General features: G+C 60.3%; 45 protein-coding genes (1 of these 45 running past the window's edge). 26 read left to right on the plus strand and 19 right to left on the minus strand.

Annotation, left to right across the window (positions count from 1 at the left end; genetic code table 11):
- Positions 1 to 40 precede the first annotated feature (40 nt).
- On the plus strand, positions 41 to 223 hold the full coding sequence (locus HU754_RS19830) for a hypothetical protein (RefSeq protein WP_095050832.1): 183 nt from the start codon (positions 41 to 43) through the stop codon (positions 221 to 223).
- On the opposite strand, the gene HU754_RS19835 is transcribed toward HU754_RS19830, so the two are convergent.
- Positions 220 to 1,281 (minus strand): AI-2E family transporter, encoded by a 1,062-nt coding sequence (locus HU754_RS19835; RefSeq protein WP_093434002.1) that lies wholly within the window; start codon positions 1,279 to 1,281, stop codon positions 220 to 222. The genes HU754_RS19830 and HU754_RS19835 overlap by 4 nt on opposite strands.
- 154 nt (positions 1,282 to 1,435) lie before the next feature.
- Between HU754_RS19835 and trhP the strand changes: the two genes are divergently transcribed.
- A complete protein-coding gene (trhP, locus tag HU754_RS19840) occupies positions 1,436 to 2,767 on the plus strand; it encodes a prephenate-dependent tRNA uridine(34) hydroxylase TrhP (RefSeq protein ID WP_186624144.1) in 1,332 nt (443 codons plus the stop codon).
- Positions 2,768 to 3,101: 334 nt separating this feature from the next.
- Here the strand turns inward: trhP and HU754_RS19845 are convergent, their stop codons facing one another.
- Together HU754_RS19845 and HU754_RS19850 are read right to left on the minus strand one after the other, a co-directional pair.
- On the minus strand, positions 3,102 to 3,335 hold the full coding sequence (locus HU754_RS19845; protein WP_099756701.1) for a hypothetical protein: 234 nt from the start codon (positions 3,333 to 3,335) through the stop codon (positions 3,102 to 3,104).
- A 92-nt stretch (positions 3,336 to 3,427) separates the two neighbouring features.
- Positions 3,428 to 4,141, minus strand: a complete 714-nt coding sequence (locus HU754_RS19850; protein WP_093433993.1) for a FadR/GntR family transcriptional regulator — start codon at positions 4,139 to 4,141, stop codon at positions 3,428 to 3,430.
- A 346-nt stretch (positions 4,142 to 4,487) separates the two neighbouring features.
- On the opposite strand from HU754_RS19850, the gene HU754_RS19855 reads away from it, so the two are divergent.
- Both HU754_RS19855 and gudD read left to right on the plus strand, forming a co-directional pair.
- On the plus strand, positions 4,488 to 5,834 hold the full coding sequence (locus HU754_RS19855) for an MFS transporter (protein ID WP_186624143.1): 1,347 nt from the start codon (positions 4,488 to 4,490) through the stop codon (positions 5,832 to 5,834).
- A gap of 39 nt (positions 5,835 to 5,873) precedes the next feature.
- Positions 5,874 to 7,217: a glucarate dehydratase gene (gene gudD / locus HU754_RS19860; protein WP_186624142.1), complete on the plus strand. Its 1,344-nt coding sequence runs from the start codon at positions 5,874 to 5,876 to the stop codon at positions 7,215 to 7,217.
- Between the two features lie 131 nt (positions 7,218 to 7,348).
- Here the strand turns inward: gudD and HU754_RS19865 are convergent, their stop codons facing one another.
- A complete protein-coding gene (locus HU754_RS19865) occupies positions 7,349 to 8,221 on the minus strand; it encodes a LysR family transcriptional regulator (RefSeq protein ID WP_186624141.1) in 873 nt (290 codons plus the stop codon).
- Positions 8,222 to 8,381: 160 nt separating this feature from the next.
- On the opposite strand from HU754_RS19865, the gene ampC reads away from it, so the two are divergent.
- Complete coding sequence (gene ampC, locus HU754_RS19870) at positions 8,382 to 9,548, plus strand: class C beta-lactamase (protein WP_186624140.1); 1,167 nt, start codon at positions 8,382 to 8,384, stop codon at positions 9,546 to 9,548.
- 63 nt (positions 9,549 to 9,611) lie between these two features.
- On the opposite strand, the gene HU754_RS19875 is transcribed toward ampC, so the two are convergent.
- Together HU754_RS19875 and HU754_RS19880 are read right to left on the minus strand one after the other, a co-directional pair.
- Positions 9,612 to 9,878 (minus strand): hypothetical protein, encoded by a 267-nt coding sequence (locus HU754_RS19875; RefSeq protein ID WP_186624139.1) that lies wholly within the window; start codon positions 9,876 to 9,878, stop codon positions 9,612 to 9,614.
- Positions 9,879 to 9,894: 16 nt separating this feature from the next.
- A complete protein-coding gene (locus tag HU754_RS19880; protein ID WP_437182472.1) occupies positions 9,895 to 10,185 on the minus strand; it encodes a DUF6124 family protein in 291 nt (96 codons plus the stop codon).
- A gap of 513 nt (positions 10,186 to 10,698) precedes the next feature.
- Here HU754_RS19880 and HU754_RS19885 point away from each other — a divergent pair.
- Entirely contained in the window at positions 10,699 to 11,832 is a 1,134-nt protein-coding gene (locus HU754_RS19885) for an AAA family ATPase (RefSeq protein ID WP_186624137.1), read from the plus strand.
- 155 nt (positions 11,833 to 11,987) lie between these two features.
- Here HU754_RS19885 and HU754_RS19890 read toward each other — a convergent pair whose 3' ends face one another.
- Positions 11,988 to 12,551: a DUF4174 domain-containing protein gene (locus HU754_RS19890; RefSeq protein WP_099756709.1), complete on the minus strand. Its 564-nt coding sequence runs from the start codon at positions 12,549 to 12,551 to the stop codon at positions 11,988 to 11,990.
- Positions 12,552 to 12,759: 208 nt separating this feature from the next.
- Between HU754_RS19890 and HU754_RS19895 the strand changes: the two genes are divergently transcribed.
- Positions 12,760 to 13,224, plus strand: coding sequence for a GNAT family N-acetyltransferase (locus HU754_RS19895; RefSeq protein ID WP_116256021.1), 465 nt, complete (start codon positions 12,760 to 12,762; stop codon positions 13,222 to 13,224).
- A gap of 111 nt (positions 13,225 to 13,335) precedes the next feature.
- On the opposite strand, the gene HU754_RS19900 is transcribed toward HU754_RS19895, so the two are convergent.
- From HU754_RS19900 to HU754_RS19910, 3 genes are all read right to left on the minus strand, one after another.
- Positions 13,336 to 14,121, minus strand: a complete 786-nt coding sequence (locus tag HU754_RS19900) for a sulfite exporter TauE/SafE family protein (protein ID WP_034154648.1) — start codon at positions 14,119 to 14,121, stop codon at positions 13,336 to 13,338.
- A gap of 228 nt (positions 14,122 to 14,349) precedes the next feature.
- Entirely contained in the window at positions 14,350 to 15,564 is a 1,215-nt protein-coding gene (locus HU754_RS19905) for an MFS transporter (protein WP_186624136.1), read from the minus strand.
- A gap of 196 nt (positions 15,565 to 15,760) precedes the next feature.
- Complete coding sequence (locus tag HU754_RS19910; RefSeq protein ID WP_186624135.1) at positions 15,761 to 16,510, minus strand: hypothetical protein; 750 nt, start codon at positions 16,508 to 16,510, stop codon at positions 15,761 to 15,763.
- 278 nt (positions 16,511 to 16,788) lie between these two features.
- On the opposite strand from HU754_RS19910, the gene HU754_RS19915 reads away from it, so the two are divergent.
- The 3 genes from HU754_RS19915 to HU754_RS19925 all read left to right on the plus strand — a co-directional run bounded on the left by HU754_RS19915 (position 16,789) and on the right by HU754_RS19925 (position 19,439).
- Positions 16,789 to 17,937: an aldose epimerase family protein gene (locus tag HU754_RS19915; protein ID WP_186624134.1), complete on the plus strand. Its 1,149-nt coding sequence runs from the start codon at positions 16,789 to 16,791 to the stop codon at positions 17,935 to 17,937.
- Between the two features lie 184 nt (positions 17,938 to 18,121).
- Positions 18,122 to 18,943, plus strand: coding sequence for an aldo/keto reductase (locus HU754_RS19920; protein ID WP_186624133.1), 822 nt, complete (start codon positions 18,122 to 18,124; stop codon positions 18,941 to 18,943).
- A gap of 25 nt (positions 18,944 to 18,968) precedes the next feature.
- Entirely contained in the window at positions 18,969 to 19,439 is a 471-nt protein-coding gene (locus HU754_RS19925) for a DUF1810 domain-containing protein (RefSeq protein ID WP_186624132.1), read from the plus strand.
- Here the strand turns inward: HU754_RS19925 and HU754_RS19930 are convergent.
- Positions 19,404 to 21,764, minus strand: a complete 2,361-nt coding sequence (locus tag HU754_RS19930; protein WP_186624131.1) for a DNA polymerase II — start codon at positions 21,762 to 21,764, stop codon at positions 19,404 to 19,406. The genes HU754_RS19925 and HU754_RS19930 overlap by 36 nt on opposite strands.
- A 198-nt stretch (positions 21,765 to 21,962) precedes the next feature.
- Here HU754_RS19930 and HU754_RS19935 point away from each other — a divergent pair, with 198 nt between their 5' ends.
- A complete protein-coding gene (locus HU754_RS19935; protein ID WP_008084932.1) occupies positions 21,963 to 22,403 on the plus strand; it encodes a CBS domain-containing protein in 441 nt (146 codons plus the stop codon).
- 131 nt (positions 22,404 to 22,534) lie between these two features.
- Here the strand turns inward: HU754_RS19935 and HU754_RS19940 are convergent, their stop codons facing one another.
- Positions 22,535 to 23,158, minus strand: a complete 624-nt coding sequence (locus HU754_RS19940) for a glutathione S-transferase (protein WP_186624130.1) — start codon at positions 23,156 to 23,158, stop codon at positions 22,535 to 22,537.
- A gap of 1,113 nt (positions 23,159 to 24,271) precedes the next feature.
- Between HU754_RS19940 and HU754_RS19945 the strand changes: the two genes are divergently transcribed.
- From HU754_RS19945 to HU754_RS20000, 12 genes are all read left to right on the plus strand, one after another.
- Positions 24,272 to 25,096: an energy transducer TonB gene (locus HU754_RS19945; RefSeq protein ID WP_186624129.1), complete on the plus strand. Its 825-nt coding sequence runs from the start codon at positions 24,272 to 24,274 to the stop codon at positions 25,094 to 25,096.
- Between the two features lie 67 nt (positions 25,097 to 25,163).
- Positions 25,164 to 25,850: a MotA/TolQ/ExbB proton channel family protein gene (locus HU754_RS19950; protein ID WP_371748312.1), complete on the plus strand. Its 687-nt coding sequence runs from the start codon at positions 25,164 to 25,166 to the stop codon at positions 25,848 to 25,850.
- On the plus strand, positions 25,850 to 26,251 hold the full coding sequence (locus HU754_RS19955; RefSeq protein ID WP_093433931.1) for an ExbD/TolR family protein: 402 nt from the start codon (positions 25,850 to 25,852) through the stop codon (positions 26,249 to 26,251). The genes HU754_RS19950 and HU754_RS19955 overlap by 1 nt, the downstream gene beginning before the upstream one ends.
- A gap of 208 nt (positions 26,252 to 26,459) precedes the next feature.
- On the plus strand, positions 26,460 to 29,171 hold the full coding sequence (locus HU754_RS19960) for a TonB-dependent receptor (protein WP_186624128.1): 2,712 nt from the start codon (positions 26,460 to 26,462) through the stop codon (positions 29,169 to 29,171).
- A 153-nt stretch (positions 29,172 to 29,324) separates the two neighbouring features.
- On the plus strand, positions 29,325 to 31,190 hold the full coding sequence (locus HU754_RS19965; RefSeq protein ID WP_186624127.1) for an extracellular solute-binding protein: 1,866 nt from the start codon (positions 29,325 to 29,327) through the stop codon (positions 31,188 to 31,190).
- A 1-nt stretch (position 31,191) separates the two neighbouring features.
- A complete protein-coding gene (locus HU754_RS19970; RefSeq protein WP_116256012.1) occupies positions 31,192 to 32,256 on the plus strand; it encodes a microcin C ABC transporter permease YejB in 1,065 nt (354 codons plus the stop codon).
- The gene (locus HU754_RS19975) at positions 32,256 to 33,278 is read left to right on the plus strand and encodes an ABC transporter permease (RefSeq protein ID WP_186624126.1); all 1,023 of its coding nucleotides are present in this window, start codon (positions 32,256 to 32,258) and stop codon (positions 33,276 to 33,278) included. The genes HU754_RS19970 and HU754_RS19975 overlap by 1 nt, the downstream gene beginning before the upstream one ends.
- A gap of 1 nt (position 33,279) precedes the next feature.
- Positions 33,280 to 34,914: an ABC transporter ATP-binding protein gene (locus HU754_RS19980; RefSeq protein WP_186624125.1), complete on the plus strand. Its 1,635-nt coding sequence runs from the start codon at positions 33,280 to 33,282 to the stop codon at positions 34,912 to 34,914.
- A gap of 169 nt (positions 34,915 to 35,083) precedes the next feature.
- Positions 35,084 to 35,605, plus strand: coding sequence for a DUF3455 domain-containing protein (locus HU754_RS19985; RefSeq protein WP_093433916.1), 522 nt, complete (start codon positions 35,084 to 35,086; stop codon positions 35,603 to 35,605).
- A gap of 162 nt (positions 35,606 to 35,767) precedes the next feature.
- The gene (locus tag HU754_RS19990) at positions 35,768 to 36,301 is read left to right on the plus strand and encodes a sigma-70 family RNA polymerase sigma factor (protein ID WP_186624124.1); all 534 of its coding nucleotides are present in this window, start codon (positions 35,768 to 35,770) and stop codon (positions 36,299 to 36,301) included.
- Positions 36,298 to 36,990, plus strand: a complete 693-nt coding sequence (locus tag HU754_RS19995) for an anti-sigma factor (RefSeq protein WP_099756725.1) — start codon at positions 36,298 to 36,300, stop codon at positions 36,988 to 36,990. The genes HU754_RS19990 and HU754_RS19995 overlap by 4 nt, the downstream gene beginning before the upstream one ends.
- Before the next feature lie 132 nt (positions 36,991 to 37,122).
- Positions 37,123 to 37,563 (plus strand): phage infection protein, encoded by a 441-nt coding sequence (locus HU754_RS20000; RefSeq protein ID WP_186624123.1) that lies wholly within the window; start codon positions 37,123 to 37,125, stop codon positions 37,561 to 37,563.
- A 70-nt stretch (positions 37,564 to 37,633) separates the two neighbouring features.
- Here HU754_RS20000 and HU754_RS20005 read toward each other — a convergent pair whose 3' ends face one another.
- Positions 37,634 to 38,725, minus strand: a complete 1,092-nt coding sequence (locus HU754_RS20005; RefSeq protein WP_186624122.1) for a DUF1615 domain-containing protein — start codon at positions 38,723 to 38,725, stop codon at positions 37,634 to 37,636.
- A 221-nt stretch (positions 38,726 to 38,946) separates the two neighbouring features.
- Between HU754_RS20005 and HU754_RS20010 the strand changes: the two genes are divergently transcribed.
- Both HU754_RS20010 and HU754_RS20015 read left to right on the plus strand, forming a co-directional pair.
- Complete coding sequence (locus tag HU754_RS20010; RefSeq protein WP_186624121.1) at positions 38,947 to 41,151, plus strand: TonB-dependent receptor; 2,205 nt, start codon at positions 38,947 to 38,949, stop codon at positions 41,149 to 41,151.
- A 382-nt stretch (positions 41,152 to 41,533) separates the two neighbouring features.
- Complete coding sequence (locus tag HU754_RS20015) at positions 41,534 to 43,069, plus strand: FAD-dependent oxidoreductase (RefSeq protein WP_186624120.1); 1,536 nt, start codon at positions 41,534 to 41,536, stop codon at positions 43,067 to 43,069.
- A gap of 125 nt (positions 43,070 to 43,194) precedes the next feature.
- Here HU754_RS20015 and hemB read toward each other — a convergent pair whose 3' ends face one another.
- From hemB to HU754_RS20030, 3 genes are all read right to left on the minus strand, one after another.
- Positions 43,195 to 44,169: a porphobilinogen synthase gene (gene hemB / locus HU754_RS20020; RefSeq protein WP_034154617.1), complete on the minus strand. Its 975-nt coding sequence runs from the start codon at positions 44,167 to 44,169 to the stop codon at positions 43,195 to 43,197.
- Between the two features lie 250 nt (positions 44,170 to 44,419).
- Positions 44,420 to 45,118 (minus strand): glutathione binding-like protein, encoded by a 699-nt coding sequence (locus HU754_RS20025; RefSeq protein WP_186624119.1) that lies wholly within the window; start codon positions 45,116 to 45,118, stop codon positions 44,420 to 44,422.
- Between the two features lie 84 nt (positions 45,119 to 45,202).
- Positions 45,203 to 46,609: a hypothetical protein gene (locus HU754_RS20030; RefSeq protein ID WP_189661508.1), complete on the minus strand. Its 1,407-nt coding sequence runs from the start codon at positions 46,607 to 46,609 to the stop codon at positions 45,203 to 45,205.
- A gap of 403 nt (positions 46,610 to 47,012) precedes the next feature.
- Between HU754_RS20030 and HU754_RS20035 the strand changes: the two genes are divergently transcribed.
- On the plus strand, positions 47,013 to 47,687 hold the full coding sequence (locus HU754_RS20035) for a histidine phosphatase family protein (RefSeq protein WP_186624118.1): 675 nt from the start codon (positions 47,013 to 47,015) through the stop codon (positions 47,685 to 47,687).
- Between the two features lie 119 nt (positions 47,688 to 47,806).
- On the opposite strand, the gene mnmH is transcribed toward HU754_RS20035, so the two are convergent.
- From mnmH to HU754_RS20050, 3 genes are all read right to left on the minus strand, one after another.
- Positions 47,807 to 48,910, minus strand: coding sequence for a tRNA 2-selenouridine(34) synthase MnmH (gene mnmH / locus HU754_RS20040; RefSeq protein WP_186624117.1), 1,104 nt, complete (start codon positions 48,908 to 48,910; stop codon positions 47,807 to 47,809).
- Positions 48,910 to 49,944 (minus strand): selenide, water dikinase SelD, encoded by a 1,035-nt coding sequence (gene selD, locus HU754_RS20045; RefSeq protein WP_007918229.1) that lies wholly within the window; start codon positions 49,942 to 49,944, stop codon positions 48,910 to 48,912. Before selD ends, mnmH begins: the two co-directional genes overlap by 1 nt.
- 231 nt (positions 49,945 to 50,175) lie before the next feature.
- Positions 50,176 to 57,671: the 3' portion of an autotransporter-associated beta strand repeat-containing protein gene (locus tag HU754_RS20050; RefSeq protein WP_186624116.1), read on the minus strand. It continues 3,031 nt past the right edge of the window; the window shows 7,496 of its 10,527 coding nt (coding positions 3,032-10,527); the start codon falls outside the window, past its right edge; its stop codon occupies positions 50,176 to 50,178.

The raw sequence follows: 57,671 nt of genomic DNA on the forward strand, positions 1-57,671 counted from the left end.
ATCTTTAAGGTAGCTCCATTGATAGATGGAGGTACTCGTCATGGCTCAGGTTCAAATCATGTCCGTTATCGGCAGCGCCGTCCCCGCTTCGCTCAGGGCCACGGGCTTGCTTGCCTGCTGGTATCTGATGCGTGACGGCGAAGCGATCAGCGGCCCGCTGACTTCCTTGCCCGCTGCGCAGGCACTGTCGCAGAAGATCGTCAGCGCGCCGTTTCACGCTTAAGGCAGTTGCACTTTGGGCTTGGTCTCGGCGAACAGCGCCCAGCTCGACATGAACAATGCCGCGATCAGCGGGCCGATCACAAAGCCGTTGAGACCGAAGACTGCCAGGCCGCCAAGGGTCGAGATCAGAATCATGTAATCGGGCATTTTGGTGTCCTTGCCCACCAGAATCGGCCGCAGCACGTTGTCCACCAAACCGATCACGAAGACCCCGAACAAGCCCAGCACCACGCCTTGCCAGATCATCCCGCTGAGCAGGAAATACACCGCCACCGGCGCCCAGACAATCCCCGCACCGACCGCTGGCAGCAACGACAAAAACCCCATCAACACCGCCCACAGCAGCGCGCTGGGGATGTCGAGAAACCAGAAAATCGCCCCGCCCAATGCGCCCTGCGTCACCGCGACTACCAGATTGCCCTTCACCGTCGCCCGTACCACGCGGTTGAACTTCAACTGCAAGCGCCGCTTGTGGCCTTCCTCCAGTGGCACAGCGGTGCGCACCTTGCGCGCCAACTCGGCGCCGTCACGCAGAAAGAAAAACAGCAGATACAGCATGATGAAAAAACTCACCACGAATTCGAATGTGCCCTGGCCAAAACTGAACGCCTGACTGGCCAGCACCTGGCTGCCCTGCATCGCCGATTTGACGATTTTCTCGCGCAAGCCGTTTAGCTCGCCCATGCCAAACCGGTCGAGCAAGTGCTGAAAGTACGGCGGCAGGCTGTGCTTGAATTGCGCCAGATACGCAGCGATGTCCAGCTCGCCGCTTTCGATGTTCTTGTAGACCGCTGCGCCTTCCTGCACCAACAGCACACTGAGGATGATCACCGGCAGAATCGCGATCACCAGGCAGACCGACAAGGTACACAGGGACGTCAGGTTGCGCTGCCAGCCGAATTTCGCCTGCAGCCGGCGTTGCATCGGCGCAAACACAATGCCGAGAATTACCGCCCAGAACACCGCACCGTAGAACGGCAAGAGGATCCAGATAAACGCCACCGTGACCAGCAATAGCAGCACGGTGAGGGATTTGAATTGAAGGCTTTTTTCGTTCATGTCCGATCCATGTCAGTCAGGCGTCATGCACGCCCCGATGCTTAGTCAACCGCGACCTGCACGAGTGCCATCTTTATTCATGGAGCATAGATCCAGATCAACAAAACCTCGCCGCATCTGACTTACCCTGCCGCGCTTTGCGACCAACACCGCCATGACCTCAATCCTCGCCGCCCCCGAACTGCTCGCCCCCGCTGGCACCCTGAAAAACATGCGTTACGCCTTCGCTTACGGCGCCGATGCGGTCTACGCCGGCCAGCCGCGTTACAGCCTGCGGGTGCGCAACAACGAGTTCGATCACGCCAATCTGGCACTGGGTATTCGTGAAGCGCAGGCGCAAGGCAAACGCTTTTACGTGGTGGTCAACATCGCGCCGCACAACGCCAAGTTGAAGACCTTCCTCAAGGATCTGGCACCAGTCATCGACATGGCCCCCGACGCGCTGATCATGTCCGATCCGGGACTGATCATGCTCGTGCGGCGACATTTCCCGCAGATGCCGATTCACCTGTCAGTGCAGGCCAACACGGTGAACTGGGCGAGCGTCGAATTCTGGCAGCAGATGGGTTTGAGCCGGATCATCCTGTCGCGAGAATTGTCGCTAGAGGAAATCGGCGAAATCCGTGAGCAGGTGCCGGGCATGGAACTGGAAGTGTTCGTCCACGGCGCGCTGTGCATGGCCTATTCCGGGCGCTGTCTGTTGTCGGGTTACATGAATAAGCGCGATGCCAATCAGGGCACCTGCACCAATGCTTGTCGCTGGAAATACTCAGCGCAAGAAGCCACCGAAAACCAGCTCGGCGAGATCGTCCAGACCTTCCAGCCAGAGCCAACGCTGGGGCTGGGCACGCCCACCGATCAGGTGTTCCTGCTGCAGGAAGCCAATCGCCCCGATGAATTGATGCCAGCATTCGAGGACGAACACGGCACCTACATCATGAACGCCAAGGACCTGCGCGCAGTGCAGCATGTCGAGCGCCTGACGCGCATGGGCGTGCATTCCCTGAAAATCGAAGGCCGGACCAAATCGCACTTCTATTGCGCGCGCACCACCCAGGTGTATCGCCGCGCGATTGATGATGCGGTGGCCGGGCGTGAATTTGACCGTAGCCTGATGACCGATCTGGAATCACTCGCACAGCGTGGCTACACCGAAGGATTTCTGCGTCGGCATGTGCATGACGAGTACCAGAATTATCAGCACGGCAGCTCGGTGTCGGAGCGTCAGCAGTTCGTTGGCGAGTTGACCGGCGAGCGGCGTGGGCGGTTGGCAGAGGTCAAGGTGAAGAACCGCTTTGCCTTGGGTGATCATCTGGAGTTGATGACGCCGAAGGGCAATTTCCATTTTGATCTGCATGAGTTGCAGAACGCTAAAGAAGAAGCGATCGAGGTGGCACCGGGGGATGGACACACGGTGTATCTGCCGATTCCGGATGCGGTGGATTTGCGGTTTGGGTTGTTGATGCGGGATCTGCGTGATGCCTGAGAAGGCCCTCACCCTAGCCCTCTCCCAGAGGGAGAGGGGACCGATTGGGGGAAATTGGAGAAATCCGCCGACCTGAAATTACGCCGGTGAATCCACAATCGACTCTTCTGATCAAGAAAACTGGACTTGGCCGAGTCCATAATCGACTAGGTTGTTCAGGTCGATATATAACGCAAGACATCTCGGTCGGCCCCCTCTCCCTCCGGGAGAGGGCTGGGGTGAGGGAAGCTTACGAAAACAGACTCTTCCCGCAACATCGCCAGGCTCGCTCCCACATTGGGACGCGCTTCCCTGCTCGCGAAGGGGACGGTAAATCCAGCACAACAACCAGGATTCAGCGCCGATCATCGGAAAGAGGCGTCGGCTCATCCGCCGGCGGCACATCCTCATCTTCCGCCGCCGGGTCCTTCCAGTCTTCGGGCCGATCGGCATCGCTCAGCGGGTCGCGCCCCGGTGGCATCCCCATTGGAGAATCATGATCAGCCAGTGTCGGTTCATCGGTACCGGGCAGCGGCCGGGTTGGATCGGTGGGCAGCACGCCACCCTGAAACAGCAAATCGTTAGCCATGACGCACCTCACTCAGGAGGTCCGGAATACCCGGGCCGTACAACTTGGAATCAGCCCTGTGCACGGCGTGCTACCGAACAGACCAACGGCCATCAGCCCCGCGCGGAAAACCGGTCGCGGCTGTTGGTCAGATGCAGCCACATGGCCGCGCGCGCGGCGTCCGCATCCTGACGCTTGATCGCATTCAGAATCGCCTCATGTTCCAGATGGGCCAGTTGCCCGAGCTTGCTCAGATCCGCCGCGCCACGTTCAGCAGCATTGAGGCGATGACGCGGAATCATCGCGCTGCCCAGATGCTGCATGATCTCGCTGAAGCAAACATTGCCGGTGGCCTCGGCGATCAGCAGATGAAAACGCCGATCCGCTTCGACGCAACTGTCGTTGTTGTCGAGCAGCCGCTGATAGTCATCCAGCGCCTGACGCATCTGCAGCACTTGCGCCTCCGTGCGCCGCTGCGCCGCCAGCGCCGCCGCTTGGGTTTCCAGGCCCAGACGCAGTTCGAGAATGCTGCGCACACCGAGCGCCGTGTCGACATTCAGGCGTAAGCCCTGCTCCGCAACACGCTCGATGACAAAGGTGCCGATGCCGTGGCGCGTCTCCACCAGCCCGGAAGCCTGCAACTTTGAAATCGCCTCGCGCACCACCGTGCGGCTGACCCCGTGTTCCTGAACGATGGAATTCTCTGACGGCAGCTTGTCGCCGGGCGATAGCTGACCGAGCAGGATGCTTTGCGTGAGCTTCTCCACCAGGTCATGGGCGAGGTTGTGCGCACGTTTACGGGCGGGAGCGTCGAGGTCTTCTTGCATGATCGGTTCCGGTGATCGGGGGCTTGTGGATCGTAGCATCCTGCGGGGATGACGAAATTGAGTCTAGCGGCTCAACTTGTATGACAACACTCAAATAAACGGAAATACCTTCAAACACTCCTGACAAACAGAAGCGTGTCCCCCTGGGGGTGACGCGATGCTCTACGCCTTAAAAAACCCAGCAAACATTGATCACTAACGCAAAAAAGCATAAAAAACCGGCATCCCAGAGAAAAATAATCGGCCAACCCTACTTGTCGGACAAAATTTCTCAGTTGTATGATGTCTAGCAACAACGCAGCACCTGCCCTACCCCGCATAAAAATAATCAGTGGGAGAAAACCAAGTGAAAACCTCCGTCTCCGGGATGAATGAGGGCGTCGATTCGACACTCGCGTCGGCCATCTCGAAAGTGAAACGCCACGTCCTGCCGCTCTTCGTGATCATGTTCATCGTCAATTACATTGACCGGGTGAACATCGGTTTCGTCCGCACTCACATGGAACATGACCTCGGTATTGGTGCCGCCGCTTATGGCTTCGGCGCCGGTCTGTTCTTCATCGGTTACGCGCTGTTCGAAGTCCCCTCCAACATGCTGCTGCAGAAAGTCGGCGCACGCATCTGGCTGACCCGCATCATGTTCACCTGGGGCCTGGTCGCCGCCGGCATGGCCTTCATCCAGAACGAAACCCACTTCTATGTGTTGCGCTTTTTGCTCGGCGTGGCCGAGGCCGGGTTCTTTCCCGGGGTGATCTACTACTTCACCCGCTGGTTGCCCGGCGCCGAACGCGGCAAGGCGATTGCGATCTTCCTCAGCGGCTCCGCCGTGGCCTCGTTGATCTCCGGCCCGTTGTCCGGTCTGCTCCTGCAAATCAACGGGCTGGGCATGCACGGCTGGCAATGGATGTACTTCATTGAAGGGATGTTTTCCGTGTGCCTGTGCGTGTTCGTCTGGTTCTGGCTCGACGCCAAACCCCACGACGCGAAATGGCTGACCCGCGCCGAACAGGACGCCCTGGTCAACGCCATCGACGCTGAACAGAAGGCCCGCGAAGCCGCGACGCCGATCCGGCCATCCATGGGCAAACTGCTCAAGGACCGACAGATCATCCTGTTCTGCCTGATCTACTTCTTCATCCAGTTGACCATTTACGCGGCGACCTTCTGGCTGCCGAGCATCATCAAGAAAATGGGCGAGATGAGCGACTTCCAGGTCGGTCTGTTCAACTCGATTCCGTGGTTGCTGTCGATCATCGGCATGTACGCCTTCGCCTCGTTCTCGGCCAAGTGGAAACACCAGCAGGCGTGGGTCGCCACCGCCCTGTTGATCGCCGCTGCGGGGATGTTCATGTCGACCACCGGCGGGCCGATCTTTGCTTTCGTTGCGATCTGCTTTGCCGCGCTGGGGTTCAAATCCGCCTCATCGCTGTTCTGGCCGATTCCGCAGGCGTACCTGGATGCGCGCATCGCCGCAGCGGTGATCGCACTGATCAACTCGGTGGGCAACCTTGGCGGCTTCGTCGCGCCAACTACGTTCGGCCTGCTCGAAGAACACACCGGCTCGATTCAGGGCGGCCTCTATGGGCTGGCCGCGACCTCGATCATCGCCGCGATCATCGTCTTCTTCGCGCGCACCACACCGAAACCTGCTGCCGACATCGCCGTGGTCGAGACCGCGCCGAAACACGCCTGACGTCCATTGTTAAAGATTGCGTATTAAAAGGATAAGAACATGACCGCACACGACACCGCCAAAGCCCCGATCATCACCGACATGCAAGTCATCCCGGTGGCCGGTCACGACGGCATGCTGCTCAATCTGAGCGGCGCCCACGGGCCGTTTTTCACCCGCAATATCGTCATCCTCAAAGACAACGCCGGCCACACCGGCGTCGGTGAAGTACCCGGTGGCGAGCGTATTCGCCAGACCCTGGAAGACGCGCGCAGCCTGGTGGTCGGCAGCCCGATCGGCACGTATCAGAAGATCCTAAATCAAGTGCGCCAGACCTTCGCCGACCGCGATGCTGGCGGTCGTGGTCTGCAGACGTTTGACCTGCGCATCACCATTCACGCCGTGACGGGCCTCGAAGCCGCGCTGCTCGACCTGCTCGGTCAGCATCTGAATGTACCGGTGGCGGCATTGCTCGGCGAAGGTCAGCAACGCGATGAAGTGAAGATGCTCGGTTATCTGTTTTACGTCGGTGATCAGCGCGAAACCGACCTCGCCTACCGCAGCGAACCGGACGCCGACAACGACTGGTTCCGCGTGCGTCACGAGAAGGCCATGACCGCCGAAGCCGTGGTGCGCCTCGCCGAAGCGGCCCACACGAAATACGGTTTCAAGGACTTCAAACTCAAGGGCGGCGTGCTCAGTGGCGATGCCGAAATCGAAGCGGTCACAGCGCTGGCCGAACGCTTTCCTGATGCGCGCATCACCCTCGATCCGAACGGCGCGTGGTCACTGAAAGAAGCCATTCGCCTGTGCCGCGATCAGCATCAGGTGCTCGCCTACGCCGAAGACCCGTGCGGCGCGGAAAACGGTTATTCCGGTCGAGAGGTGATGGCCGAGTTTCGTCGTGCCACGGGGCTGAAAACCGCCACCAACATGATCGCCACTGACTGGCGTGAGATGGGTCATGCGATCCAGTTGCAGTCGGTGGACATTCCGCTGGCCGACCCGCATTTCTGGACCATGCAAGGTTCGGTGCGCGTGGCGCAGATGTGCCATGAATGGGGGCTGACCTGGGGCTCGCATTCCAACAACCACTTCGATATCTCGCTGGCGATGTTCACCCATGTCGCTGCCGCCGCACCGGGCGAGATCACCGCGATCGACACCCACTGGATCTGGCAGGACGGCCAGCGGTTGACCAAGGCGCCGCTGCAAATCGTCGATGGTCTGGTGCAGGTGCCGAAAAAACCGGGGCTGGGTGTCGAGCTGGACATGGACCAGGTGGCCAAGGCTCATGAGCTATATAAAGGCATGGGCCTCGGCGCGCGGGATGACAGCGTGGCGATGCAGTTTCTGATTCCGGGGTGGAAGTTCGATAACAAGCGGCCGTGTCTGGTGCGCTGACACGCGCTCTTGAACCCACCACCATCCCCTGTGGGAGCGAGCCTGCTCGCGAATGCGGTGTAACAGCCAACATTTTTGTCGACTGAAGCACCGCTTTCGCGAGCAGGCTCGCTCCCACAAGGGGTTTTGTTCTAATCAGTGTTTTGCAGCAGCCAGGTTTTGAACGCCATCATCGCCGCTGTTTCAGGGCGCGATTGCAACCGCGTCAACCAGTAACTCCCCGTCGTAATCTCAATCGCAAACGGCTGACAAATCGCCTCCGCCGCCAGTTGCCGGGCGAACATCATTGGTGGCGCCAACGCCACACCACTGCCCTGCAACGCCGCCTCCATCATCGCCAGCGACGAATCGAACACGATGCTCTGCGGCGGAGCAGCCTGGGTCGCCAAACCGGCAGCCTGAAACCACTCCGGCCATTCATCGGTGCGATAGGAACGCAGCAGCGTTTGTTGCAGCAAATCCCCCGGCGATTGCAATTGCCGAGCGATCTCCGGCACGCACAACACCGACAGCGGCGCATCGAGCAAACGCGTCGCCTCAATGCCATGCCACGCCCCGGCACCGAAGCGAATGGCGTAATCCAAACCCTCAGCGGCGACATCCACGCGATTGTTGTTGGTCGACAGCCGCAAATCTATGAGCGGATGTTTCGTCCGGAAGTCCGCCAGCCTCGGCAACAACCAACCCACGGCGAACGTACCCACCGCGCCAACGGTCAACATTTCGCGGTACTGTCCGCCAGCGAGGCGTTCCAGAATCTGCGCGATGTGATCGAACGAGGTGCTCAGCACCGGCAGCAAGGTTTCACCCTCACTGGTCAGCATCAGCCCACGGGGCAGGCGTTTGAACAGGGTGACGTTGAGTTGCGCCTCGAGGCTTTTCACCTGATGGCTGACAGCCGCTTGCGTGACGCACAGCTCCACGGCCGCGCGAGTGAAACTCAAATGACGCGCGGACGCTTCAAAGGCACGCAGCGCGTTGAGCGGCAATTGCGGTCGAATCATGCCCAGTCCCAAATTTTTCTAATGGCTCGTGCGAGTTTTCATCGTTTGTAGATTAGGGTCGCGCTGAATAAATTGGCGGCGCTGATCAGTCGCCAAACACAGAAATCGCCCGCAGTGTAGCGGGATACCGTCATCAACACTCATGGAGAGTGGTTCATTCATGTCATCCATTCAATCGAGCAAAGTCATTTCCTGCGCCGCTTTCGGTCTGCTCTTCGGCACCAGTGCCTGCTTCGCCGCCGTGCCCGACAATGCGCAACTGTCAGCGCTGGTCAACGCAGCGGTGACGCCGGTGATGCAGCAACAGAACGTTCCCGGCCTGACCGTAGCACTGACCATCAACGGCAAGGCGCATTACTTTAACTACGGCGTCGCCAGTAAAGACACCGGGCAGAAAGTCAGCGAAAACACCCTGTTCGAAATCGGCTCGGTGAGCAAAACCTTCACCGCCACCCTCGCCGGTTACGCCCTGGCGACGGGCAAACTCGATCTGTCGACCAAGGCCAGTCAGCTCTGGCCTGAGCTGAAAGGCAGCGCCTTCGATAACATCAGCGTGCTGCAACTGGGCACCTACAGCGCCGGCGGTTTGCCGCTGCAATTCCCGGACAGTGCGGATTCGTCTGACAAGATGCTCGGCTATTTCCAACAGTGGAAACCGGTTTATCCGGCAGGCAGTCATCGCCAGTATTCAAATCCAAGCCTTGGATTGTTCGGTTATCTGGCGGCGAAGAGCCTCGGCCAGCCGTTTGATCAGGCGATGACCCAAACCCTGCTGCCTAAACTCGGTTTGCAGCACACCTACCTCAGCGTGCCGGCCGCGCAAATGGACCTGTATGCGCAGGGCTATGACAAGAACGGCAAACCGGTGCGCGTCACGCCCGGTGCGCTGGATTCGCAGGCCTACGGGGTGAAAACCAGCGCGGTGGACATGCTGCGTTACGTGCAGGCCAACCTGAAACCTGAAGCGCTGGAAGCCTCCCTGCAAAAAACCATAACCAACACCCACACCGGGTACTACACCGTCGGCGATATGACTCAAGGTTTGGGTTGGGAGATGTACCGTTACCCGATCGGTCTCGAGCGTTTGCTCGCCGGCAACTCGACGGAAATGGCCATGGAGGCGCACAAGGTGCAGTGGCTGAACCCGCCGCAACCGCAGCCGCATGACGTGCTGATCAACAAGACCGGCTCTACCGGTGGTTTCGGGACTTACGTGGCGTTTGTACCGAGCAAGGATGTTGGCATCGTGATCATGGCCAACAAGAACTTCCCGATTCCTGAGCGGGTGAAGATCGCCCACAAAATCCTCAGTGCTGTCGCCGATTAAAAGTTTCGCGTCAGGCAATAAAAATGGGCGACCTTTCGAGGTCGCCCTTTTTCGTTTCAGCCTTTAAAACTGTGCCTGCAACTTCCAGCCGATGACATCCATCAAGTCGCAACTGTCACGTAACGGAATCGCTATCACCCGGGCGAAATCCTGTAGCAGTAATGCGTCGTGGCCCTTGCCGTCTCCCAGCGCCAAGGTCTCCATTAATTGCGTCACACAGCGCAAACGGTAAGCCGCTGTGCCGTGCAGCACATCCACCGGTGCTTCGCTGTCGATCAACAGACTGGGAATCTTGCAGTCGATCCCGGTAATCGGAATGTATCGCGCCATGTTTGAACCTCCCTGTTCAATGTTGCGTCGCCGCCGGTGGATCGAGATTGTCCAGCGCACGGTTGACCAGCAACTCGCCGAGTACGGCCAACTGCTGAATCGACAAGGCGAGGCTACGCGGCGAACCTTGCAGTTCAGCGGCCAGGTCGGTGGTCAGGACGTTCAATGAAGCGAGGGTTTCGCAAGCGTGGCAGAGCAGTGTGGGGGCATCGATATCGGGGAGGATGGTGAAGAGGTGGCTGATGGGATCGGGGTGACGGGGGTTGCGTAAGCGGGGGTTGTTGGCGTCGAAGGACCCAGAATCCATGGGGGATTCGGGAGGGTTTGGCGTTGGTTTTTTCATGTATGAAGTACCGTAGTGAATTGTAGGAAAAACTACCTTTCTCACTTCCACATGAGGGTGGCAGCTGTACGCAGGTGTGGAAGACCAGGCCAATCCACCAAAACCCGGCGCACTCGAAAGTGCCCCTGCGCACAGCCGCCAAAAACGCGGCGATGTTGACATAAATAACGTCGACATGCGCTTTTGAGACATTGATGGATGTAACCGACAACCGGACTTCCACGTCCGACCACTGTGTTTTGCAGCGGCCAAAGAAGACTATCCCTCCTCTCCCAACCCCACCAGTTCACCACCGCCGCCGCGACTTGCAGGAAAAATCCACGGGGGTTGAAGGGGGTTTGCGTCAGACATTTCCGCCGGCACATGCTGCAACGACTTTGTATTAGCGAATGAATTTGTTGTATCTACACTGCATCGAGTCAATCTCTGGACGAGGATGGCGTCGGGCAAAGAAACAGTCATTTGAAGGGCGCAGTGATGGAAATCAAAAGTTTGAAACTTGCGGATGTCGGACACTTTGGCGACATGGATATTCAGTTTGCCCCTACCCCGACACACCGTTCGAACATCACGGTGCTGGTGGGAAACAACGGCAGCGGAAAAACCACCATTCTCAAATCCCTGAATATTTGTCTGAGCTGGCTGATCGCAAAAATTCGCTCCAATAAAGGCAATGGCAAATACCTTGTCGATGAAGATATTCGCAACGGCGCCTCAGGAGCCGTCCTTTCGATTGGCATCACCGACGTTTCACACCCTCGCGCAGCTGAGAGTGATGCGGGTTCCGAAAACGAATTGTTCGTATGGGGCGCTGCCCGAAGTCGCCAAGAAGGTGCTGTTTCGGGCCGTGGATATTTAAACGAAGTCAGACTGCTTGCAGACCACTACCGCACTCAACTCACCGCCGACGATAGTGCCTCACTCCCGCTGATCGCTTATTACCCGGCCGAACGTTGCGTTTTAGAAGTCCCGCTGAAAATCAGCGGCAAACAAGCCTTCGATCAACTCGACGGCTACGACACCAATTTTCATGGGGGTGCCGATTTTGGTAGTTTTTTCGAATGGTTTCGTGAACGCGAGGACAGCGAAAACGAAGACGGGATTTCCGATACCGCACTGGCCGAAATCGCGGAAAAATTCGGTACTGACAGCGACGCCTGGAAAACGCTGGCCAATGTGAAAGCCTCCACTCGCGATCGCCAATTGACTGCCGTTCGTTCGGCCCTCACCGCATTCATGCCGGATTTCACTAACCTGCGCGTGCAACGCAAACCCCATCTGCATATGGCAATCGACAAGCATGGCGCGACATTCAATGTTACTCAGCTCTCGCTTGGCGAAAAGTCGATGATTGCGTTGGTGGGTGACATGGCCAGGCGTCTGGCGATGATGAATCCATCGATGGACAACCCGCTGCACGGTGGCGGCATTGTTCTGATCGACGATGTGGAATTGCGCATGGATCCGCAATGGCAGCTCGGTCTGATTGCACAGTTAAGTACGACCTTTCCCAATTGCCAGTTCGTGTTGACCACGCATTCTCCATTGGTCGTAGGTGATACCAAAGGTGTGCTGGTTTACCTGCTTGATGAGGGCGATAGCCGTGGGTAGACAGGTTGCAGTGAGGGCTTCGGTGTCCGCAAATATGTAGGAGTGAGCCTGCTCGCGATAGCGGTGTATCAGTCAACGCTGATGGTGACTGATACACCGCTATCGCGAGCAGGCTCACTCCTACAGGGGACGCGTTTTATTCAGTGACAGCGCGATCAATCATCCGGCATTTCCGGCGGCTTGCTCGGTTTCGCAGGCTTGGTCGGCTTCGCGTTCTTCGCGCCTTTGGCAGGTTCCGGCGTAGCAGCGACCGGCGCCTGAGCCGCAGCGGCCGCTTCCTTCTCAGCCATCGGCATGGCATCGATGGTGTCAAAGATCTTCTTCAAATCCACCGACTTCGCTTCATCCCCCGAAGCTGAAAGCTTGGTCTCGCCGTCCTTGCCCACCAGGAACACTTTCGGATACGCCCCGGCACCGAGCTTCAGCGAGCGCAGCAGCGCCATGGTGTCTTGCTGGCCCATGTCCTTGCCGTCGAGCTGGCCGGACATGTTGAGGATGGTGTAGACCTTGATGTTGCGGTCGGCTACGCCTTTTTTGTTCGCGGGGTCTTCCAGCGACTTTTTCAGGGCTACCCACACGGGGTCGACCGTGCTTTGTGCGATCACGATCAGCGGTCGGGCGCGGCCCATATCTCCGGCAATGGGCGAATCGTTGTCAGCGGCGAACAAGGGGCCGGCAATCGCCAGCAAGAGTGTCAGGGTCAATGACCTGATGAGCATGCGCATCTCCTTTTGATATCCACGCTCTAATGATTGCGCATCGTGGCGATTGTTCCGGGACAACCCGGCAAATATCTTCCGCCTAGTCAGAAGCTTAGGACAGGCGCGACATTGCGCAACATATCCGAGGTGATCGCAACGCGGATTTGATTACCTTTTATGACCGCATTAGGGTGGTAGTTCTGCCCATGAAATGGAGTTCACCCGCATGCACATCGATTACCTGTGCGATCACCCCGAATTGATCGAAGAACTGGCCACGCTCAACTTCAAGGAGTGGGGCGAGTTTCGCCCCGGGCAAACCGTCGAGGACCGTATCGAACACATGCGCGAATCCTGCGGCAAAGGCGCAGTGCCTAGCGTGGTGGTAGCGCTTGAGGGTTCACGTTTGCTGGGCGGCGCGCTGCTGATCGAAAGCGATCTGAAGCTGCGACCGAACCTGACGCCATGGCTGGCCGGGGTTTACGTGAAGGCTGAGGAACGCGGTCGCGGGATTGCTTCGCAACTGGTCAATCGAGTGGTTGCAGAAGCGGCGGCGCTGGGTGTGCCTGAGTTGTATCTGTACACCGACACGTCGCAGTCGCTATATGCGCGGCTGGGTTGGGAAGTGGTTGAAGAACTGGTGTACGACGATTTGCCGGTGACGGTGATGAAATACGCCATCCGCCGGTAAGAACCCCCGTAGGAGCTGCCGCAGGCTGCGATCTTTTGATCTTTAAAAACAACATCAAGAGATCGCAGCCTGCGGCAACTCCTACATGAGACCGTATTTGGCGGGGCCAGATCAGAACGCCAGTTTGTAGCCGATCAGCACCAGCATCGTCGCCAGGCACGGGCGCAGCACTTCATCGGAGATGCGTCCGGTCAGGTGACTGCCGAGCCAGATGCCCGGCAACGAGCCGACCAACAAGAAGCCCAGCACCCCCCAATCCATATTGCCCATGCTGGCGTGGCCGAGGCCTGCAACCAGGGTCAGCGGCACGGCGTGGGCGATTTCTGTGCCGACCAGACGGCGGGTCGGCAGTAGCGGATAGAGGATGAACAGCGCAACGGTGCCCAGGGCGCCCGCGCCGATCGAGGTCAGGGCGACCATGGTGCCGAGGATCAGACCAGTGATCACGGTCATCACGTTCAACCGCGAACCGCTCGGGTTGTAGTTGCCGCCAGCGCGTTTGTGGGCGAAGTCGAGCAAGCGTTTCTTGAAGAAGATCGCCAGCGCCGTGGCGAACAGGACGAAGCCCAGCGCCTGTTTGATGATGGCGTTCATCGCGTCCGGCGCGGTGTGCAGAGTGCTGAGGAACCACAAGGTCATGGCCACCGCCGGCACACTGCCGAGGGTCAGCCAACCAGTAATGGCCCAGTCGATGTTCTTGTTTTTGCGATGGACGAGTACGCCACTGGATTTGGTAATGGCGGCGTACAGCAGGTCAGTGCCCACCGCCGTTGCCGGGTTGATGCCGAACCACAGCAGGATCGGCGTCATCAACGAACCACCGCCGACACCAGTCATGCCGACAATAAAACCCACCACCAGCCCGGCAATCACCAGGCCGAAATTTGCCAATTCCATTAAACCGTCCAGAAAAACGACAGGAAAATCTGGCCCGCAGCATAGCGATTTTTCTTATAACCACATATATCGATGCGGTCTATCGTTATGCCATATCGAACTCACCATCGCTTTACTGTAGGAGTGAGCCTGCTCGCGATAGTGGTTTATCTGTAACGAGTTCAGTGACTGAAACACCGCTATCGCGAGCAGGCTCACTCCTACAAGGGGATCTCGGTGTGCCGCAGATTAGTGCACCCGCCGTCCCGGTTTGAAGCTGTGGTGTTTGTTGACCCACACCGTGGCCAGCGCGATCAGCGACAAAATCAGCAACGCCCACGGAAACGACATCGCCCCGGCCCGATCGAGCAACAAGCCACCAAACAACCCGCCCCCGGCGATCGCCACGTTCCAAGAGGTTGTGAGCATCGCCTGCACCACGTCGACGTGATCACCGGCCGAGTCCGCCGCCGAGGTCAGCAGCAACGTGGCCGAGCCACCAAACGACAGGCCCCACACCGCCATGCAGGCATAAATGATCAGCGGTGACGGCGCTGCCACTGCCAACACCAGCGCGGTCAGCGCAAACACCGCGAGGCTGATCAACGTCAGCCAGCGCAGCCAGCGATCCACCAGCAGACCAATGATCCAGATCCCGCCCAGCGAACACAGGCCAAACACCAACAACACCAGATCAACCCTGTCAGCTAGTCCGGCCTGCATCAGAAACGGTGCAATGTAGGTGTAGAGAATGTTGTGCCCGAGCATCCACGTCAGCACCACGAACAACACCGGTCGCACACCCGGCAGGCGCATCGATTCGAGCAGCGGCAGACGCTCGTCACTGGCCTGCCCCGGACGATCCGGCACCGCGATCACGATCCACGCGGCCAGCACCAGAGCCAGCGCCGACATGATCCCGAACGACGCACGCCAGCCGATCAGATTGCCCAGCCACGTCCCCGCCGGCGTGCCCAGTGACAGCGCCACCGGGGTGCCAAGCATGGCAATCGCCAGTGCTCGACCCTGTTGATGCACCGGCACAATGCCGCGCGCATACCCGGCCATGATCCCCCACGACAGCCCCGCCGCCATCCCGGCGAGGAAGCGCGAGGCGAGGGTCAAACCGTAATGGCTGGAAAACGTGGTGACGGTGTTGAACAACAGAAACCCGCCGACCGTCATCAATAAAACCCGGCGCCGAGGCCAGCCGCGCGTGGCGACGGTCAGCGGGATCGCGGCGACGATCGAGCCGAGCGCATACAGCGTCACCAGTTGCCCGGCGAACACTTCGCTGACGTTGAGCCCGGCACCGATTTGCGGCAGCAGTCCGGCAGGCAGGGTCTCGGTGAGAATGGCGATGAAGCCGGTCATGGCGAACGCCAGCAACGCGGCATAGGGTAGTTTGTCCGCACGGGCGGTGCGGTCGACGCGGCTGAAATCGGCGCTGGCGGGGTCGGTCATGACGGGTGCGGCTCCATTTTGATCAATAGCGGTGACGGATTGTATACAAAAACAACCTTCACTATTCGATCAATGTGGGAGCGAGCCTGCTCGCGAATGCGCTCTTTCAGGCACTGAAGTGTTGATTGACCCACCGCTTTCGCGAGCAGGCTCGCTCCCACATTGGATCTCTGCACTCCCCAGGTTCTCGTGGAACTCACTGCACGGGCAGGAAATTCAGGAAGAGCAGACTTTGCGCGTAGTTGAGGCCGATCCGCCGATAACGCTCATCAAGCATCTGCGTGATCAGGTCCAGGCGCGCGACGATTTTGCCGAACTCGGTGGCGAAACTCAGGTTGCTGCCCTCCTCCGAGATCTCATTGGAAAACAGCAGCGGCTGCCCTTCCTTGTTCTGCCGCTGGGACAAAATCCACGTGGCTTTTTCGATATTGCGTGCAGCGTTGTGAACGAACGTCGGGTTGATCGCATCGGTCATGTAGAACTCAGTGCGATTGCCATGGGCGGTGACCAGCATGCTGCCGATGGCATAGATGAACGCGCCGACACGGTCGCCGAGAAACTCCGGACTCATCGCATAGCTCAGCGCCGCCAGATCCTTGCGACCACCCAGCACCGGCAGCGGCTGTTGCTGCTCGACGGCCATCCGCACCTGTTTCACCGCAGCATGGATGTTGAGAAACCCTGACTTGCGCAGCTCGTCCGGGTTGCGCAGGTACAGCTTGGCTTGCAAGCGATAGAGGCTGCTGAGGTTGTCGCGCATCGCCAGCGTGGCCATGCGGTCGACGCTGGTCTGCAGGAACTCCTGCGGCTGCCCTTCACGCATCTGATTGAAGAAACCATTGCCGTCCTGGTGACTGCAACCGCTGAACAGCAGCGACGACAAACACACCAGCAACAGGCACGGGCGGCGGAAAAAAGCAGCGATCAGGGCAAAAGCTCTCGGCATGAAATCTCGAACAGGCACATTCCTGTGCGGCGGGAGTCACCGCATCCTGGCCATGGATAGAGCCGCCGATGGCGAAAAAGTGCAGTGCACCGAATGCCCGGTCGTCCTTCCACCTGCCACGACCCGCAATTTAGTCTGTCTTTATTGTTGAAATAAACGATTAATCAGCTATAAATTTTCACTTGCTGAGTATTTAGTATGACTACTTTGTTTTTTCGGTGATTAACATACCGATAGAACGCCGCTTTCGAAAACAACAACAAAAAGGAAGGTCAACCATGCTTCAATCCCGTCACCTGCTCTCCGGCCTCGGACTGTCCCTGATGATCGCCACCCTCTCCGCCAACGCGGCCGGCCTCAGCGCCGAACACAAAGCTTTCGGCAAAACCAATGACGGCACGCCCGTCGAGCAATACATCCTGCGCAACAGCCACGGCATGCAAGCCACCGTCATCACCTACGGCGCGACCCTGCAATCGCTGAAAGTCGCCGACAAGCACGGCAAGTTCGACGACGTCGTGCTCGGCTTCGATGATGTACAGGGTTACCAGAAAGGCACCGCCTACTTCGGCGCAACCATCGGCCGCTTCGGCAATCGCCTCGCCGAAGGTGCCTTCGAACTCGACGGCAAGCGCTATCAAGTGCCGCAGAACGACAAGACCAACGCGCTGCACGGCGGCCCACAGGGCTTCGACAAGAAAGTCTGGAAAGCCCAGGAAACCAAGGACAAGGATTCCGTCGGCGTGACCCTGACCTATCTGTCGGCGGACGGCGAAATGGGTTTCCCCGGCAACCTCACCACCGAGGTGACCTATCGCCTCACCGACAACAACGAACTGCGCATCGACTACAAGGCCAGCACCGACAAACCGACCGTGCTCAACCTGACCAACCACAGCTACTTCAACCTCGCCGGCGCCGGCAATGGCGACATCCTCAAACAGGTCGCCACCCTGCACGCCAGCCATTACACCCCGGTCACCGCCAAACTGATCCCGACCGGCGAACTGGCACCCGTCGCGGGCACGCCGATGGATTTCAGCAAACCCACTGCGATTGGCACGCACATCAAGGCTGATCATCCGCAGCTGAAATTCGCTGAACCGAAACAGGGTGGGTTTGACTTCAACTGGGCGCTGGATACCAAGGGCGATATCGGCAAAGTTGCGACTGAGGTCAGCGATCCGCAGTCCGGTCGCGTGCTGCGGTTGTTCACCACGGAACCGGGTGTGCAGTTCTATACCAGCAACTTCCTCGACGGTACGGTCAAGGGCAAGGGTGGCAAGGTGTATCCGCACTGGGGCGCGTTTACCCTGGAGACTCAGCATTATCCGGATTCGCCGAATCAGCCGGACTTCCCGAGTACTCGGCTTGATCCGGGGCAGACTTACAGCCACAGCGTGGTGCTGAAGTTCTCCGCAAAATAACTCGCCCCGCCGTACCTGATCGTTCCCACGCGCAGCAAAGGAATGCCTCAAGGGACGCTCCGCGTTCCAGCTCGCGAAGGGACGCGGAGCGTCCCGGGCTGCATTCCCACGCAGAGCGTGGGAACGATCTGGTCTATCCTGCTGCCCACTAAAAGGTATCGATACATTCAGCAAGGAGGTTTGCATGCGTACCCTCGAACTGGCCGGCGTCCAGGTTCCGATCATTGGCCAGGGCACCTGGCGCATGGGTGAAGACCGCTCGGCGCACAAGCGTGAAGTGGCGGCGCTGCGCACGGGGATCGAGCTGGGCATGACCCTGATCGACACGGCGGAAATGTACGCCGAGGGCGGCGCCGAATCAGTCGTTGGCGAAGCCATTGCCGGCCTGCGCGATCAGGTGTTTCTGGTGAGCAAGGTCTACCCGCACAACGCCAGCCGCAAGGGCATCCCGCAAGCTTGCGAGCGTAGTCTGCGCCGGCTCGACACCGATTACATCGACCTCTATCTGTTGCATTGGCGCGGCCAGTATCCACTGGAAGAAACCGTCGAGGCCTTCCAACGCCTGCGCGAGGACGGCAAGATCGGCCGTTGGGGCGTGTCGAATTTCGATGTCGACGATCTCGAAGAACTCTCCAGTTCCGCCTGCGCGACCAATCAGGTGCTGTACAACCTGGAAGAGCGCGGTATCGAATTCGATCTGCTGCCGTGGTGCCAACAGCAGCGCATGCCGCTGATGGCTTACTGTCCGATCGGCCAGGGCGGCGCGATGCTGGCTGAACCGCTGCTGAATGAGATTGCCGCTCGTCATGGTGTAACCCCCGCACAGGTTTCGCTGGCGTGGATTCTGCGTCAGGATGGTGTGATTGCGATTCCCAAGGCTGTGCGACCGGAACACGTGCAACTCAATGCCCAAGCCGCGCAACTGCAACTGGAGGCCGGGGATCTGGCGGCGCTGGACCAGGTGTTTCAAGCGCCACAACGCAAGCAGCGGCTGGCCATGGTCTGAGCCAGCGGCTGGCGAGGGCTTCGCGATGAGAAGCACAGATCAGTACGACCCGTTCAACCTGCAACGCTTTGTCCAGGCCCAGGACCCGGTGTTCGAGCGCGTGCAACGCGAACTCGATGAGGGCCGCAAGCGCAGCCACTGGATGTGGTTTGTCTTTCCGCAGTTCGCCGGCCTGGGCGGCAGTGAAATGTCCCGGCGCTTCGCCATCGGTTCAGCCGAGGAAGCCCGGGCCTATCTGGCCCACGAGCTGCTCGGCGCGCGCCTGCGTACCTGCACGCAGTTAGTGCTGAAGGTGAAACAGCGCTCGATCGCGGAGATTTTCGGCCATCCCGATGACCTGAAGTTTCATTCCTCGATGACCCTGTTCGCGCAGTTTGCCGCTGAAGACAGCGTGTTCAATCAGGCGCTGGAGCGCTACTTCCACGGCATTCTCGATGAATGGACGCTGCAGTTGCTCGACTCAAAACAGGCCCAGTTGCCCCCCGATCAGGGTTGAGAAATCGTCGTCGACAAACGGCAGAATCGCATCCGCCACCGGTTGCAGTTGCCGGGTGATGTAGTGGTCGTAGTCGATGGCCGCACGGCGCACTTCCAAAGGCTCCGGGCCGGCCAGGGTGATGACGTAGCTGATCCAGCCGCCGTTCTGGTATTGCCGTGGGCGCCCGTGCTGCGCGTTGTAGTCGTCGGCCAGCCGCGCCGCACGCACATGCGGCGGTACGTTGCGTTCGTAATCGTCGAGGGTGCGGCGCAGGCGTTTGCGGTAGACCAGTCGATCATCGAATTCGCCGGCTAGGGTTTTGCGCACGTAGTCGCGCACGTAATCCTGATAGGGCTTGCGCTGGAAAATCCGCTCGTAGAGTTCCTGCTGGAATTGCCGGGCCAGCAGCGACCAGTCGGTACGCACGGTTTCCAGACCTTTGTAGACCATTTCATCGCTGCCGTCGGCACGGGTGACCAGACCGGCATAACGTTTCTTGCTGCCCTCCTCCGCGCCGCGAATGGTCGGCATCAGGAAACGTTTGTAATGAATTTCGAATTGCAGTTCGAGGGCGCTTTCCAGGCCATATTCATCACGCACATGCGCGCGCCACCAGTCGTTGACGTGCTTGACCAGCGCATGACCGATGCTGGCCGCTTCTTCCTGCCCGTGCGGACGACGCAGCCAGACGAACGTCGAGTCGGTGTCGCCGTAGATCACCGCGTGGCCCTGCTCTTCGATCAGCTTGCGCGTGCGCAGCATGATTTCGTGACCGCGCAGGGTAATCGATGAGGCCAGCCGCGTATCGAAGAAGCGGCAACCACTGGAACCGAGTACGCCGTAGAAGGCGTTCATGATGATTTTCAGCGCTTGCGACAGCGGTGCGTTGTGCTCGCGCTTGGCGGTCTCGCGGCCCTCGGCAACGCGCGAGACAATCGACGGCAAGCAATGCCGGGTACGCGAGAACCGCGCACCTCGGAAGCCCGGCACGGAGTCGGTATCGTCCGGATGCTGCAAACCTTCAATCAGCCCGACTGGGTCGATCAGAAAGGTACGAATGATCGACGGATACAGACTCTTGTAATCGAGCACCAGCACCGATTCGTACAAGCCCGGTTGCGAGTCCATGACAAACCCGCCGGGGCTGGCCTGCGGCGGATTGGTGCCGAGGTTCGGCGCAACAAAACCCTGGCGGTGCATCAACGGCATATACAGATGCGTGAATGCTGCCACCGAGCCGCCACTGCGATCGGCCGGCAGGCCGGTGACACTGGCACGTTCCAGCAAAAAGGTCAGCAATTCAGTCTTGGCGAAGATCCGCGTGACCAGTTCGCAGTCCTTGAGGTTGTACTTGGCCAGCGCCGGTTTGTCCTCGGCGAACATGCGGTTGATTTCGTCCATTCGCTGGTACGGGTTGTCGATGGACTTGCCTTCGCCGAGCAGGGTCTGGGCGACGTTTTCCAGACTGAAGGAAGGAAAGCTCCAGGTCGCTGAACGCAGCGACTCGATACCGTCGATGATCAGCCGCCCCGCCGCCGAGGCGAAGTAGTGATTGCGGCTGCCGTGTTCGCGCCATTGCATTTCTTCGCCGCCACGGCCGATCTTCAGCGGCACGCCGAGGCGCCGCGCGTGTTCGTGGAGGATGCGTAGATCGAACTGCACGACGTTCCAGCCAATGATCGCGTCGGGGTCGTGGCGCGCGAACCAGTCATTGAGCTTCTTCAGAATGATGGTGCGCGAGTCGCAGTATTCGAGGTCGAAATCGACGATGCTGTTATCGCCGTTCGGCGCGCCGAGCATGTATACCTGACGTTCGCCGCAGCCTTCGAGGGCAATCGAATACAACTCACCGGTTTCGGTGGTTTCGATGTCGAGCGAGACCAGGCGCAGCTTCGGTCGGTAATCCGGGTCAGGTTTGAGCTGGGCGTTGAGCAACACGCCGTCGACATCGGGCGTGCCGCTGAACTGCACCGGTGCGGTGATAAAGCGCTCCATCAGATAGCGCTCCGGCGGGCGTACATCGGCTTCGAAAACGTCGACCCCGTTGCGGTTGAGCGCGGTTTCCAGGCGCATCAACTGGCCGTGTTGCTGGCAATACAGACCGAGTACCGGGCGATGTTCGAAATCCTGCAAGGCCAGCGGGCGCAGTTCGACATTCTTCTCGTCGTGCAGCAGACGTTCGGCCGCTGCGCGCTGCTCGGCGGGAATAAACGCCACCGACGGCTGATGCGGCAAACGCACACGGCGCGGCCCGGCGTCAGTCGCCAGCCAGAACTCGACTTCGGTGCCGGCCGGGGTATCGCGCCAATGCCGGGTCAGGACGAAGCCCTGCGGTAAATCCACCACTGCAACCTCAGAAATTGAATCAGAGGGGCATTCTACGCGGCATTGCACGGGATGACCCTGGCGATAAATCGGCGCCAACCCCGGAAAAAACCGGCGAATGACGTTTTTTGCGTGTTATCTGCCGCTTTGCCACCTTGCCCTGCGCGCTTGCGTCTACGATGCTTGGAGAACAACGACAACACCTGAGTAACCGCCATGAAGACCGTCGCCCAACTGCTCAAGCTCAAAGATCAGAAAAATCAGGAAGTGCACCAGATCAAGCCTGATCACATGGTGCTCGAAGCGCTGATGAAGATGGCCGAGAAAAACGTCGGCGCCTTGCTGGTGGTCGAAGACGATAAGGTGGTCGGCATCATCAGCGAACGCGATTACGCACGCAAACTGGTGCTGCATGGCCGCTCATCCGTGGGCACGCCGGTGCGCGATATCATGGTGGCGAACGTGATCACCGTCGACACCCATCAAACCGTCGACACCTGCCTGGGGATCATGTCGGACAAACGCCTGCGCCACTTGCCAGTGGTGGAGAACGGCAAGTTGATCGGCTTGCTGTCGATCGGTGACCTGGTCAAGGAAGCGATTGCCGAACAGGCAGAGCTGATCAAGCAACTGGAGCAGTACATTCGCGGGGAATAAATCCCAAAGACACCGCCGCCCCCCTGTAGGAGTGAGCCTGCTCGCGATAGCGTTCTGTCAGCCACCTTATTTGTAGGTGACAAACCGCTATCGCGAGCAGGCTCACTCCTACATTTGAATCTGCGGTGTGTTCAAGAAGGCCAATGCCGGGCAAACACCGGCGCCAGCACCGGATGCCGGTCAATCCGCTGCAACCACGCATAAAACCCCGGTCGCGTCTGGCGCAAATGCTCGCGACTGCCCGCCCAGCGTGTCACCACCGCCGCCAGCACATCCAGCGCCCCCGGCGTTTCATCATCCAGATAAAGCTCGGCGGAAAACTGGTCGGCAAACACCTCCCAACTCCAGTGCAAACGCTCGCGCGCGCCGGCGACCAGATTCTGCCGCGAGGCTTCGTCGGGCATCAGCAGCCAGCGCTCCGGATAATCGATGACGCCGATCGCCGCGTAGCAGTTGCTGACGATGTAGACCAGACCGCGAATCGCCTGATCACGATCCTCCGCTTTGGCAGGCAGCAAACCAGACTTGGGAAATGTCAGGCCCAGATGAATCAGGATCGCCGCGCTCTCGGTGATGGCGCTGCCATCGGGCAGTTGCAAGGTCGGTATCTGCTTGAGTGGATTGAGCTGCGCCAACGCCTCGGCAGCTTCGGTGCTGGCCTCGACATCAATGAAACGGTAAGCGATCTGGCACAGTTCCAGCGCCGCTTCGATGGCCGCCGCGCCTGAATTTCTGTGCCCATAGAGCTGGTACATATCCAATCCCCCCGAAAAAGCCATTGCCACAGGGTAGATGGCTGTAGCGTGGATGTAGAAATAATCTGTCTGTGTATCGGTTTTGGCACGGTTTTCCCATGCACTCGCGACTTGCGAATTCAAACCTCGCAAAACAGCGCTGGCGGTGCCCATCCCGCACCAAGAGCATTCATCGAACGCTATCCGCGTTCTTGTAAGGTGCGATACCGAACCAAAAGTTCGCGTATCCGAGCTGGCAACAAGGAGTTCACCGCGTGAATCTTCAAACGCTCTGCCGCATCACAGCCTATTTGCATTTATCCATTCGCCGCCGAGTTCATCCGAACAGTCCCGGCTGCCTTCACACTTACTTTATTACCTGACACCTCGACAGCGCACTGCGTTCGCCAATGAGTTATTGGCCGACGGCAGCGTGCTATTTATTTTTTAAATAAGACTCGGACAGTTACTACGCAAACGCAGTGCGCATTGAACGATAGCAGGATTGTCGAACAATAACTTTCAGCGCCACTTCAAGTGCACCAAAACTGCTCCACGGGTTTGAACTATTCAATACTTCAAACAGTGATTTCATTTAACCAACAACAAGGAGCATGCCCCGTGAGCCGCTAAAACATTGACCCGCACCAATTCGGTCCGCCGCGCACCAGCAAGTGCCCTGGCCGCAAGCCAAGCCGCCGCTCTATCCCGCCGATCAGCGTGATATGGCGCACAGCCTGACTCGCCTGTGAAAAAGCTCCCTCGCCCGGAGTAACGGCAATCTGCGCGCCATGGAAAAACCACGACAAGGTTAAAACTTATATAAATGCGACATGGGTAACACTCATGAAATACGCACTCTACATTTCAGCAATATCTGGCACAGCGGTTGCTATGTGTAACAAGCATGAGACACCGACCGTTGTCTTACGCAATAGAAGAACAACCAGGGAATGGCCAATGAACACTCAAAGTCGATGACGCCAAGCCAGTAAGTTTGCACAAGCCTTGTTAACCGGATAGTTCAACTATCGGCTTCTGCTCACCTTGAAGAAAGTTGCACCCACCCACTCGAACATCTCCTGGATGTTCGGACGGCACCTTATTGCCCTTCATCAACCCGAGGGAGCTTTAATGAACGATGCGGTAAAGCACAGAACCCTGCCGGGGTCGTTGCGGGAAGCGCCAATTCCGCCGCCTCCGGGCAGGCCGGCGTTTAAAGCCAACACTTCGCAACCCGGCGGTCTGAATAAACAGCAGATGGTGTTGCTGGTGGCTGTGTCGGCGCTGATACACGGCGGCGCCTGGTGGTTTCTCCAGCAATCCAAAACAGAGCCATTGCCAACGCCACCGCAGATTCCGGAAATGACCGTCGAGCTGACCAGTCCGACGCCACCGGCACCGCCCACACCGGAACCGCCACCACCGCCTCCTCCGCCACCACCGCCGGAACCGGAACAACCGGTGGAAGACGAGGACGCGGTCAAGCCACCACCGAAACCGGTGGAGAAACCCAAGCCGATCGAAAAACCGAAACCGGTCGAAAAGCCGAAACCGGTGAAAAAGGTCGAGCCACTGAAAGCGCCACCGGCGCCGGCACAACCGGCGGCTCCTGCTGCCCCGGCCACCCCGAGCGCGCCACCGGCTCCTGCCGCCGCGCCGGGTCCGGTCAAGGAGTCGGCAGCGATTTCCGGTCTCGCCAGCCTTGGCAATCCGCCGCCGGAATACCCGTCGCTGGCACTGCGGCGCAACTGGGAAGGCAGCGTGGTGCTACGCATTCAGGTACTCGCCAACGGTCGCGCCGGCACGGTGACGGTGACCAAATCCAGCGGCAAGCCGCAACTGGATGAAGCCGCCGTCGCCGCTGTGAAGAACTGGAAGTTTATTCCGGCCAAACGCGGTGACACGCCGATCGACGGCTTCGCCACCCAGACCATCGATTTCAAATTGCCGCAATAACCGAACGCTCAATCAACGCACAACCGAATAACGCAAGCGAGGTGTCACCATGAACGATTTGTCTTCGATGATTGTCCCCGGCGTGCTCTGGGGTCTGGTGCTGTTTTCCGTGGTCAGCTGGGCGATCCTGCTGGTCAAGTCGGCGCAGTACCTGCGGCAGAAAGCGCAGAACAAACAATTCAGCAAAGCCTTCTGGGGCGCGCCGGATCTGCTCACCGCCGCCGAACACGCCAGCCAGTATCCGGGCTCGCTGGCGCGTATCGCCAGCAGCGGTTTCGAAGCGCTGCTGGTGGAAGATTCGCCGCGTACCACCCAGCAATTGGCGCACACCATCAACCGTTCGGATCGCCTGGAACGCAATCTGCGCCAGCAGATCCAGAAGGAACGCCGCTCGCTGGAAAACGGCCAGGCGATCCTCGCCAGTATCGGCAGCACCGCGCCGTTCATTGGTTTGTTCGGCACCGTGTGGGGAATCATGGAAGCGCTGAAAAGCATCGGCGAAACCGGTTCGGCCAGCCTGGAAGCGGTCGCCGGTCCCATCGGTCACGCGTTGATCGCCACCGGCGTCGGTATCGCTGTCGCCGTACCGGCGGTGCTGATTTACAACTTCTTCCTGCGTCGTTTGAAACTCGCTTCGGCAGACATGGACGACTTCGCCCATGACTTCGACGCCCTCGCCTCGCGCAGTGCGTTTTCCATCAGCCGTCAGGCCATCGCCAGCAAAACCACGGCCGCCGTGCGGGAGGCCAGCTGATGTCCTTTTCCACTCAAGACAGCGATGAAGTGCTCAGCGAAATGAACGTCACGCCACTGGTTGACGTGATGCTCGTGCTGCTGGTGGTGTTCATCGTCACCGCGCCGCTGATGACCAACGCGATCAAGGTCAACCTGCCGAAAACCGACGCCGTCGCCCCCGCCGAGAAGAAGGATCCGGTGGTGGTCAGCGTCGATCAGGACGGCAAGTTCTATCTGGCGAAAACCGAGCTGGCCCCGGAATCACTGGAAGCCAGCCTCAAGGAGGTCAAGGCCAAGGACAGCGAGGTGCGCGTGCAGTTGCAGGCCGACTCCGCCGTCAATTACGGCCAGGTGGCGAAAGCAATGGCGTCGATCGAACGCTCGGGCATTACCAAGATTTCGGTGATGACCACCCACTGAGTGCGGTGGCGGCCGCGTACTGAAAACACGCGTCCGGCACCGCTGACCGAATCCCGTCGTAAACGGCCGACCGAAAAAACGCCACGCGTCTTCGGAGGGGGTCGGCTTGCTTGAAGAAAGTGGTTTTCCGCACGCGGTATCACCGATAGCGGAGCAATGAGGGGCTCACAAGGCCAATTCGATAACGTCTAAAAAGTCGGAAATAACCATGCTGATGAACACTCCACGCTTCACGCTCAAACCCTTGGTGGCAACGATTTCTCGTCACCGTTTTGTTCCGTTGTATCTGGTGGCCATGGGGATGGGCGCCGGGACTGTGCAGGCGGCCGAGGACGACAACGCTAACGTCCCGGCGGCTGCGGCGGTAGTTGCGCCGACCACGCAACTGCAACGGGTGGAAGTGACCGGTTCGGCGATTCGCCGGGTCGATGCGGAAACGGCGGTGCCGATCACCATTCTCAAGGCCGATGAGCTGCGCAAACAGGGCGTGACCACCACCGCCGAACTGGTGCAGCGCATCACCGGCAGCCAGTCGATCAACAACAGCGCCGGCTCCGTGGGCGCAGCCACCGGCGGCGCCTCATTCGCCGACATGCGCGGCATCGGTGCGAACAAGACGCTGGTGCTGCTCAACGGTCGACGCCTGGCCAACAACGCCTTGTCCGGGACCAACTCGGCCGGCGGCGCGGTGGATCTGAACATGATCCCGTTTGCCGCCATCGAGCGCGTGGAAGTCCTGCGTGACGGAGCCTCGGCCTTGTACGGCACCGACGCCATCGGCGGCGTGATCAACTTCATCACCAAGAAATCCCTGACCGACGGCCAACTGACCCTCGGCGGCGAAACCCCGACCCACAGCGGCGGCGGCCAAACCAAAGACATGAGCGCCAGTTGGGGCTACGGCGATCTGGAAGAAGACCGCTTCAACGTCCTCGGCGTGTTTAACTACAACAAGCAGCAGAACCTCGACGCCAACGACCGCTCCTTCGCTACCGACTACGCCCCCGGTCGCGGCCTCGATCAGACCTCCGGCACCGCGTTTCCCGGCAACTACAGCCAGAACGGCAACGCCACCAACCCGCTGGCCAACAGCAATTGCAACGGGCCGAACCTGGTCGCCCGAGACGGCTTGTGCCGCTTCAGCACCCGCGAATACATCGACCTGGTGCCACAGACCGAGAAGACCTCGTTCTTCGGCAAAACCACCGGCAAACTCGGCGACGATCACAACGTCAATCTCGAGTACTTCTGGTCGCGCAACAACAACGCCACGGCGATTGGCCCGGCGCCACTGACCGGCCTGAGCCTCGACGGCTCGTCGCCCTACTACCCCGGCAACGGCATCACCCCGGCGCCGACCGATTTCGCCCTCGACCCGACCCAACCGGTCGATGTGAACTGGCGCGAAACCGCTGCAGGCCCGCGCGAATCGAAAGACCAGAACACCAGCCAGCGCTTCCTGCTCAGTTTCGATGGTCTGGTTGGCGGTTGGGATTACAACGTCGGCGCCTCGTACAACCAGAACAAAATCGTCTCCAGCGTCACCAGTGGCTATGTCAGCGACCAGGCGATGATCAATGGTCTGGCCAGTGGTTTGCTCAACCCGTTCGGCCCGCAATCGGCCGCCGGCCAGCAGTACATCGACAACGCGGCGTATCACGGCGCCTATTCCACTGCGGTGGGCCGTGTAGCCGGTTTTGATGGTCGTATCAGTCGTGAAATCGGCGACTGGTTCGGCGCCGGCCCGTCCGGTCTGGCACTGGGTGGCGAATACCGCAAAGAGAAATTCCATCAGGACTTCGAGTCGTTCGCCGGCGACATCCAGAGCCTCGGCATCGACCCCAACGGCAGTGTCGAGGGCGACCGCAGCGTCAAAGCCGCCTACGCCGAAATCAACGTGCCGGTGCTCGACAGCCTCGAACTGTCCGCCGCCGTGCGTCACGACAAATACAGCGACTTCGGCAGCACCACCAACCCGAAATACTCGTTCCGTTATCAGCCGTTGAAAGAGCTGGTGGTGCGTGGCGCCTACAGTGAAGGCTTCCGGGCGCCGTCGCTGTACGAACTGTATTCACCGCGCAGCATCACTTTCACTCAGGGCTACTACAACGACCCGGTGCTGTGTACCGGCGGTGTGGTGCAACCGGGCGGCAACGGCGGCCGCGATTGCGGTCAGCAGTTCCTCAATCAGATTGGCGGCAACGAAGACCTGGCCCCGGAGAAGGCGCGTAACGTAACGCTGGGCTTCGTCTATCAGCCGATCAACAACCTGTCGGTAGGTCTGGATTTCTGGTGGATCCACATCTCCAACCAGATCCAGCCGTTCCCGGAATCCACCGTGTTTGATCAGGCCGGCTCTTACCCGGATCGCTTCGTGCGCAACGCCGATGGCACGCTCAACTACATCGTCACCGGCAACGCCAACCTCGGCATCGTCGAAACCAACGGTGTCGATGTGTCGCTGGACTATCGCTTCCCGAACACGCCGTACGGTCAGTTCGGTCTGGGCCTGCAAGGCACTTATGTTGACGAGTACGACTTCCAGAGCACCATCAAAGGCCCGTTTACCGACAAGGTCGGCGACTTTCAGGGTGACGGTGTGATCGCGCGCTGGAAGCACAACCTCACCGGCAGCTGGACCTTCGGCGCGGCGCGGGCGGCACTGACCAACCGCTTCACCACGGGTTACAACGACTACGACCGCGACACCCACGCGCGCGTGGCGTCGTATTCGGTGTGGGACCTGTCGGCCGGCTACACCTTCAACAAGGTGCTGGATGTCGATGCCGGGATGAAGAACGTGTTCGACCGCAACCCGCCGTTCTCCAACCAGGCCTACAACTTCCAGAGCGGCTATGACCCGCGCTACACCGACCCGCTGGGCCGCACCTTGTTTGCGCGCATGACTTACCACTTCTAACCGGAAACAGAACACATCTCCCCCTGTGGGAGCGAGCCTGCTCGCGAAAGCGGTGGATCAGCAAGAGAGATGTCGGCTGACAAGACGCCTTCGCGAGCAGGCTCGCTCCCACATTGGGTCCGTGGCCTTTCAGGGATTTTCAGGAGTGATTGCATGAGTTTTTTGCGCAACATGGCAGGCCTGCTTTTGGGCAGTGCGCTGCTGTGCACCGGCACTTCGGCGCTGGCCGGCGGCAGTTATGCGCTGACGGTGTACGGCGAGGCGCCGAAGTATCCGGCGAATTTCCAGCATTTCGATTTCGTCGATCCCAAGGCGCCCAAGGGGGGTTCGCTCAGTCGCGCGTCGATGGAGATCGGTCAGTACAACTACATCAGCCCGTATGCCGATCAGGGCATTTCCGTGGTGCAGGTCAATGACTGGGTGTATTCGCCGCTGGCGTTTCGGTCGCTCGACGAGCCCTACACCGTTTACGCATTGGTCGCGCAGCAGATCGAGCGCGATCCCGATGGACTCTGGGTGCGCTTCACCCTCAATCCAAAAGCACGTTTCGCCGACGGTACACCGATCACCGCCGAAGACGTGCGCTACACCTTCAACCTGTTGATGACCAAAGGCAGCCTGAGTTATCGCCAGCAATACGCCGATGTGCAGGACGTGCTGATCGAAGGCCCACGGCAGGTGCGCTTCACCTTCAAGAACAACCTCAACCGCACCTTGGCGCTGGATCTGGCGACGATGCGCGTGGTCCCCGAGCACTGGTGGAAAACCCGCGACTTCGCCAATGGCGGCGGTTTCGAGCCACCGCTGGGCAGCGGCCCGTACCGGGTCAGCAAGGTCGACGCCGGGCGCAGCATCAGTTTCGAGCGCGATCCGGACTGGTGGGGCAAAGACCTGCCGGTCAGTCGCGGGATGTACAACTTCGACACGCTCACGGTGAATTTCTACGGTGACACCGACGTCGCCCGCCAACTGCTGCAGGCCGGCGCGTTCGACTACAACCGCGAGTTCTCCTCGTCCGGTTATGTGGTCGGCTATGACAGCCCGGCATTGCGCGACGGTCGTTTGCAACAGTCGATCCTCGCCCCGGACAAACCCACCGCCGCTCAGGGCTTCGTGTTCAACCTGCAGAACCCGTTCTTCCAGGATCGCCGCGTGCGTCAGGCGATCAGCCTGCTGTGGGATTTCGAGTGGACCAACAAACAGATGATGCGCGGCTTCTACGTGCGCCAGAACAGCTTCTGGCCGAAGAGCGAAATGGCCGCCACCGCCCTGCCCGACGCCGAAGAATTGAAGATCCTCGAACCGCTGCGTGGGCAGATTCCCGACGAGGTCTTCACCGAGGTTTATCAGGCGCCGAAAACCGATGGCAGCGGCTACATCCGCGATAAACAACTGCAAGCACTGAAGCTGCTCGCCGAGGCCGGTTGGACACCGCAACACAATCGCTTGGTCAACGCTGCTGGCGAGCCGCTGGAGTTCACCTTTCTCGACGGTCAGGGCGGCTTCGATCGCATGCTATTGCCGTTCAAACGCACCCTTGCGCAGATCGGCATCACGTTGAATCTGCGGCGCATCGATTCGGCGCAGTACGTCAACCGCCTCAACGCCCGCGACTACGACATGATCGTCACCAGTTTCCCGCGCAGCGGCGATCCGATCGTCTCCCCCGGCCGCGAGTTGTACAGCCTGTACGCCTCGCAAAGTGCCACGCAAGTCGGCAGTTCCAACTCGATGGTGCTGGCCAATCCGGCGGTCGATCAACTGATCGACGGGCTGGTCCAGGCCAACAGCCGCGAAGCCATGGTGCATTACGCCCGCGCCCTCGACCGGGTGCTGCAATGGGGTTACTACATGATTCCCAACTACTACTCCAAAGGCACGCCGACGGTGTATCAGAACCGCTTCGGCATGCCGGCCGTGCAACCGGCCTACGACGAAGGCCTCAACACCTGGTGGGAGGTCTCGGCCAAGGCGTTGACCACGCAACAGATGCACAGCCAGCTTGCGGGGGGCCAGTGACATGTTGCGTTATCTGAGTCGACGTTTGCTGCTGATCATCCCGACGCTGCTGTGCATTCTGGTGGTGAATTTTCTGATTGTGCAGGCCGCGCCGGGTGGGCCGGTGGAGCAGGCGATTGCCCGCTTGCAAGGCTTCGGCGGGCACAGCATGGGCGGTGGTGGCGAGGTTACTGCAATTGGCGGCGCCGGGCGCAGCAGCCGTGGCCTCGATCCGGCGCTGATCGAGGAGATCAAACACCATTACGGCTTCGACAAACCGATGCACGAACGTTTGTGGCTGATGCTGAAAAACTATGCGCAGCTGGATCTGGGCAGCAGCTTTTTTCGCGGCGCCAAGGTCACTGATCTGATCGTGCAGAAGTTGCCGGTGTCGCTGTCGCTGGGTTTATGGGCGACGCTGATCACCTACCTGATTTCGATCCCGCTGGGCATTCGCAAAGCGATCAGGAACGGCAGCGCGTTTGATGTCTGGAGCAGCACGGCGATCATCATCGGCTACGCGATGCCAGCGTTCCTCTTCGCGATTCTGTTGATCGTGGTGTTTGCCGGTGGCAGCTACGTCAACTGGTTTCCGGTGCAAGGGCTGGTCTCGGACAACTTCGACAGCCTGAGCACATTGGGCAAGGTCGGCGACTACCTCTGGCACCTGGTGTTGCCGGTGACGGCGCTGGTGATCGGCGGCTTCGCCACGCTGACGATCCTCACCAAAAACAGCTTCCTCAACGAGATCAGCCGTCAGTACGTGATCACCGCGCGGGCCAAGGGTCTGACTGAGCGTCGCGTGCTCTATGGCCATGTGTTTCGCAACGCCATGTTGTTGGTGGTGGCCGGTGTGCCGTCGGCACTGATCGAGGTGTTTTTCGCCGGTTCCTTGCTGATCGAAACCATCTTCAACCTCGACGGCCTCGGGCGCATGAGTTATGAGGCGGCAGTGTCGCGCGACTATCCGGTGGTATTCGGCGCGCTGTTTCTGTTCACCCTCTTCGGTTTGCTGATCAAGCTGATCGGCGACCTCTGCTACACCCTGCTCGACCCGCGCATCGACTTCTCGGCGAGGACTGCCTGATGTTCACTCTTTCCCCTCTCGGCCAGCGCCGCGTTGCGCAGTTCAAGGCCAATCGACGTGGACGCTGGTCGCTGTGGCTGTTTATCGGACTGTGCGTGATTTGCCTGGGCGGTGAGTTGATCGCCAACGACAAGCCGCTGGTGATCCGTTATCACGACGCTTTCTACTTCCCGATCCTCAGCGATTACCTGGAAACCGATTTCGGCGGCGAGCTGCCGTTTCAACCGGATTACGCCAGCAGTTACGTACACAAGCTGATTGAGGATCAGGGCGGCTGGATGCTGTTTCCGCCGATCCCGTTCAGTTACGACACGGTCAATTACGACCTCAGCGAACCGGCACCGAGTCCGCCGTCATCGAGCAATTGGCTGGGCACCGATGATCAGGCGCGCGATGTGTTGGCGCGGGTGATTTTCGGCACGCGGATTTCGATTCTGTTTGCGCTGATCCTCACTGGCATCAGTGCGTTGATCGGCATCGTTGCCGGGGCGTTGCAGGGTTATTACGGTGGCTGGGTCGACTTGCTCGGACAACGGCTGCTGGAGATCTGGTCGGGGTTGCCGGTGCTGTACCTGCTGATCATTTTGTCCGGGTTTGTCTCGCCGAGTTTCTGGTGGTTGCTGGGGATCATGGCGCTGTTTTCCTGGCTGGCATTGGTCGATGTGGTACGTGCCGAGTTCTTGCGCGGACGCAATCTGGAATACGTCAAAGCCGCGCGAGCGCTGGGCCTGACCGACAACGAACTGATGTGCCGGCACATCCTGCCCAACGCGATGACCTCCACCCTCACCTACCTGCCGTTCATTCTCACCGGCGCCATCGCCACCCTGACTGCGCTGGATTTTCTCGGCTTTGGCATGCCGGCCGGCACTGCGTCGCTGGGCGAATTGATCGGTCAGGCCAAGCGCAATCTGCAAGCGCCATGGCTGGGGCTAACGGCGTTTTTTGCGTTGGCACTGATTCTGTCCTTGTTGGTTTTTATTGGTGAGGCTTGCCGTGATGCATTCGATCCCCGGAGCTGAGATGAACGACAATTTGATCGAGATCCGCGATCTGCGCGTGGCCTTCGCCGGGCAGGAAGTGGTGCACGGTTTGAACCTCGATATTCGCCGCGGCGAGTGCCTGGCGCTGGTCGGTGAATCCGGCTCGGGCAAGTCGGTGACGGCGCATTCGATTCTGCGTCTGTTGCCGGGCAAGAACGTCAGCAGCAGCGGCGCGATCCGCTACAACGGCGTGGATTTGCTGCACGCCAGCGAGCAGCAGATGCGCGGCCTGCGCGGCAACCGCATTGCGATGATTTTTCAGGAGCCGATGACCTCGCTGAATCCGCTGCACACCGTGGAAAAGCAAGTCAGCGAAGTACTGGAAATTCACAAAGGCCTCAAGGGCCGCGCTGCCCGCGAACGGACTCTGGAGCTGCTGGAACTGGTCGGCATTCGCCAGCCGTTGCAGCGTTTGAAAGCCTATCCACATCAGCTTTCCGGCGGACAACGGCAACGGGTGATGATCGCCATGGCGCTGGCCAACGAGCCGGAACTGTTGATCGCCGATGAGCCGACCACGGCGCTGGATGTCACGGTGCAGCAGAAGATTCTCGAACTGCTGATCGAGTTGCAGCAACGGTTGGGCATGTCGCTGTTGCTGATCAGCCATGACCTCAATCTGGTCCGGCGTATCGCTCAGCGCGTGTGCGTAATGCGTAAAGGCGAGATCGTTGAGCAGGCCGATTGCGAAACGCTGTTTCGCGCGCCGCAGCATCCTTACAGTCGCTTGCTGATCGAGGCCGAACCGAGCGGTGCGCCGGTGCCCAGTGAGTACGACCACAACCTGCTCGAAGTCGATGATTTGAAGGTGTGGTTTCCATTGCCCAAGGCGTTGTTCAGTCGCCAGCAGGATTACATCAAAGCGGTGGACGGCGTGAGTTTCACCCTGCAACGGGGCAAGACTTTGGGGATTGTCGGTGAGTCAGGTTCGGGTAAATCGACGCTGGGTCAGGCGATCCTGCGGTTGGTCGAGTCCGAGGGCAATATCCGTTTTGGTAACAAGCAACTGAGCTTGCTCAATCAACGTTTGATGCGGCCGTTGCGGCGGCAGATTCAAGTGGTGTTCCAGGACCCGTTCGGCAGCCTCAGCCCACGGATGTCAGTGCAGCAGATTATTGCCGAAGGCTTGCTGACTCACGGTATCGGCACTGAGGCTGAGCGGGAAGCGGCGGTGATCCGGGTGCTGGAGGAAGTCGGCCTCGATCCGCAGAGCCGCCATCGTTATCCCCACGAATTTTCCGGTGGCCAGCGCCAGCGCATTTCCATCGCCCGCGCACTGGTGCTGGAACCGGCGCTGATTCTGCTCGATGAGCCGACATCGGCGCTGGATCGCACGGTGCAGAAACAGGTGGTGGAGTTGTTGCGGCAATTGCAGATCAGGCATGGGCTGACCTATTTGTTCATCAGCCATGATCTGGCGGTGGTACATGCGCTGGCGCATGACTTGATGGTGATCAAGGATGGCAAGGTGGTTGAGCAGGGTTCGTCGCGGGAAATCTTTGCCGCCCCGCAACACCCCTACACCCAGGAACTGCTGAAAGCCTCCGGCCTCAAGCCCGACACAAAACCCTGTAGGAGTGAGCCTGCTCGCGATAGCGGTATTCCAGTGACATGAGTGCTGCCTGACCCACCGCCATCGCGAGCAGGCTCACTCCTACAGGGATGGTGGTGAGTCATTGAAATTTATTTTTCAGGCACTGCATCCAAACGCCTCCGTCACGGGTAGTCCCTGTAACAGCCCTCTTCGGCTGTCAGCGGTTTACCCTTTTTTGGAGATAACACTGATGAACATCACTCAACTGATTGGCCTCACCGGTTTGCTCGCCCTGTCCTCGACGACCTTCGCCCAAAGCAGTTACCCCGACGCGATCAAAGTGCCGGACGGCCACAAGATCGCCATGGAAACCACCGGCGTCGGCGAGATCACCTACGAGTGCCGCGACAAGCCCAACGCGGCCGGGCAGACCGAGTGGACATTTGTCGGTCCGAAAGCGGTGCTCAATGATCGCAGCGGCAAGCAGGTCGGCACCTACTTCGGCCCGCCAGCGACCTGGCAGGCCAAGGACGGTTCGAAAGTCACCGGCACGCAACTGGCCGTGGCGCCGTCGACTCCTGGCAACCTGCCCTATCAACTGGTCAAGGCCAACCCCGCCGAGGGTAAAGGCGCAATGAGCGGCGTGAGTTACATCCAGCGTGTCGCGCTCAAGGGCGGCGTGGCACCGGGCAGTGAATGCACAACGGCGAACAAGGGCAAGCAGGAAGTGGTGAAGTATCAGGCCGATTACATTTTCTGGGCGGCGAACTGATCCCGGACTTACCGCCTCCCCTGTAGGAGTGAGCCTGCTCGCGATAGCGGAGTGTCAGCCAACATATGCGTCACTGACACACCGCTATCGCGAGCAGGCTCACTCCTACAAGGGGAATTATGGGTTCTGGATGTTTACGGAATGTGAGCTAGATTGCACGACATGCCTTTAGCCGAATTCGTTTTCGATTACGAAGCCCGTCTCGCCGCCTGTGCCCGTGGCGAGCGTGCGGCCCTGCGCGATTTGTATGTGCAGGAAGGTCCGCGTCTGCTCGGCGTGGCCAAGCGCCTGGTGCGCGATACGGCGCTGGCGGAGGACATCGTTCATGAGGCCTTTATCAAGATCTGGAACGGCGCGGCGGGGTTTGATCCGGCGCGCGGTTCGGCGCGTGGCTGGATGTTCAGCGTGACCCGGCATCTGGCGCTGAATCTGCTGCGTGATCACGGCCGGGAAACGCCGCTCAGCGAGGCCCACGAAACCGCTGCGGACGATGCCAGCTTCGACGCCCACGCGCATTCGGCGCGTATCCACCATTGCCTTGAACAGCTGGAGCCACAACGGCGCAGTTGCGTCCTGCATGCTTACGTCGACGGCTACAGCCACGCGCAGATTGCCGCGCGCCTCGACACGCCGCTGGGCACCGTCAAAGCATGGATCAAGCGCAGCCTCAATGCCTTGCGGGAGTGCATGGGATGACCAGCGAATCAGCGCAGGAACGAGATGAACTGGCCGGCGAATATGTGCTCGGCACGCTGTCGTTCGAACAGCGCAGCGAGGTGCAACGGCGCTTGCCGAATGATCCGCAATTGCGCGCAGCGGTAGACGCCTGGGAACGGCGTCTGCTGGAGCTGACGGATCTGGCCGAACCGCAGCAACCCTCGGCGCAGTTGTGGCAACGCATCGAGCGCAGTGTCGGGCGACTGGCGCGGCAAGCACCTTCAACTTCATGGTGGAACCTGCTGCCGCTCTGGCGTGGGTTGAGTGCTGCCGGTTTGGCCGCCACGTTGATTCTGGGTTCGATCCTGCTGACCCAGACCACGCCGAAACCCAGCTATCTGGTGGTGCTGGTTGCGCCGCAGGACAAGGCCCCGGGCTGGGTGATTCAGGCGAGCAACTCGCGGGAAATTCAGTTGATTCCGCTCGGTGTGGTTGAGGTGCCGGCGGACAAGGCGCTGGAATTCTGGACCAAGGCTGATGGCTGGCAGGGGCCGGTTTCGCTGGGGCTGGTCAAGCCTGGACAGGCGTTGTCGGTGCCGTTGGACAAGTTGCCGCCGCTGCAACCCAATCAGCTATTCGAGCTGACACTTGAGGGCGCCAATGGCTCGCCGATCGGCAAACCGACCGGGCCGATTCAGGCGATCGGGCGCGCTGTGAAGGTGCTGTGAGGCTCTGCTCTGCGGCTCCTGGCTACCATCATCGGCATCGATGTTCACCATCACGGCAATGAAGTTCTCATAAAAAATCCCGGGCGTAACATCTGCTCCATACCAACCAACAACACCCCGGAGCACACCATCATGAAACGCCAAACTCTTCTCGGAATCGCTTTCTCGGTCTTCGCTATCAACGCTTTCGCCGCTACCCCGGCCCACACCATGATCGCCGAAGGCGGCTCGGACAAACTGATCGAAAGTCGTTTGGCTGAAGGCGGTTCGGATCGTCTGCTTGAACGTCGCGTTGCTGAAGGTGGTTCTGATCGTCTGCTCGAACGCCGCGTTGCTGAAGGTGGTTCTGATCGTCTGCTCGAACGCCGCGTTGCCGAAGGTGGCGCTGATCGTCTGCTTGAACGTCGCGTTGCTGAAGGTGGCTCGGATCGTCTGATCGAACGCCGTGTTGCTGAAGGTGGTTCGGATCGTCTGCTCGAACGCCGCGTCGCTGAAGGTGGTTCGGATCGTCTGCTCGAACGTCGCGTTGCTGAAGGTGGCTCGGATCGTCTGATCGAACGTCGCGTTGCCTGATGATTGGCTGTAAGCGCAACAACCCAGAGAAACCCGGCTCCCTTGGCCGGGTTTTTTATGTCTGTCGGATTTATCCGGCCTTGGCCATGCAGCGCTTGTAGCGCTCGTCCACGCGCTTGGCGAACCACGCTGTGGTGAGTTTGCGGGTGATCTTCGGGCTCTGCAGCACGATCCCCGGCAACACCGCGCGCGGCAGCTTTCTCCCCTCCGCTTGCTCCGCCAGTTCGAACACCCGCTGATAGAGTTTGGTCTCTTCGAATTCCAGGGTTTTGCCCTTCTCCAATTGGTCGCGAATCGTCGGGTTGCGCATGCCCAATGACTTGCCGAGGGTGCGCACCGCCAGTTCCGTGCCGCCGGGCATGATCGAGTCGTAGCGGATCAGGTCGCCATCCAGCGCCAGCGGGATGCCCGAGGCGCGGCTCACCGCGTTTTGAAATGCGGCATTACGACTGGCGTACCACCCGGCGTTGAAATCGGCGAAGCGATAAAGCGGCTCGCGATAACTCACCGGGTAACCGAGCAAGTGGGCAATACCGAAATACATGCCACCACGGCGGCTGAACACCTCGTGGCGGATCGTGCCGTCCACCGGGTACGGATAATCCTTGGCGTGTTGCTCGGCAAATTCGATGCTGACCTGCATCGGCCCGCCGGTGTGCACCGGGTTGAAGCCACCGAACAGCGTGCGCCCCATCGGCACCCGGCCGATGAAGTCGTCGAAAATGCCACTGAGTTCTTTTTCACTGCGTGCCGCATTCAAGCGTTCGCTGTAGGTCTTGCCGTTGGTTGAGCGCACTTGCAACGCGCCGCTGACCAACAGGCTGGGGATGTGCACTTTGGCGGCGCGACGGTCGATTTCGTCGCGGGCGATTTTGCCCAGGCCGGGCACCGTGGGGTCGGCCTGAAAGGTAGATTCCTGTTCGGCAACGGCCAGCACCGAGCAAAGATTCTGCGTGGTCGGGCTGATGTTCTGCGCGGCAAATGCAGCGTAAATATCGGTGGCCCAGCCTTGCCGATCGGCAGTCTTGGCCGGCATCAGCCGCACGATCTCGGCCTTCACTTCAGCAGGCGCACGGGGCACCGGTTCCTGGCTGCGCTGCCCCGCGCAACCGGCGAGCACCAGCAGTGCGGCGAGGGTGATCGGTAATTGAAAGTTGTGCATGAAGCTTTATCCAGTCCGTTAAGCCCAAACCACCATACACAATCCGTGTAGGAGCTGCCGCAGGCTCCTACACAGGAATGCGGGTATTGAAGGGGTGATGACAAACTGATTGCAAGTCGCTACTGAGAAAACATATCATTTGCACCTGGAGTCGCATTTGCGCAAGGAGTTCCCGCGCCGCCCTTATTTTTCTCACCGGCCGTGCGCCTCCAGGTCCCTACATGCCCGTTCCAGCTCGACTCGCCGTCCCGTTTCGCCCGACGCTTCTCGCCCTGCTGTGCTCCCTGACTGTCACCGCTCACGCCGCCGAAGGCGATACCAAAGCGTTGGTGCTGGACGACGTCAACGTCAATGCCCAGGCCCCGACGCCTAACGCCCTGCCCCCGGTTTACTCGGGTGGCCAGGTCGCCCGTGGCGGCCAGCTCGGCGTGCTGGGTAATCAGGACATGATGGACGTGCCGTTCAGCGCCGCCTCCTACACCGAACAATTGATTCAGGATCAGCAGGCCGAAGACGTCGCCGACGTGTTGCTCAACGATTCGTCGGTGCGTCAGGCGTCCGGTTACGGCAACCAGGCGCAGGTCTTCATGATTCGTGGCTTGCCACTGAACGGCGATGATATTTCCTATAACGGCCTCTACGGCGTGCTGCCCCGGCAGATCATTTCCACCGATGCCCTGGAGCGCGTGGAAGTGTTCAAAGGCCCGAACGCCTTTATCAACGGCGTGACCCCGACCGGTTCCGGCATTGGCGGTGGCGTCAACCTGCAACCGAAACGCGCTGGCGACGTGCCGCTGCGTCGTTACACCACCGACATCAACAGCGAAGGTCGCATCGGTCATCACTTCGACATCGGCCAGCGCTTCGGTGAAGACAACCGCTTCGGTGCACGGATCAACCTGTCCCAGCGCGAAGGCGACACCGGCATCGATCACGAAAACCAGCGCTCGAAACTGTTTGCCATCGGCCTCGATTATCGCGGCGACGCCCTGCGCCTCTCCGGTGACTTCGCCTACCAGAAAGAGCGCGTCAACGGTGGCCGCAACTCGGTCAACCTCGGCACTGCAACGCACATTCCGGATGCGCCGTCGGCCGACACCAACTACGCGCCGAAGTGGGGTTACACCGACATCGAAGACACCTTCGGCATGCTCCGCGCCGAATACGACCTGAATGACAACTGGACCGCCTACGCGGCCGGCGGCGCCAAGCACACCCGCGAAGTCGGGCGCTACAACTCGACCACCCTGGTCGGTAACAACGGCGCGTCGTTCACCACCGGCTCGTTCATTCCGCACGACGAAGACAACACCAGCGTGATGGCCGGCCTCAACGGTAAATTCAACACCGGTTCGGTCAGCCACAAGCTCAACTTCGGCCTGACCGGCATCTGGGCCGAGCAGCGCAGCGCCTATGATTTTGACCTGACCCAATACGCCAACAACATCTACCATCCGGTGCAAACGCCGTCGCCGGTGGGCAACTTTGCCGGCGGCGACTTGAATGATCCCGGCATCGTCGGCAAGACCTTCAACCGCAGCATCGCACTCTCTGACACCCTTGGTTTCTTCGATGATCGCCTGCTGGTCACCGCCGGCCTGCGTCGTCAGCAACTGGTGGTGCAAGGCTACAACTACGCCAGTTGGGGCAGCGGCGGTCGCAAGTCGAGCTACGACGAATCGATCACCACACCCGTCTACGGCGTGGTGTTCAAGCCGTGGGACCATGTGTCGTTCTATGCCAACCACATCGAAGGCCTGGCGCAGGGCCCGACCTCGCCGACCAGTTCTGGCGGTTTCCGTGTGACCAACGGCAACGAAGTCTATGCACCCGCGCGTTCCAAGCAGACCGAAGTCGGGGTGAAAGTCGACATGGGCACTTACGGCGCCAGCCTCGGTGTTTATCGCATCGAACAGCCGAGCGATGGTTACTGCGAAATCGACAGCGCCACCACCTGCACCTACGTGCGTGAAGGCGAGCAGATCAACAAAGGCGTGGAAATGAACGTGTTCGGCGAACCGATCCAGGGCCTGCGCCTGATCAGCGGCCTGACCCTGATGGACACCGAACTGAAGAACACCCTCAATGGCGCCAACGACGGCAACCGTGCGATCGGTGTGCCGACCTTCCAGTTCAACGCTGGTGCGGATTGGGACGTGCCGGGTCTGCAAGGTGTAGCGCTGAATGCGCGGATGCTGCGCACTGGCGGTCAATACGCGGATGCGGCGAACAATCTGAGCCTGCCGACCTGGAACCGCTTCGATGCGGGGGCGCGTTATGCGTTCAAGATGTCGGAGAAGGACGTGACCGTGCGTCTGGGCGTGGAGAATCTGGCGAACAAGAAGTACTGGGAATCGGCTCAGGGTGGGTATCTGACTCAGGGTGAGCCGCGGGTGGCGAAGTTGTCCGGCACCATTGATTTTTAAAGCTGAAAAGCCCCTCTCCCAGAGGGAGAGGGCTAGGGTGAGGGGCTTTTCAGCTACGCCGACGTGTGCCACCAAGTCGAACTCAGGTTTTGAAAGGCACCCAAATCGGCTCCCTTCCCCCCTCGCCTTTTAAAGGAGAGGGGACTGACAGGGGTGTTCTTTCGAGTTAAGCCGACGTGTGCAATCGAATTGAACTCAGGTTTTGAACGGACCCCAAATCGGCTCCCTCTCCCTCGGGAGAGGGCTGGGGTGAGGGGCCCGTATTTACGTCACACAACAGCACCCCAGCCGAACACCATCAAAACATCCCCGTCTGGCCGATCAACTGGCCAGCCTCTCCTTCTGATCCATACTTGCTGCACAGCAAACGGAGGACAGGCCCATGAACCGCAGCGACGTTCTGATCATCGGCGCCGGCCCGACCGGGCTGGTGCTGGCCCTGTGGCTGAGCAAACTGGGCGTGCGCGTGCGGATCATCGACAAGGCCTCCGCGCCCGGTACCACGTCGCGAGCGCTGGCGGTGCAGGCGCGCACCCTCGAGTTGTACCGGCAACTGGACCTCGCCGACACCGTGGTGCGCAACGGCCATCGGGTGGCGGCGGCGAATTTCTGGGTCAACGGCAAACCGGTCGCGCAGTTGCCGCTCAATCGCATCGGCGAAGGCCTGACGCCCTACGCATTCGTCGAAATCTTCCCGCAGGATCAACACGAACGGCTGCTGATCGAGCGTCTTGAAGACTACGGCGTCACGGTCGAACGCGATACCACCCTGGAAAGCTTCGAGGAAACCGGCGACGGCCTCATCGCGCACTTGCGCCTGCCCGATGGCGAGCAGGAAATCTGCCAGGCCTGTTATCTGGCGGGATGTGATGGCGCCCGCTCAGTGGTGCGCAAAACCCTCGACACCGGTTTTCCCGGCGGCACCTATCAGCAGATTTTCTACGTCGCCGACGTCAAGGCCAGCGGCCCGGCGATGAACGGCGAGTTGCACCTGGATCTGGATGAGGCGGACTTCCTCGCCGTGTTTCCCCTGGCCGGCAAAGGCCGCGCGCGGCTGATCGGCACGGTGCGTGATGAGCGCGCGGATCGCGCCGAAAGCCTGGAATTCTCCGACGTCAGCAGCCGTGCCATCGAACACCTGAAAGTGCATATCGAAGACGTGCACTGGTTCTCGACCTACCGCGTGCATCACCGCGTGGCCGAGCATTTTCGCAGTGGCCGCGCCTTTCTGCTCGGCGATGCCGCGCATGTGCATAGCCCGGCGGGCGGTCAGGGCATGAACACCGGCATTGGCGACGCGATCAATCTGGCGTGGAAACTCGCCGCCGTGCTCAGCGGTGCCGCCGAACCAAACCTGCTCGACAGCTACGAAACCGAACGCATTGCCTTCGCCCGCCGATTGGTGTCGACCACCGATAAAGTCTTCAGCTTCGTCACTGCCGAGGGGCGCATGGCTGACTTGCTGCGCATGCGTGTGGCACCGTTTCTGATCCCGAAAATGGCTTCGTTCGAGGCCAGTCGCGAGTTCCTTTTTCGCACCGTGTCACAAGTCACCCTCAACTATCGCGGCATGCCGCTGAGCCAGGGCGCGGCCGGCCATGTGCATGGCGGCGATCGCTTGCCGTGGGCGCATGATGGTGAGGGGGATAATTACGAACCGCTAAGGCAACCGTGCTGGCAGGTCCATGTGTACGGCGACACCAGCGACGAAATGATCGCCTGGTGCAATGAACACCATTTACCGCTGCATGTGTTCGACTGGCGCCCGGCGTTTGAAGCGGCAGGATTAGGGCGCAACGGTTTTTATCTGCTGCGCCCGGATACTTATGTGGCGATTGCCGAAAGCAGCGCGGACCCGAAAGTGATTGAACGCTACTTCCGCGATCACGGCATCCGGCCCTACTTCAACTGCCCCTGACACACCACAAAACCCTGTAGGAGTGAGCCTGCTCGCGATAGCGTCGTATCAGTCAACATTGATGTCGGTTGGCACGACGCTATCGCGAGCAGGCTCACTCCTACAGTTTGGATTTGCGTTGTTACTTAGATCCCGGCCAATGCCAGATCCATCGCAAAGTAAGTAAAGATCAAATCAGCACCCGCACGCTTGATCGCGCCCAGACTCTCTCGCACCACGCGATCCTCATCAATTGCCCCGGCCTGCGCGCCAAACTTGATCATCGCGTACTCGCCACTGACCTGATACGCCGCCAGCGGCAGGTTCGAGGCTTCACGAATGTCGCGGATGATGTCGAGGTAAGCGCCGGCCGGTTTGACCATCAGCGCATCGGCGCCTTCCTGCTCGTCGAGCAGCGATTCGCGCAGGGCTTCGCGGCGGTTCATCGGGTTCATCTGATAGCTTTTGCGGTCGCCTTTCAGCGCACTGCCACCGGCCTCGCGGAACGGGCCGTAGAGTGCCGAGGCGAACTTGGTCGAGTAAGCCATGATCGGAATCTGGGTGAACCCGGCCGCGTCGAGTGCCTGACGAATCGCCCGCACCTGACCATCCATCGCCGCCGACGGCGCGATCACGTCGGCACCAGCGCGGGCGGCCGCCACAGCTTGTTTGCCGAGGTTGATCAGGGTCTGGTCGTTGTCGACCTCATGGTTGTGCATCACGCCGCAGTGGCCGTGATCGGTGTATTCGCAGAAGCAAGTGTCGGACATCACGATCATCTCCGGCACAGCGTCCTTGGCGATGCGCGACATGCGCGAGACCAGACCGTCTTCGCGCCAGGTGTCGCTGCCGTTGCTGTCCAGATGATGCGACACGCCGAAGGTCATCACCGACTTGACGCCAGCACGGGCATAACGCTCGATTTCGCTGGCCAGTTTGCGCTCGGGAATGCGCATCACCCCGGGCATGCTCTTGATCGGCACGAAGTCATCGATTTCTTCCTCGACGAAAATCGGCAGCACCAGATCGTTCAGGCTGAACTCGGTTTCCTGGAACAGGCTGCGCAGGCTCGCATTGCGGCGCAGACGGCGGGGACGTGCTTCGGGGAACTGACTGGACATGGGGGCCTTTCCTGAAAACGGCAGATGAGACGAAAGTCGTAGGGGGCGAAGCTTATGCCTTGCGGGGCGCGCGGTACAAACCTGGATCAATCAAGAGTGCATTACCGGGGGTGTAATAATCTATGCGCCGCAACACCAATTCCCTTGTGGGAGCGAGCCTGCTCGCGAAGGCGTCGTATCAGTCAACCCAATTGTTTCTGATACACCGAATTCGCGAGCAGGCTCGCTCCCACAGGGGTTATGTGTGGTGTCAGGAAGGAATGGTCAGGCCGCGAATGACCGCTGGGCGGGCGAGGAATCGCTCCAGTACACGGGTGACATTCGGGAAGTTGCTGATCCCGACCAAATCACCGGCCTCATAGAAGCCGATCAAGTTACGCACCCACGGAAACGTAGCAATATCCGCGATGGTATAGCGCTCGCCCATGATCCAGTCACGGCCCTCGAGCCGGCCGTCGAGCACCTTGAGCAGACGTTTGCTTTCATCGACGTAACGATCACGCGGGCGCTTGTCCTCGTAATCCTTGCCAGCGAATTTGTTGAAGAAACCGAGCTGGCCGAACATCGGACCGATGCCGCCCATCTGGAACATCAGCCACTGGATGGTTTCGTAGCGCTGCGCACCTTCCTGCGCGAGCAACTGGCCGCTTTTGTCGGCCAGATAAATCAGGATCGCACCGGATTCGAACAGCGCCAGTGGCTGATCTTCGGGGCCATGCGGATCCAGGATCGCTGGGATCTTGTTGTTCGGGTTCAGCGAGAGGAACTCGGCAGACAATTGATCATTACTGTCGAAAGCGACCTTGTGCGGCTCGTACGGCAGGCCGATCTCTTCGAGCATGATCGAGGCTTTGACACCATTGGGCGTCGGCAAGGAATAGAGCTGAATCCAGTCAGGGTACTGCGCCGGCCATTTCTGGGTGATCGGGAACGCGGACAGATCGGTCATGGGAAGCATCCAGTCACAAATTAAAGCCAGATCATAATTCAGAGCCGCCGCAGCCTGTGATCTTTTGGCCAGTGCTCGCCCACATCAATCCTCGATAAGGCTGTCAAGCCACGCATATTCAATTTTGTTGCGCTGCAACGTCTGCAGGCTTTTCGCCGCGTAAACAACGCTGTCAGCATTGTTCGCGGCCATGTGCGCGCGCATTTGCGAATTGGCATTGAACAGGTCAACCGCCGTATGAAGATCCAGATCGTCGTCGACGCCCAGGTAATCACTGACGCCGAACAAAAAGCTATCGTGATCGTCCCCGAAGGCCTTCAAGTAATCGACCGTCAATCCACCACGCATGATCGCTTCGGAAACAACGCGCTCCGGCACGTCATAAATGCTTGGCAAATCCGGGCTCAACAGACCTTGCAGATGGTTGTTCAGATAGAAGAAATCCGCGGCATTGGGCCCGATGGCCTGGAACCGGTCGACTCTGTTGGTGTGCAACATTTCATGGCCCAGCGACATACTCAAAATTCCACGTCGCATGTACTTCCGGTTGATGAAGAACCGGCCATGAAAATCTCTTTTGTACATCCATGCGGCGGCGTCATTATCGACATCAACGCCGATAAATTTTTCCTCCCCCCACACGCCCTGATACTCCCTGGACAGCGCCAGGCCTCGCGAGACTGACTCAGCGAATTGCCCCGCAACGACTCGATGATCAGCGCCAAAGAAGCTTGTGTAAACCGCATCGGCTTCTTGCAGATTTTGACTTATGGCGTAATTGGCATCAGAGAAAACCGTTTCGATCGCCCGCAACTCCGAACGAATGAGTGCTGCCTGTTTTGGCTTGAACTGCTTCAACCCACGCGCAACCAGGGTGGCACCGATCAACGTGTCACGCTCGATCATGTCTTCGCTGCCATCATGAATCCGTTTTTTTGCGGTCGATTCATTTCTGATGCCGCGAATCAGCTCATCAATATCGATATCAATCACGTTAGCTAAGTCAGAGGAAGGCTGAGCAGCGGCGAGCTTCCACAGCCTGTTTTGCGGATCAAAGATCAGCGCCGGCCCGGAAGCTGCCAATTCCGATGCCAATGTCGCCCGATACTCGCCGGTTGCTGCTGTTTGCCGAACCTGAACGATCTCGTCGTGAGCAATATCGACGTATTGGCGCCCGTTGAAGATCCTCAAGCCCTGGGCATCGGCCGCAGGCAAGCTGGCCGGTGATTTCAAGCGATAGTGTTCAAGTGATCCAACCACAGGACGAATAGGTAAAACCCCGGCAGACGGCAATGCTGAGACCGTGAAAGGTGTAGTCGACATTTCAGGTTGATTGGCAGCCGCCACCTGCGTTTGCGGCTCATCAAGCCGCGAATTCTTCACCGGCCCGTCGTCGGCGAGCACCCCGTTGCTTCTTTTACGAGACGGGTTTGCGTCTGCCAGTCCAGGGCTGGACAGCGAGTGGGTGGCGGTTTTGCGAACAATGCCCATAAAAATCCTTTTTTAAGAGTGCTGCCCAATGAAAAACCAGGCAGACGTCGCGATAGTCGTCTATCACACAGGCGCCATTGCAATCGACTGAGCAGCATCGGGTGCGGTACATGGATATCGCACATAAAAGGGAGTTTTGTGCATTCTCGTGGAGCCGGCGCAAAAAAACGTCTGCTGCGTCGAACCGTAACATCCTGTCGCTAACCTGTGCCCAAGCCGTTGAAGTTTGCCGCTAAAGTGCCGCGCACTCGTACGGATCGAACCAAATCGGCCCCAAGGGACTCTGAGCTATGGCTTTGTTGCAGAGGAAGCCGTTCACGACAGGGAAAACACCCGGCGCTGGGAGCCCGCGGTGTAAAGGTTTGTCAGCCTTAACCGAATTTGCTGAAGAACCTTTTATTTCATGACGATCCTTATGCGATTCGCCAAACGTTTCAAACACCGCGCATATGTGGCCTTGCCTTCCCTGCTGGCCGTCAGTGCGCTGTTCCTGTCGCTGGAGTCCAGCGAAAGCCGCGCGCAACCGGTGGACGGTACCCAGACGCTGGTGTTCCTGCGCCATGCGGAGAAACCCGAAGGTGGCCTCGGCCAGCTCAACTGTCAGGGCCTGAACCGCGCCATCGACCTGTCGACGCTGCTGCCGGAGAAATTCGGCAAGGCCGATTACGTGTTTGCCGCCAACCCGACGCGCAATGTCGAGGAAGGTGAGCTGGATAATTCCTACAGCTACATTCGCCCGCTGATGACCATCAGCCCGGCCGCGATCAAGCTCGGCCTGCCGGTGAACATCGAGTTCTCGGCCAACGACACCAGCGATCTGGCCCGCGAACTGCTGGAAGACAAGTATCACAACTCGACGATCTACACCGCCTGGTCCCACGGCTATCTGCCGGAGCTGATCAACAAGGTGGCGGGCAACGCGGTCGGCGAGAAACAGAACATCACCGATGACTGGGCGGGCAACGATTTTGACACGCTGTACGTGCTGACGCTGACCTGGCACAACGGCAAGGCCAGTCTGCAGAGCCACAGCTACAAGCAGGGGCTGGATCATGGCAAGGAAACCTGCCCGACCTGAGTGTTGTGTGGCCTGGCCCGGCCCCTTCGCGAGCAAGCTCGCTCCCACATTGGATTTGCGTGAAATACAAATCCCCTGTGGGAGCGAGCTTGCTCGCGAAGAGGCCAGCCGCGACAACCTCAACCTTTCTGGCTGACCCGCTCTCGCAGATACTCAAGCACCGCCCCACGCTCCCCGGCAAACTCGATCCGCCCGCCCTTCTTCTCGCGCTGAAACACATACATCGGGTCGTAATACTCACGCAGCAAGCCTTCGATCCAGCCGCGATGCAAGTCCACCGCCCCGCTTCGCCCCTGCTCGATCAACGCCTCTTCCATCAACAGCAGCATTCGCCGATGACGCTCGCCACCGAGGCGTTTTTGCACATTGTTGAGGCTTTCCAGCAAGCGTTCAGAGAACAACGTGAAGCCCTCTTCACCGTGCACAGCCGTAAATTCCGCAGACAGATCCACCACGTAATCACGCAGAATCCGCTCCACGCGATCGTCAAAGCTGTCTTCCAGCCAGACCATCGGGTACTGCTGCATGCCCTGATACAGCGGCAGCGGCAAGGCACAACTGCCAACCACCCGGCTCTCGTCCTCCAGCACGAACTGCGCAAACCCCGCGTCGCGTTTCTTGAGAATGTCGATGGCCAGGCGGTTTTCAAAATCGATGTTCGACGGCTGTCCGGTGGCGCGTTTGCCGAAGCTTGAGCCACGATGATTGGCGTGCCCTTCCAGGTCCAGACCATTGCGCAACTGCACCAGCACTTCGGTCTTGCCAGTGCCGGTCATGCCACCGAGCAGGACGAAATCACATTGCGCGATGGCCTGTTCAAGGGTGTCGATGAGGAAGTTGCGCATCGCTTTGTAACCACCGCCGATGCGCGGATAGTCGATGCCGGCCTCGTCACGTAGCCATTGCTGGGTGATCTGCGAGCGCAGGCCGCCACGAAAGCAATACAGATAACCGTCAGGATGGGCGCGGGCAAAATCGGTCCAGGCCTGGATGCGTTCGGCCTTCACCGCGCCCGACACCAGTTGATGGCCCAGCTCGATGGCGGCCTGCTGGCCGTGTTGCCTGTAGCAGGTGCCGATCTTCTGCCGTTCGACATCATTCATCAGCGGCAGGTTGATCACACCGGGGAACGCGCCCTTGTGAAACTCGACCGGCGCACGGGCATCCATCAGCGGCCGATCGTTGAGGAAAATGTCTCGGTAGTCAGTGCAGTCGCGGAGCATCAAATCACCTCGACTGCGTTCGTCTGTCGCTCAACCAGTTCGCCGATTGGCGCAAGGTTCAGACCCAGTTCGGCGGCGACGGCGAGGAATTCTTCGTTGCCTTCAGGCGTCACCGCGATCAGCAAGCCCCCGCTGGTTTGCGGGTCGCAGAGCACGCGCTTGTGCAACTCCTGCACACGGCCCACCTTGCTCGCATAGCTATCGAAATTGCGCAGCGTGCCGCCGGGCACACAACCCTGATCGAGGTAATACTCGACGCTGTCCAGACGCGGCACACGGTCGTAGGCAATGCGTGCGGTGAGCTGGCTGCCATCGGCCATTTCCACCAGATGCCCGAGCAGGCCGAAACCGGTAACGTCGGTCATCGCTGTAACGCCGGCGAGTTTGCCGAAGCGACTGCCGGGTTTGTTCAGGGTGCACATCCAGTCGCGGGCCACGCCGACGTCGGCGGCGCGCAGCTTGCCCTTCTTTTCGGCGGTGGTGAGGATGCCGATGCCCAGCGGTTTGGTCAGGTACAACAGGCAACCGGCGGTGGCGGTGTCGTTGCGCTTCATGTGGCGCTTCTCGACCAGACCGGTGACAGCGAGGCCGAAGATCGGCTCTGGCGCGTCGATCGAATGCCCGCCTGCCAGTGGAATGCCCGCCGCGTCGCACACGGCACGGCCACCGCGAATCACTTCGCGTGCCACTTCCGGGGCCAGCACATTGACCGGCCAGCCGAGAATCGCGATGGCCATCAGCGGATCGCCGCCCATCGCGTAGATGTCACTGATCGCGTTGGTCGCGGCAATCCGGCCGAAGTCGAACGGATCGTCGACAATCGGCATGAAAAAGTCGGTGGTCGAGACCACACCGCGCTCGGCATCAATTTCGTAAACCGCCGCATCATCGCGCGAGGCGTTGCCGACCCACAGTTTCGGATCCAGGTTCTGTGCGCCGCTACCGGCCAGAATCACTTCCAGCACCTGTGGGGAAATCTTGCAGCCGCAACCGGCGCCGTGGCTGTATTGGGTCAGACGAATCGGCTCGCTCATGGGGGAGTCTCAGGCTGTTGATGGGGCCGATTCTAGCAGAGCACGCCGGGTCTATCCGATCGTTCCCACGCTCCGCGTGGGAATGCAGCCCGGGACGCTCCGCGTCCCTTCCGGAGCCGGAACGCGGAGCGTCCCTAGAGGCATTCCCACGCAGAGCGTGGGAACGAGCAGCTTGAGGCAAGGCAAAAAAAAACCGCCCTCGCGGGCGGCTAAAAGTGCTTCGCCCCTAAATCAGAAGCCCAGGCTGAAGCTGATGGTCATCGCATGGTCGTTGCTGTCGTTCGACAGTTGCCCCGAGTAGCCGACCCCGAGTTTGCCGGTCGGGCTGATCTGGAAGTCGACCCCCGCTTCGACGATGGCGCTGTCCTTGGCGATCGGCACGCCTTGGGTGCTGAACGAGGCGCCGCCGTCGATGAAGGTCAGATCAGCGTCAGGCTTGGTGTCACCAAACGCATGGCGCCAGCCGAGTGCCGCGCGCGGGGTGAATTGCCCGCCGTTGGCCAGGGTGATGACTTTGCCGGCACGCACGCCGAGGGTCGAGAAGGTGATGTCTTGATCGGCATCCGCTTCCAGGCGCCCTACTCCGCCTTTCTCCTTGGCTTTGTCGCTGTCGTAGTTGACGTAGGCCAGACCGGCGAACGGCTCAAGGGCAATGCCGCCGGTGTCAATCGTGTAACCGACTTCACCGAACACCTGCGCACTGCGCGCGTCGTAGTTGGCTTTCAAGCGGTCGTTGTAGCTGCCGAAGCTGACGTTGCGTTTGGTCTCGATGTCGTGCCAGCTGTAAGCCGCGCCGAGGCGCACGGCCAGGGCATCGAACTGCGAGTTGAGGTACGCGGCCAGATGGTAGCTTTCGACGGTGGCGTCCGAGCGACGATCATGGGCATCAAGGTCGCTGCGGGTGTAACCAGCGGCCATGCCCACGCGCCACTGGTCATCGAGTTGCTTGTCGGTGCCGAGCATGAAGCCGCTGAGGTTACGATCGAGTTTCGCCGCGTTGCTGTCGCCATCCGACTCACCCCACGCACCAAGAGCCCGCGCCCAGCCAACCATTTCGCCGTGGCAACCGTTGCTGCTCAGTTGGTTGTCACTTGGCGCCAGGGCACGACGTGGATCATCCGCCGCGCTGCACGACGGCTGGCGCATGCGATCGTTGACCGCGTCACGCACGTAGCGCGAATCCTCAAGGATCGCACTGGCGGTGCTGGCGTGGATCTCACCGGACAGACTGTCGAAGGCATTGCGCGCACCGGCGACACTGAGGTTGACGATCTCGTTCTGCAACGCCGCGCCCGCCGGGCCATTGTTCGACAGCGCAGTAGCAGTCCGGAACTGGTTGCCAGTGGCGGCGACATCGGCGAACGAATTGCCATTGCGGCTGACCACCAGGTTCACTGCGTTGGCGTCATACACCAGTGCCGTGTTGAGGAACGCGTATTGCGGCAGGTCCGCAGCGCTGAAGGTGCCGTTCACGCCACCGCCCGCCGTGATCAGCGAATACGTGGTGTTGCCGGTGAACGGTGCAAGCGAGTTCACTTGCAAAGCGCCGCCCAGCGTTGCGGTGCCACCGATTGCCAGTGGCGTCGCGGTTGGCGAGCTGACCGTCAGGGCCAGCACACCATCGCTGGCGTTGGTCAGGTTACCGGCCACGCTCAGGGTGCCTGCTTCGGAGCCCGAGGCGACAACGCCATGGTTGACCACCGAACCAATGCTGCCGTTACCACTCAACCCCGCGCCGTTGGCCACGGTAACTTGCCCGCCCAACGACGCCCGCGCCGACCGGCTGCCGACTTGCAGCACGCCTTGATCGACTGCGACCGTGCCGCTGAATGGCTGATCACCGGTCAACAGCAAGGTGCCGGTACCGCGTTTAAGCATCGCGCCCAGTCCGCGCAACGATCCATTGAACTGACCGTTGAAGTTCTGCACGAAAAACAGCGAAGCGTTGTTGAGGATATTGCCTTGCAGGCTGGTGGTGTTACCGACCAGCGTACCGCCGCTGACGGTGGTGCCACCGCTGTAGGTGTTGGCGCCGCTCAATACCAGCGTGCCGGAATCAAGTTTCTCGATACCGCCCGTGCCCACCAGCGGCGCGGAGATTTCCGCGCTCCCTCCGGCATTGACCCGCACTGGCGCGAGGCTGCCGTCCGCACCGTTGACCGGGGTCAGTGAGCCACCGGCACCCGGCGTCAGGCTGTAGCCGCCGGCGAGGAATTGCAGGCCGGTGAAGTTCTGATTGCCCTGCACCGTAACCGTACCTGCCTGACCGCCGAACACCGCGAACTGACCATTTGAAGCCAGGGCCTGCGTCCCGCTCGGATCGGTCCAGTTGGTGCCCGGCCCCCACACACCGCTGCCGCCACCGATGCTGCCGTCCGGATTGGTGGTGCCACCGTTCCAGAACTGCACCTCACCCGGGGTGCCTTGCACCAGCAGGTTGATCTGATTGGCAATCGCGGTTTGCAGGGTCAGATTGGCCGCCGACACCGGCAGGCTGCCATACACCAGACCGTTGTCGGTCAGGCTGCCGCCGTAGCTGAACAGTTGATAAACCCCGGTGCCGAAACCGCCGGCGTTGCTGATGTTCAACGTACCGTCGAGGGTCAGATTGCCGGCGACATTGACCACGGTGGTCGAACTGGCCGCCGAGCCGAGGCTGAAGTCCAGATTGGTCCCCGACGACAGTGCCAACGAACCGACTGACAATGGCGTTGCCGTACCGCCACCCAGCAGCGTCGCGCCGCTGGCTAGTTGCACGGTCCCCCCAAACTGGCCACCGCCGCCGATGCCCGCGCCGCTGGCAACGTTGACATTGGCGCTGTTGAGCACACCGTTGACGATCAGGTTGCCGGCCTGCACCGAGGTATTGCCGGTGAAGCTGTTGTTGCCAGTCAGCAGCAACTCTCCAGCCCCGGTTTTGTTCAGCGTGCCGGCACCAGTGAGGTTACCGGTGTAGCTGCCGTCGGCGTTTTGCTCGAAGGTCAGCGTTGCGTAGTTGACGATCGCACCTTGCAGGCTGCTGGTGTCACCGCGCGTCGTGCCGCCGGTCAGTGTGGTGCCGCCGCTGTAGGTGTTGGCGCCACTGAGGACGAGATCGCCGCTACCGTTTTTCAGCAGACTGCCGGTGCCGGTCACCGCACCGATCAATGTGGTGTTCTGATTACCGGCGAGGGTCAGTTGCGCGCCAAGGTTGATGGCATTGGCCAGTTGCAGCGCCGAGGTGCTGTCGAGCGTGCCGTCACCGGTCACGTTAAGCGCAGCGCTGCTGATCGCACTGTTGTTGCCAAGAACCAGCGTGCCGCCGGCGAGTTGAGTGCCGCCACTGAAAGTGTTGCTGCCGTTGAGGGTCAGGCTCGATGCGCCGGCCTTGATCAGGCTGCCGCTGCCGCTGACCACACCGCCGAGGGTCAAGGCGTTGGAGCCGGCAACGGTCAGACCGCCATTGACTACCACGTCGTTACCAAGGCTGACGGCCGCATTGCTGTCCAGCGCTGTGCCATCTGCCGCCGTCAACACGCCAGTGCCGAGCGCCGCGTCGTTACCGACCACAATCTTGCCGCCATTGAGCGCCGTGCCGCCGGTGTAGCCGTTGGCCGCGTTGAGCACCAGCGTACCGCTGTCGTATTTGCCCAGCGTGCCGCTGCCATTGAGCGCGACACCGATGGTTGCCGTGGCATTCGGGTCAACCCGCACCGTGGCATTGCCCAGCGAACCGTTGACCAGATTCAGCGAACCCGCCGTGCCGTTCACCAGGCTGTAGCCATCGGTGACGAACTGCAGGCCGGTAACGGTTTGCGCGCCGTTGACGGTCACCGTGCCGGCCGCGCCCTGGAACACCGCGAAGCTGTTGCCCCACGCTTGGTTGGTGGTGCCGTTGACGTCGGTCCAGTTGGTGGTGCCAGTGCCCCAAGTGCCGCTGCCGCCCTCTACCGAACCATTGGCCACCAGTTGATTGCCGTCCCAGAACTGCACGGTGACGCCCGGTGCGGTGACCAGCAGGTTGATCTGATTGGCCAGCGCGGTTTGCAGTTGTAGATCGCCCGGGCTGACGCTACCCGGCAACGTGCCGAAGAGCATGCCGTTGTCAGTCAGGCCGCCGGTGTAGTCGATCAGGCGATACACGCCGCTGCCGAAACCGCCGATGTCGCTGACATTGAGGGTGCCGTCGAGGGTCAGGTTGCCGCCGACATTGACTAGCGCATTGCCGCCGCCGGACACCGGTGTGCCAAGTCCGACGTCGAAGTTTGAGTTGCCGTTCAACACCAGCGAACTCACGCTCAACGTGCTGCCGGTGACGCCCGCCAGATGACCGCCATCAGCCACCGTCACGGCACCGGTCAAGGTGCCGCTGCCACCGAGGGTGCCACCGTTGTTGACCAGCACGTTGCCGCTGGCCAGCGAGCCGTTGACCTGCAAGGTGCCGGCGTTGACGCTGGTGTCACCGGTCATGTCGCTGATGCCGCTGAGGGTCAGGGTGCCCGTGCCGAGTTTGCTCAGCCCGCCATCACCGCTGAGTATGCCGGCAAACGTGCTGCTGACGTTGTTGCCACCGAGGCTCAGCGTATTGCCAGTGCCGACCAGCGCAGTGCCGCTGCCGGTGAGGCCCGCGAGGCTGCCCGAAGCACCGAGATTGAGCGCTGCGCCGCTAGCGAGATTGACCGTGGCGTTGTTGCCCAACGCCCCACCACTGAGCGTGGTCAGGCTGCCAGCGAGCACATCGAACGTCCCGCTGAAAGTGTTGCTGCCGCTCAATGTCACGTCGGCCAGACCGTTTTTGCTCAGCGTACCGGCGCCGGCAATCACACCGCCAAGGGTCAGGCTGTTGTTACCGGCCAAGGCCAGATTGGCATTGACGTTGAGGTTGTTGGCCAGCACCAGCGGCGCGGAGTTGTCGAGGGTCGAAGCGCCGGCCACGGTCAGCGCGCCGCTGCCCAGCGACGCGCCCGTACCAAGGGTCAGCGTGCCAGCATTCAGCGTGGTACCGCCGGTGAAAGTGTTGATGCCGTTGAGTGTCAGGTTCGACGTGCCGTCCTTGATCAATCCACCCGCGCCGCTGACCACACCTGCGAGGGTCAGGTTGTTGCTGCCGGTGTTGCTCAGATTGGCATTGAGCACGACGTTGTTGCCCAGGCTCAGCGCACTGTTGCTGTCCAGCGCCGAGGCACCCGCCACGGTCAGGTTGCCCAGACCCAGCGCTGAGTTACTGCCGGCGGTCAAGGTGCCCGCGTTCAAAGTGGTGCCGCCGAGGAAGTTGTTGTTGCCGCTGAGGGTCAGGTTGGCGGCGCCGTTTTTGCTCAGGCTGCCGGCGCCGTTGAGCGTACCGGCCAGGGTCAGATCCGCCGTGCCGCCGATGCCGAGATTGCCGGCCAGGTTGACCGCGTTGTTTACCGAAACCGCCGTGCTGGCATCCAGCGTCGTACCGCCCGCCGCGTTCAACGTGCCGGAGCCGAGCGCCGAGTTCGACGCCAGAATCAGTCCGCCGGCATTCAGCGCCACCGGGCCGAGGAAAGCGTTATTGCCGCCGAGGGTCAGATTGGCCGTGCCGGTTTTGATCAGCCCGCCGGTGCCACCAATCACGCCGTTGAGGGTCAGCGCATTGCTGCCGACCACGGTGAGGTTACCGTTGAGCGTCGCGGCATTGCCGAGGGTCACGGCGGTGTTGCTGTCCAGTTGTGTACCAGCGTTGGCGGTCAGCGTGCCGCTGCCCAGCGCGGTGTTGCTGCCGACGACGATCTTGCCACCATCCAGTTGCGTGCCGCCGGTATAGGTGTTGGCACCGCCGAGCACCAGGGTGCCGGCGTCAAGTTTATTGAGGATGCCGCTGCCATCGATATTGGCATTGATGGTCGCCGTCACGCCCGGATCAACGCGCAACGAAGTAGTGCCGCCGGTGCCGTTGACCGCCGTGAGCTGCCCCGCCGCACCGTTGACCACGTTGTAGCCATCGGTGAGGAACTGCATGCCGGTGAACGCTTGCGTGCCGTTCACCGTCACAGTGCCGGCAGTGCCCTGGAATACTGCAAAGTCACCGGCCCACGGTTGATTGACCAGACCGTTGGCATCGGTCCAGTTGGTGCCGACCGCATTCCACGTGCCACTGCCGCCATCGACCACACCGTTGGCAATGGTCTGGCTGCCGTCCCAGTAACGGATGTTGCTGTTCGGCGCCGAGACTTGAATGTTGATCTGATTGGCCACCCCGGTTTGCACCAGCAGATCGCCGAGGCCGTAGCCGACCGGCACGCTGGCCACGTCCAGACCGAGGTTGGTCAGGCTGCCGGTATAGTTGAACAAGCGATACACACCGACGCCGAAGCCGCCGGCATCGGTGACATTGAGATTGCCGTCGAGCGTGAGGTTGCCACCGACATTCATCAGCGATGAGGTCGACGGTGTGCCCAGTGCCACATCAACGTTGCTGCCGGTGCCGAGAGTCAGAGCGCCCGCCGACAAGGTGTTGCCCGACGACAATGCGAGATGCCCACCGTTGTTGATGTTGACCGCGCCGAGCGCCGAGCCGGTACCGGTCAGGGTGCCGCCGGTATTGACGTTGAGTTGAGCACTGCCCAGCGAACCGCTGAGATCAACGGTGCCGCCATTGATCGCGGTGTTGCCGGTGATGCCGTTGATCCCGGTGAGGTTCAGCGTGCCAGTGCCGACTTTGACCAGGCCGCCGCTGCCGCTGAGATCACCGTCGAACGTACTGGTGACGTTGCCGCTGCCGACGGTCAGGGTGTTGCTGCCGGTCAGTTGCACACTGCCGCTGCCGGTCAGCGCGCCGAGGCTGGCGTCACTGCCCAGATTCAGCCCGGCACCGGCACTGATGTTGACCCCGGAGGTGTTACCCAACGCGTTGGTATTGAGCGTGGTGACGCTGCCCGAGACGATATTCAGCGCGCCGGTGAAGGTGTTGTTACCGGCCAGAGCCAGGTCAGACAGGCCGTTTTTGGTCAGGCTGCCGGCGCCGTCGATGATGCCGTTCAGGCTCAAATCGTTGTTGCCGGCAACCGTCAGCCCGGCGTTCAAAGTGATCGCGTTGCCAATGCCGAACGAGGCGCTGTTATCCAGCGTCGCCGCGCCGCCGACGACCAATGCACCGCTGCCCAGGCCGTTGGCATTGCCCAATGTCAGCGTACCGGCGTTGAGCGTGGTGCCGCCGCTGAAGGTGTTGTTGCCATTGAGGGTGAGATTGGCCGCGCCGTCCTTGATCAACTGGCCAGTGCCGCTGGTGACGCCGCCGAGGGTGAGGTTCTGCGTACCGCCCACGGTCAGCGCGGCATTCAGGGCGACGGCGTTGTTGAGGCTGACCAGCGGCGAATTGCTGTCCAGCGTTGCCGCACCAGCGACGGTCAGCGCACCGGAACCCAGTGCCGAGCTGTTGCCGACGGTCAACGTACCGGCGTTCAGCGTGGTGCCCCCGAGGTAGTTGTTGGCGGCGTTGAGAATCAGATTGGCTGCGCCGTCTTTCACCAGACTGCCGGCGCCGCTGACCAGACCGGTCAGGGTCATATCCGCCGTGCCGCCGATGTTCAAGGCACCGGCGAGTACTACGGCATTGTTCAGGCTGACCGCCGTGTTGGCGTCCAGCGTGGTGTTGGCCGCCGCGTTCAACGTACCGGAACCCAGCGCGGTGTTGCTGCCGACAATCAGTTTGCCGGTGTTCAACACGGTGTTGCCAAAATAAGTGTTGGCGCCGTTAAGGGTCAGGTCGGCAGCGCCGTTCTTGG

It is taken from the genome of Pseudomonas zeae, assembly GCF_014268485.2.
Classification (GTDB): domain Bacteria; phylum Pseudomonadota; class Gammaproteobacteria; order Pseudomonadales; family Pseudomonadaceae; genus Aquipseudomonas; species Aquipseudomonas neuropathica.

Bases quoted from the DNA above. Each gene is read 5' to 3' on its own strand.
- HU754_RS19830 (WP_095050832.1), top strand. From the start codon at position 41: ATGGCTCAGGTTCAAATCATGTCCGTTATCGGCAGCGCCGTCCCCGCT.
- HU754_RS19835 (WP_093434002.1), bottom strand. From the start codon at position 1,281: ATGAACGAAAAAAGCCTTCAATTCAAATCCCTCACCGTGCTGCTATTG.
- trhP (WP_186624144.1), top strand. From the start codon at position 1,436: ATGACCTCAATCCTCGCCGCCCCCGAACTGCTCGCCCCCGCTGGCACC.
- HU754_RS19845 (WP_099756701.1), bottom strand. From the start codon at position 3,335: ATGGCTAACGATTTGCTGTTTCAGGGTGGCGTGCTGCCCACCGATCCA.
- HU754_RS19850 (WP_093433993.1), bottom strand. From the start codon at position 4,141: ATGCAAGAAGACCTCGACGCTCCCGCCCGTAAACGTGCGCACAACCTC.
- gudD (WP_186624142.1), top strand. From the start codon at position 5,874: ATGACCGCACACGACACCGCCAAAGCCCCGATCATCACCGACATGCAA.
- HU754_RS19865 (WP_186624141.1), bottom strand. From the start codon at position 8,221: ATGATTCGACCGCAATTGCCGCTCAACGCGCTGCGTGCCTTTGAAGCG.
- ampC (WP_186624140.1), top strand. From the start codon at position 8,382: ATGTCATCCATTCAATCGAGCAAAGTCATTTCCTGCGCCGCTTTCGGT.
- HU754_RS19875 (WP_186624139.1), bottom strand. From the start codon at position 9,878: ATGGCGCGATACATTCCGATTACCGGGATCGACTGCAAGATTCCCAGT.
- HU754_RS19880 (WP_437182472.1), bottom strand. From the start codon at position 10,185: ATGGATTCTGGGTCCTTCGACGCCAACAACCCCCGCTTACGCAACCCC.
- HU754_RS19885 (WP_186624137.1), top strand. From the start codon at position 10,699: ATGGAAATCAAAAGTTTGAAACTTGCGGATGTCGGACACTTTGGCGAC.
- HU754_RS19890 (WP_099756709.1), bottom strand. From the start codon at position 12,551: ATGCTCATCAGGTCATTGACCCTGACACTCTTGCTGGCGATTGCCGGC.
- HU754_RS19895 (WP_116256021.1), top strand. From the start codon at position 12,760: ATGCACATCGATTACCTGTGCGATCACCCCGAATTGATCGAAGAACTG.
- HU754_RS19900 (WP_034154648.1), bottom strand. From the start codon at position 14,121: ATGGAATTGGCAAATTTCGGCCTGGTGATTGCCGGGCTGGTGGTGGGT.
- HU754_RS19905 (WP_186624136.1), bottom strand. From the start codon at position 15,564: ATGACCGACCCCGCCAGCGCCGATTTCAGCCGCGTCGACCGCACCGCC.
- HU754_RS19910 (WP_186624135.1), bottom strand. From the start codon at position 16,510: ATGCCGAGAGCTTTTGCCCTGATCGCTGCTTTTTTCCGCCGCCCGTGC.
- HU754_RS19915 (WP_186624134.1), top strand. From the start codon at position 16,789: ATGCTTCAATCCCGTCACCTGCTCTCCGGCCTCGGACTGTCCCTGATG.
- HU754_RS19920 (WP_186624133.1), top strand. From the start codon at position 18,122: ATGCGTACCCTCGAACTGGCCGGCGTCCAGGTTCCGATCATTGGCCAG.
- HU754_RS19925 (WP_186624132.1), top strand. From the start codon at position 18,969: ATGAGAAGCACAGATCAGTACGACCCGTTCAACCTGCAACGCTTTGTC.
- HU754_RS19935 (WP_008084932.1), top strand. From the start codon at position 21,963: ATGAAGACCGTCGCCCAACTGCTCAAGCTCAAAGATCAGAAAAATCAG.
- HU754_RS19940 (WP_186624130.1), bottom strand. From the start codon at position 23,158: ATGTACCAGCTCTATGGGCACAGAAATTCAGGCGCGGCGGCCATCGAA.
- HU754_RS19945 (WP_186624129.1), top strand. From the start codon at position 24,272: ATGAACGATGCGGTAAAGCACAGAACCCTGCCGGGGTCGTTGCGGGAA.
- HU754_RS19950 (WP_371748312.1), top strand. From the start codon at position 25,164: ATGATTGTCCCCGGCGTGCTCTGGGGTCTGGTGCTGTTTTCCGTGGTC.
- HU754_RS19955 (WP_093433931.1), top strand. From the start codon at position 25,850: ATGTCCTTTTCCACTCAAGACAGCGATGAAGTGCTCAGCGAAATGAAC.
- HU754_RS19960 (WP_186624128.1), top strand. From the start codon at position 26,460: ATGCTGATGAACACTCCACGCTTCACGCTCAAACCCTTGGTGGCAACG.
- HU754_RS19965 (WP_186624127.1), top strand. From the start codon at position 29,325: ATGAGTTTTTTGCGCAACATGGCAGGCCTGCTTTTGGGCAGTGCGCTG.
- HU754_RS19970 (WP_116256012.1), top strand. From the start codon at position 31,192: ATGTTGCGTTATCTGAGTCGACGTTTGCTGCTGATCATCCCGACGCTG.
- HU754_RS19975 (WP_186624126.1), top strand. From the start codon at position 32,256: ATGTTCACTCTTTCCCCTCTCGGCCAGCGCCGCGTTGCGCAGTTCAAG.
- HU754_RS19980 (WP_186624125.1), top strand. From the start codon at position 33,280: ATGAACGACAATTTGATCGAGATCCGCGATCTGCGCGTGGCCTTCGCC.
- HU754_RS19985 (WP_093433916.1), top strand. From the start codon at position 35,084: ATGAACATCACTCAACTGATTGGCCTCACCGGTTTGCTCGCCCTGTCC.
- HU754_RS19990 (WP_186624124.1), top strand. From the start codon at position 35,768: ATGCCTTTAGCCGAATTCGTTTTCGATTACGAAGCCCGTCTCGCCGCC.
- HU754_RS19995 (WP_099756725.1), top strand. From the start codon at position 36,298: ATGACCAGCGAATCAGCGCAGGAACGAGATGAACTGGCCGGCGAATAT.
- HU754_RS20000 (WP_186624123.1), top strand. From the start codon at position 37,123: ATGAAACGCCAAACTCTTCTCGGAATCGCTTTCTCGGTCTTCGCTATC.
- HU754_RS20005 (WP_186624122.1), bottom strand. From the start codon at position 38,725: ATGCACAACTTTCAATTACCGATCACCCTCGCCGCACTGCTGGTGCTC.
- HU754_RS20010 (WP_186624121.1), top strand. From the start codon at position 38,947: ATGCCCGTTCCAGCTCGACTCGCCGTCCCGTTTCGCCCGACGCTTCTC.
- HU754_RS20015 (WP_186624120.1), top strand. From the start codon at position 41,534: ATGAACCGCAGCGACGTTCTGATCATCGGCGCCGGCCCGACCGGGCTG.
- hemB (WP_034154617.1), bottom strand. From the start codon at position 44,169: ATGTCCAGTCAGTTCCCCGAAGCACGTCCCCGCCGTCTGCGCCGCAAT.
- HU754_RS20025 (WP_186624119.1), bottom strand. From the start codon at position 45,118: ATGACCGATCTGTCCGCGTTCCCGATCACCCAGAAATGGCCGGCGCAG.
- HU754_RS20030 (WP_189661508.1), bottom strand. From the start codon at position 46,609: ATGGGCATTGTTCGCAAAACCGCCACCCACTCGCTGTCCAGCCCTGGA.
- HU754_RS20035 (WP_186624118.1), top strand. From the start codon at position 47,013: ATGACGATCCTTATGCGATTCGCCAAACGTTTCAAACACCGCGCATAT.
- mnmH (WP_186624117.1), bottom strand. From the start codon at position 48,910: ATGCTCCGCGACTGCACTGACTACCGAGACATTTTCCTCAACGATCGG.
- selD (WP_007918229.1), bottom strand. From the start codon at position 49,944: ATGAGCGAGCCGATTCGTCTGACCCAATACAGCCACGGCGCCGGTTGC.